This is a genomic window from Flavobacterium sp. (assembly GCF_040402835.1).
Taxonomy (GTDB): Bacteria; Bacteroidota; Bacteroidia; order Flavobacteriales; family Flavobacteriaceae; genus Flavobacterium.
This window is the reverse complement of record NZ_JBBALW010000014.1, coordinates 1-57,671: the sequence shown is the minus strand read 5'-3', so window position 1 is coordinate 57,671 and position 57,671 is coordinate 1. Positions and strand designations below refer to the sequence as shown.

53 protein-coding genes (1 of these 53 running past the window's edge) are annotated in these 57,671 nt (G+C 33.1%); 30 read left to right on the top strand and 23 right to left on the bottom strand.

What is annotated here, in order from left to right; translation table 11 throughout:
• The 5 genes from porU to AC9UEH_RS06490 form a co-directional block, all read left to right on the top strand.
• Nucleotides 1–989 carry the final stretch of a type IX secretion system sortase PorU gene (gene porU, locus AC9UEH_RS06510; protein ID WP_509529814.1) on the top strand. It extends 2,836 nt beyond the left edge of the window, so 989 of the gene's 3,825 nt are visible here — the last part of the coding sequence; its start codon lies beyond the left edge, outside the window; the stop codon is at nt 987–989.
• 39 nt (nt 990–1,028) lie between these two features.
• Nucleotides 1,029–2,216: a type IX secretion system outer membrane channel protein PorV gene (gene porV, locus AC9UEH_RS06505; protein WP_509529812.1), complete on the top strand. Its 1,188-nt coding sequence runs from the start codon at nt 1,029–1,031 to the stop codon at nt 2,214–2,216.
• Nucleotides 2,217–2,288: 72 nt separating this feature from the next.
• On the top strand, nt 2,289–2,771 hold the full coding sequence (cdd, locus tag AC9UEH_RS06500) for a cytidine deaminase (RefSeq protein WP_509529809.1): 483 nt from the start codon (nt 2,289–2,291) through the stop codon (nt 2,769–2,771).
• A 261-nt stretch (nt 2,772–3,032) separates the two neighbouring features.
• On the top strand, nt 3,033–4,031 hold the full coding sequence (pdhA, locus tag AC9UEH_RS06495) for a pyruvate dehydrogenase (acetyl-transferring) E1 component subunit alpha (protein WP_509529807.1): 999 nt from the start codon (nt 3,033–3,035) through the stop codon (nt 4,029–4,031).
• A 5-nt stretch (nt 4,032–4,036) separates the two neighbouring features.
• Complete coding sequence (locus AC9UEH_RS06490) at nt 4,037–5,695, top strand: dihydrolipoyl dehydrogenase family protein (RefSeq protein WP_509529804.1); 1,659 nt, start codon at nt 4,037–4,039, stop codon at nt 5,693–5,695.
• 87 nt (nt 5,696–5,782) lie between these two features.
• Here the strand turns inward: AC9UEH_RS06490 and AC9UEH_RS06485 are convergent, their stop codons facing one another.
• The 8 genes from AC9UEH_RS06485 to AC9UEH_RS06450 form a co-directional block, all read right to left on the bottom strand.
• Nucleotides 5,783–7,909, bottom strand: a complete 2,127-nt coding sequence (locus tag AC9UEH_RS06485; protein ID WP_509529802.1) for a polyribonucleotide nucleotidyltransferase — start codon at nt 7,907–7,909, stop codon at nt 5,783–5,785.
• A 185-nt stretch (nt 7,910–8,094) separates the two neighbouring features.
• Entirely contained in the window at nt 8,095–8,361 is a 267-nt protein-coding gene (gene rpsO / locus AC9UEH_RS06480) for a 30S ribosomal protein S15 (protein WP_509529799.1), read from the bottom strand.
• Between the two features lie 100 nt (nt 8,362–8,461).
• Complete coding sequence (locus AC9UEH_RS06475) at nt 8,462–9,751, bottom strand: DASH family cryptochrome (RefSeq protein WP_509529797.1); 1,290 nt, start codon at nt 9,749–9,751, stop codon at nt 8,462–8,464.
• Nucleotides 9,751–11,286: a cryptochrome/photolyase family protein gene (locus tag AC9UEH_RS06470; protein WP_509529794.1), complete on the bottom strand. Its 1,536-nt coding sequence runs from the start codon at nt 11,284–11,286 to the stop codon at nt 9,751–9,753. The genes AC9UEH_RS06475 and AC9UEH_RS06470 overlap by 1 nt, the downstream gene beginning before the upstream one ends.
• 1 nt (nt 11,287) lies before the next feature.
• Nucleotides 11,288–11,425 (bottom strand): DUF2256 domain-containing protein, encoded by a 138-nt coding sequence (locus AC9UEH_RS06465; protein WP_509529792.1) that lies wholly within the window; start codon nt 11,423–11,425, stop codon nt 11,288–11,290.
• Complete coding sequence (locus AC9UEH_RS06460; protein WP_509529789.1) at nt 11,422–12,147, bottom strand: YqjF family protein; 726 nt, start codon at nt 12,145–12,147, stop codon at nt 11,422–11,424. The genes AC9UEH_RS06465 and AC9UEH_RS06460 overlap by 4 nt, the downstream gene beginning before the upstream one ends.
• Nucleotides 12,148–12,228: 81 nt before the next feature.
• Nucleotides 12,229–12,648 carry a DUF2452 domain-containing protein gene (locus AC9UEH_RS06455; protein WP_509529786.1) on the bottom strand — a complete coding sequence of 140 codons (420 nt, stop codon included), beginning with the start codon at nt 12,646–12,648 and terminating at the stop codon, nt 12,229–12,231.
• A gap of 115 nt (nt 12,649–12,763) precedes the next feature.
• Nucleotides 12,764–13,219 (bottom strand): XrtF-associated fRMsr-like GAF protein, encoded by a 456-nt coding sequence (locus AC9UEH_RS06450; RefSeq protein ID WP_509529783.1) that lies wholly within the window; start codon nt 13,217–13,219, stop codon nt 12,764–12,766.
• A 71-nt stretch (nt 13,220–13,290) separates the two neighbouring features.
• Between AC9UEH_RS06450 and xrtF the strand changes: the two genes are divergently transcribed.
• The 6 genes from xrtF (at nt 13,291) to AC9UEH_RS06420 (ending at nt 18,102) form a co-directional block, all read left to right on the top strand.
• Nucleotides 13,291–13,842, top strand: coding sequence for an exosortase family protein XrtF (gene xrtF, locus AC9UEH_RS06445; RefSeq protein WP_509529781.1), 552 nt, complete (start codon nt 13,291–13,293; stop codon nt 13,840–13,842).
• Nucleotides 13,823–14,269, top strand: coding sequence for an exosortase F system-associated membrane protein (locus tag AC9UEH_RS06440; RefSeq protein WP_509529778.1), 447 nt, complete (start codon nt 13,823–13,825; stop codon nt 14,267–14,269). Before xrtF ends, AC9UEH_RS06440 begins: the two co-directional genes overlap by 20 nt.
• A gap of 69 nt (nt 14,270–14,338) precedes the next feature.
• Nucleotides 14,339–14,740 (top strand): HYC_CC_PP family protein, encoded by a 402-nt coding sequence (locus AC9UEH_RS06435; RefSeq protein ID WP_509529776.1) that lies wholly within the window; start codon nt 14,339–14,341, stop codon nt 14,738–14,740.
• 71 nt (nt 14,741–14,811) lie between these two features.
• Nucleotides 14,812–16,824 carry a TonB-dependent receptor plug domain-containing protein gene (locus AC9UEH_RS06430; RefSeq protein ID WP_509529773.1) on the top strand — a complete coding sequence of 671 codons (2,013 nt, stop codon included), beginning with the start codon at nt 14,812–14,814 and terminating at the stop codon, nt 16,822–16,824.
• 98 nt (nt 16,825–16,922) lie between these two features.
• Nucleotides 16,923–17,264: a heavy-metal-associated domain-containing protein gene (locus AC9UEH_RS06425; protein WP_509529770.1), complete on the top strand. Its 342-nt coding sequence runs from the start codon at nt 16,923–16,925 to the stop codon at nt 17,262–17,264.
• A gap of 133 nt (nt 17,265–17,397) precedes the next feature.
• Nucleotides 17,398–18,102, top strand: coding sequence for a DedA family protein (locus AC9UEH_RS06420; RefSeq protein WP_509529768.1), 705 nt, complete (start codon nt 17,398–17,400; stop codon nt 18,100–18,102).
• Between the two features lie 63 nt (nt 18,103–18,165).
• On the opposite strand, the gene AC9UEH_RS06415 is transcribed toward AC9UEH_RS06420, so the two are convergent.
• From AC9UEH_RS06415 to miaB, 10 genes are all read right to left on the bottom strand, one after another.
• Nucleotides 18,166–20,535: a hypothetical protein gene (locus tag AC9UEH_RS06415; protein ID WP_509529766.1), complete on the bottom strand. Its 2,370-nt coding sequence runs from the start codon at nt 20,533–20,535 to the stop codon at nt 18,166–18,168.
• Nucleotides 20,536–20,725: 190 nt separating this feature from the next.
• Nucleotides 20,726–22,354: a chaperonin GroEL gene (gene groL / locus AC9UEH_RS06410; RefSeq protein ID WP_509529764.1), complete on the bottom strand. Its 1,629-nt coding sequence runs from the start codon at nt 22,352–22,354 to the stop codon at nt 20,726–20,728.
• Nucleotides 22,355–22,454: 100 nt separating this feature from the next.
• On the bottom strand, nt 22,455–22,730 hold the full coding sequence (locus tag AC9UEH_RS06405) for a co-chaperone GroES (protein ID WP_509529761.1): 276 nt from the start codon (nt 22,728–22,730) through the stop codon (nt 22,455–22,457).
• A 141-nt stretch (nt 22,731–22,871) separates the two neighbouring features.
• Nucleotides 22,872–23,216 (bottom strand): preprotein translocase subunit SecG, encoded by a 345-nt coding sequence (gene secG / locus AC9UEH_RS06400; protein WP_509529758.1) that lies wholly within the window; start codon nt 23,214–23,216, stop codon nt 22,872–22,874.
• Nucleotides 23,217–23,218: 2 nt separating this feature from the next.
• Nucleotides 23,219–24,082 (bottom strand): tetratricopeptide repeat protein, encoded by an 864-nt coding sequence (locus AC9UEH_RS06395; protein ID WP_509529755.1) that lies wholly within the window; start codon nt 24,080–24,082, stop codon nt 23,219–23,221.
• Between the two features lie 60 nt (nt 24,083–24,142).
• The gene (locus tag AC9UEH_RS06390) at nt 24,143–24,646 is read right to left on the bottom strand and encodes an LptE family protein (RefSeq protein WP_509529752.1); all 504 of its coding nucleotides are present in this window, start codon (nt 24,644–24,646) and stop codon (nt 24,143–24,145) included.
• A gap of 66 nt (nt 24,647–24,712) precedes the next feature.
• Nucleotides 24,713–25,981: a sigma-54 interaction domain-containing protein gene (locus AC9UEH_RS06385; protein WP_509529749.1), complete on the bottom strand. Its 1,269-nt coding sequence runs from the start codon at nt 25,979–25,981 to the stop codon at nt 24,713–24,715.
• A 74-nt stretch (nt 25,982–26,055) separates the two neighbouring features.
• Nucleotides 26,056–26,205 carry a hypothetical protein gene (locus AC9UEH_RS06380; protein WP_509529746.1) on the bottom strand — a complete coding sequence of 50 codons (150 nt, stop codon included), beginning with the start codon at nt 26,203–26,205 and terminating at the stop codon, nt 26,056–26,058.
• Between the two features lie 50 nt (nt 26,206–26,255).
• Complete coding sequence (locus AC9UEH_RS06375) at nt 26,256–26,627, bottom strand: GxxExxY protein (RefSeq protein WP_509529743.1); 372 nt, start codon at nt 26,625–26,627, stop codon at nt 26,256–26,258.
• Between the two features lie 123 nt (nt 26,628–26,750).
• Nucleotides 26,751–28,196, bottom strand: a complete 1,446-nt coding sequence (miaB, locus tag AC9UEH_RS06370; RefSeq protein ID WP_509529841.1) for a tRNA (N6-isopentenyl adenosine(37)-C2)-methylthiotransferase MiaB — start codon at nt 28,194–28,196, stop codon at nt 26,751–26,753.
• Between the two features lie 378 nt (nt 28,197–28,574).
• Here miaB and topA point away from each other — a divergent pair, with 378 nt between their 5' ends.
• From topA to AC9UEH_RS06335, 7 genes are all read left to right on the top strand, one after another.
• On the top strand, nt 28,575–31,109 hold the full coding sequence (gene topA, locus AC9UEH_RS06365) for a type I DNA topoisomerase (protein ID WP_509529741.1): 2,535 nt from the start codon (nt 28,575–28,577) through the stop codon (nt 31,107–31,109).
• 132 nt (nt 31,110–31,241) lie between these two features.
• Nucleotides 31,242–32,393 (top strand): formimidoylglutamase, encoded by a 1,152-nt coding sequence (locus tag AC9UEH_RS06360; RefSeq protein WP_509529739.1) that lies wholly within the window; start codon nt 31,242–31,244, stop codon nt 32,391–32,393.
• A 132-nt stretch (nt 32,394–32,525) separates the two neighbouring features.
• A complete protein-coding gene (porK, locus tag AC9UEH_RS06355) occupies nt 32,526–33,923 on the top strand; it encodes a T9SS ring complex lipoprotein PorK/GldK (protein ID WP_509529738.1) in 1,398 nt (465 codons plus the stop codon).
• 50 nt (nt 33,924–33,973) lie between these two features.
• Nucleotides 33,974–34,618: a type IX secretion system motor protein PorL/GldL gene (gene porL, locus AC9UEH_RS06350; RefSeq protein ID WP_509529737.1), complete on the top strand. Its 645-nt coding sequence runs from the start codon at nt 33,974–33,976 to the stop codon at nt 34,616–34,618.
• 49 nt (nt 34,619–34,667) lie between these two features.
• Nucleotides 34,668–36,221, top strand: coding sequence for a type IX secretion system motor protein PorM/GldM (gene porM / locus AC9UEH_RS06345; protein ID WP_509529734.1), 1,554 nt, complete (start codon nt 34,668–34,670; stop codon nt 36,219–36,221).
• A 48-nt stretch (nt 36,222–36,269) separates the two neighbouring features.
• The gene (gene porN / locus AC9UEH_RS06340; RefSeq protein ID WP_509529732.1) at nt 36,270–37,259 is read left to right on the top strand and encodes a type IX secretion system ring subunit PorN/GldN; all 990 of its coding nucleotides are present in this window, start codon (nt 36,270–36,272) and stop codon (nt 37,257–37,259) included.
• A gap of 67 nt (nt 37,260–37,326) precedes the next feature.
• Nucleotides 37,327–38,373 carry an NAD(P)/FAD-dependent oxidoreductase gene (locus AC9UEH_RS06335; RefSeq protein WP_509529729.1) on the top strand — a complete coding sequence of 349 codons (1,047 nt, stop codon included), beginning with the start codon at nt 37,327–37,329 and terminating at the stop codon, nt 38,371–38,373.
• 1 nt (nt 38,374) lies between these two features.
• Here AC9UEH_RS06335 and AC9UEH_RS06330 read toward each other — a convergent pair whose 3' ends face one another.
• Nucleotides 38,375–38,755, bottom strand: a complete 381-nt coding sequence (locus AC9UEH_RS06330; RefSeq protein WP_509529727.1) for a DUF983 domain-containing protein — start codon at nt 38,753–38,755, stop codon at nt 38,375–38,377.
• Between the two features lie 83 nt (nt 38,756–38,838).
• On the opposite strand from AC9UEH_RS06330, the gene AC9UEH_RS06325 reads away from it, so the two are divergent.
• Nucleotides 38,839–40,746 (top strand): ABC-F family ATP-binding cassette domain-containing protein, encoded by a 1,908-nt coding sequence (locus AC9UEH_RS06325; protein WP_509529724.1) that lies wholly within the window; start codon nt 38,839–38,841, stop codon nt 40,744–40,746.
• A 66-nt stretch (nt 40,747–40,812) separates the two neighbouring features.
• On the opposite strand, the gene AC9UEH_RS06320 is transcribed toward AC9UEH_RS06325, so the two are convergent.
• The 4 genes from AC9UEH_RS06320 to AC9UEH_RS06305 form a co-directional block, all read right to left on the bottom strand.
• On the bottom strand, nt 40,813–41,961 hold the full coding sequence (locus tag AC9UEH_RS06320; RefSeq protein WP_509529721.1) for an 8-amino-7-oxononanoate synthase: 1,149 nt from the start codon (nt 41,959–41,961) through the stop codon (nt 40,813–40,815).
• 208 nt (nt 41,962–42,169) lie between these two features.
• Nucleotides 42,170–42,811: a flavin reductase family protein gene (locus tag AC9UEH_RS06315; RefSeq protein ID WP_509529719.1), complete on the bottom strand. Its 642-nt coding sequence runs from the start codon at nt 42,809–42,811 to the stop codon at nt 42,170–42,172.
• Between the two features lie 70 nt (nt 42,812–42,881).
• Entirely contained in the window at nt 42,882–45,029 is a 2,148-nt protein-coding gene (locus AC9UEH_RS06310) for a S46 family peptidase (protein ID WP_509529717.1), read from the bottom strand.
• 19 nt (nt 45,030–45,048) lie between these two features.
• Nucleotides 45,049–46,305, bottom strand: coding sequence for a 3-deoxy-D-manno-octulosonic acid transferase (locus AC9UEH_RS06305; protein WP_509529714.1), 1,257 nt, complete (start codon nt 46,303–46,305; stop codon nt 45,049–45,051).
• Between the two features lie 153 nt (nt 46,306–46,458).
• On the opposite strand from AC9UEH_RS06305, the gene AC9UEH_RS06300 reads away from it, so the two are divergent.
• The 11 genes from AC9UEH_RS06300 to AC9UEH_RS06250 all read left to right on the top strand — a co-directional run.
• Nucleotides 46,459–47,589, top strand: coding sequence for a DegT/DnrJ/EryC1/StrS family aminotransferase (locus tag AC9UEH_RS06300; protein ID WP_509529712.1), 1,131 nt, complete (start codon nt 46,459–46,461; stop codon nt 47,587–47,589).
• A gap of 175 nt (nt 47,590–47,764) precedes the next feature.
• Entirely contained in the window at nt 47,765–48,778 is a 1,014-nt protein-coding gene (gene galE / locus AC9UEH_RS06295) for a UDP-glucose 4-epimerase GalE (protein ID WP_509529710.1), read from the top strand.
• A 90-nt stretch (nt 48,779–48,868) separates the two neighbouring features.
• On the top strand, nt 48,869–50,110 hold the full coding sequence (locus AC9UEH_RS06290) for a glycosyltransferase (RefSeq protein WP_509529707.1): 1,242 nt from the start codon (nt 48,869–48,871) through the stop codon (nt 50,108–50,110).
• A gap of 322 nt (nt 50,111–50,432) precedes the next feature.
• Nucleotides 50,433–51,905 (top strand): 1-hydroxycarotenoid 3,4-desaturase CrtD, encoded by a 1,473-nt coding sequence (gene crtD / locus AC9UEH_RS06285; RefSeq protein WP_509529705.1) that lies wholly within the window; start codon nt 50,433–50,435, stop codon nt 51,903–51,905.
• Complete coding sequence (locus tag AC9UEH_RS06280) at nt 51,902–52,528, top strand: carotenoid biosynthesis protein (protein WP_509529703.1); 627 nt, start codon at nt 51,902–51,904, stop codon at nt 52,526–52,528. Before crtD ends, AC9UEH_RS06280 begins: the two co-directional genes overlap by 4 nt.
• 1 nt (nt 52,529) lies before the next feature.
• On the top strand, nt 52,530–53,009 hold the full coding sequence (locus tag AC9UEH_RS06275) for a sterol desaturase family protein (protein WP_509529700.1): 480 nt from the start codon (nt 52,530–52,532) through the stop codon (nt 53,007–53,009).
• An 80-nt stretch (nt 53,010–53,089) separates the two neighbouring features.
• Entirely contained in the window at nt 53,090–54,025 is a 936-nt protein-coding gene (locus tag AC9UEH_RS06270; protein ID WP_509529698.1) for a class I SAM-dependent methyltransferase, read from the top strand.
• 156 nt (nt 54,026–54,181) lie between these two features.
• On the top strand, nt 54,182–54,889 hold the full coding sequence (locus AC9UEH_RS06265) for a DUF3291 domain-containing protein (RefSeq protein WP_509529696.1): 708 nt from the start codon (nt 54,182–54,184) through the stop codon (nt 54,887–54,889).
• Between the two features lie 133 nt (nt 54,890–55,022).
• Nucleotides 55,023–55,886: a sigma-70 family RNA polymerase sigma factor gene (locus AC9UEH_RS06260; RefSeq protein ID WP_509529693.1), complete on the top strand. Its 864-nt coding sequence runs from the start codon at nt 55,023–55,025 to the stop codon at nt 55,884–55,886.
• Nucleotides 55,887–56,215: 329 nt separating this feature from the next.
• The gene (gene rpe, locus AC9UEH_RS06255) at nt 56,216–56,878 is read left to right on the top strand and encodes a ribulose-phosphate 3-epimerase (RefSeq protein WP_509529690.1); all 663 of its coding nucleotides are present in this window, start codon (nt 56,216–56,218) and stop codon (nt 56,876–56,878) included.
• Between the two features lie 490 nt (nt 56,879–57,368).
• On the top strand, nt 57,369–57,671 hold a 303-nt coding region (locus AC9UEH_RS06250), incomplete at its 3' end, for a hypothetical protein (protein ID WP_509529687.1).

Below are 57,671 nucleotides of genomic sequence, written 5' to 3'. Positions count from 1 at the left end.
TTACAGATGAAAATGACGTGCTTTTACCAACTTATAACGGTGCTTTGGCTGTAAATATTTTTGATAAAAATATCATTAAAGCTACTTTAAATAATGACGGATACAGTCCTCCTATTAATTTCACAACTTTAGGAGAAACTATTTTCCGAGGAAATGCATCGGTTGTAAATGGGCAGTTTGAGTTTGGTTTTGTTGTACCAAGAGATATAAAAATCCCTGTCGGAAATGGGCGAATCAGCTTTTATTCCAAAAAAAATGAAGCGTTTATTGACAATACAGGAGTGGATACTACCATTAAAATAGGCGGCATTAATACATTGGCAGCAGCCGATACCACCCCGCCAACAGCTAAAATATTTATGAATAATCAAACCTTTATAAATGGAGGAATTACAAATGCTTCTCCCTTCTTTTTAGCTTTTATTGAAGATGAAAACGGGATAAATACGGCAAGTGGCATTGGGCACGACATTACAGCTGTTTTAGATGGGAATGTAAGTTCTCCGTACATCCTAAATGATTATTATGAAACGGAATTGGACAATTATAAAAAAGGCAAACTGCGATTTCCATTTCGGAATTTGGCAGTTGGTTTGCATACAATAGCCTTCAAAGCTTGGGATGTTTACAATAATCCAATCAGTTTAGAACTCCAATTTATTGTAGTTGGCGACGATACTATGACACTCACAAATGTGCTAAATTATCCCAATCCATTTGTAAATTACACACAATTTTGGTTCACTCACAACCATCCTTTTGAACCTCTGGAAGTGCAAGTTCAAGTGATGACTATTACTGGGAAAATTGTTTGGACAAAAAATCAAATTGTAACCACAGATGGTTTTCTAAGTAGAGAAATATTTTGGGACGGAAGAGATGATTTTGGTGATAAAATAGGCAAAGGGGTTTACGTTTATAAATTAACCGTAAAGTCTTCTTTAACGAATAAAAAAACTGAAAAGTTTGAAAAACTTGTAATACTTTAATTATAAACTATATTTGTATAATTTAAATTTTTAAATAAAATGAAAAGAATAGCCATTTTAATGCTTTGTTTATCTGCAGTACAAATCTCTAAAGCGCAAGAAAGAGTAATAACCACTGGTGTTCCTTTTTTATTAGTAGCGTCCGATGCAAGAGCTGCTGGATTGGGGGACCAAGGAGTTGCCACAGCTGCCGATGCCTTTTCGCAACAATGGAATCCTGCAAAATACGCCTTTTCAACAGAAAAACAAGGATTCTCTGTAAGCTATACGCCCTATTTAACAGCATTAGTAAATGATATTTCCTTAGGGCAAATTACCTATTTCAACAGAATAAATGAAAGAAGTGCCTTTGCAACAAGTATCCGTTATTTTAGTTTAGGAGAAATCGAATTACGTCAAAATATTGATGATGTTGCTAATGTTGTTAAGCCAAATGAATTTGCATTAGACGGTTCCTATTCCTTAAAATTAAGTGACAAGTTTTCGATGTCTGTTGGAGGTAGATTTATAAGCTCTAGTTTGAAGATTCAAGATGCTACAAACGAAACTCGAGCAGCTAAATCCTTTGCCTTTGATGTTTCAGGATTTTTTCAGTCAGAGCAAACCGCCTTTTCTGATTTTGATGGACGATACCGAATTGGTTTTAATTTCCAAAATTTAGGTCCAAAAATTAGTTATGATTCAACTGTTTCTAATGAATTAAACGCCAACTTTTTACCAGCTCAAATGAAACTGGGAGGTAGCTTTGATTTTATTTTTGACGATTATAATAAAATAACAACAAGTATCGAGTTTAACAAATTATTAGTTCCAACACCCCAAGTTGACAGTTCTCATTTATATGATTATAATAATGATGGCGTTGTAAATGGTCAGGATTTGACAGATGCAAATACCGACTACAAAAAAATTGGTTGGGTTTCTGGAATATTTAAGTCTTTTGGCGATGCACCAGGAGGTTTCAGTGAAGAGTTAAAAGAAATTACTTATTCCGTTGGTGCAGAATATTTATATCAAGATTCTTTTGCTATGCGATTAGGTTATTTTCATGAAAGCCCTATAAAAGGGGCAAGAAAGTTTTTCTCACTAGGTGCAGGTTTTAAATATAATGTAGTAAATGTGGATGTATCTTATTTGTTTTCGACATCAAAAGTTCAGAACCCGTTAGAAAACACACTTCGATTTTCACTTACATTTAATTTTGGAGAAAAGTACGAAAACTATTAAAACAATTAATTATTAATAATAAAATCCAAATTTCAATCAAATGAAATTTGGATTTTTTTTCACAAATAACACATGAGAGAAATTACCGTAACTTCCAAATTTACCATTTTTGATTCTGCATCAGAATTGCCAATAGACATTCAATCGTTAATGAGGCAAGCCATCGAAATCAGAAAAAAAGCATACGCACCGTATTCGCGCTTTCGAGTTGGTACGGCTTTACTTTTAGATAACGGAAAAATAGTTTTGGGATCCAATCAAGAAAATGCTGCTTATCCTTCTGGTCTTTGTGCAGAACGAGTTGCTATTTTTTCCGCTGGCGCATTATATCCTCAAGCTAAAATTATAAAAATGGCAATTACTGCTACTTCAGACACTAATCCTAAATTAACTCCTATTCCTCCTTGTGGTGCCTGCCGTCAATCTATTTCGGAATACGAAATAAAACAAGAGATACCAATAGAAATTTATTTCATGGGAGAATCTGGAAGTATCTATAAATCCGATTCTTTGAAAAATTTATTGCCATTACAATTTGATAAAAAATTGTTATAGTGTGAAAACAATAATCACTACATTTAATGCAAGTGCATAAAATTACATTTTCAATAATTAATTTGTTATTATTCGAGAATTTATTACAGAAATCACTTTTTTAACAACTATTAATCAAGGAGTACTAAATTATAAAATAAAAATACTATTAAATTTTAGTTCTTAGTGGGAATGTATTATTTTTGCAATTCTAAAATTTATGTTTGAAAACTATTTTGAGAAATAGTCAAGAATATTCAGACACAAAAACAATCTACTCAAATGAAAGAAGTTACAAAAGAAGTTTATTTAAAGTGGTATGAAGACATGCTACTTTGGAGAAAATTTGAAGATAAATTAGCAGCCCTTTACATTCAACAAAAAGTTAGAGGTTTCCTACATTTATATAACGGTCAAGAAGCTGTTTTAGCAGGTGCATTGCACGTTATGGATTTGACAAAAGACAAAATGATTACTGCCTATAGAAATCATGTTCAGCCAATTGGAATGGGTGTTGATCCCAGAAAAATTATGGCAGAATTGTTAGGAAAAGTTACTGGTACTTCAAAAGGAATGGGCGGTTCAATGCACATTTTCTCTAGAGAACATCGTTTTTATGGTGGTCACGGGATAGTTGGAGCTCAAATTCCAGTAGGTGCAGGACTTGCTTTTGCAGATAAATATTTTGAAACTGGCGGTGTTACAATGACCTATTTTGGTGATGGTGCGGCGCGTCAAGGTTCCCTTCACGAAGCTTTTAATATGGCAATGTTATGGAAACTTCCTGTAGTATTTATTGTCGAAAACAATGGATATGCAATGGGAACTTCTGTAGAAAGAACTGCCAATCATACTGATATTTGGAAACTTGGTTTGGGTTATGAAATGCCTTGCGGACCAGTTGACGGAATGAATCCTGTGAAAGTTGCCGAAGCAATGCACGAGGCAATTGAAAGAGCACGTCGTGGTGATGGACCAACATTTTTAGAAATGAAAACGTATCGTTATAGAGGACATTCAATGTCGGATGCACAGTTGTACCGTACCAAAGAAGAAGTGGAGGAATACAGAAAAATAGATCCAATTACACAAGTTTTAGATGTAATTATGGACCAAAAATATGCTACAGCACAAGAAATTGAAGCTATTGATGAAAAAGTAAAAGACTTAGTTGAAGAATGCGTTGCATTTGCAGAAGCGTCTCCTTTTCCAGAAGTGCAACAATTGTACGATGTGGTTTACGAACAAGAAAATTATCCATTTATCCCTCATAAACTTTAATCGATATGGCAACAGTAATAACAATGCCTCGCTTGAGCGATACTATGACGGAAGGTACCGTTGCGTCTTGGCTTAAAAAAGTAGGCGATAAAGTTTCGGAAGGCGATATTCTTGCAGAAATTGAAACAGATAAAGCTACAATGGAATTTGAATCTTTCAATTCTGGTACGCTTTTATATATTGGAATTAACGAAGGAGAATCAGCTCCTTGTGATTCTTTATTAGCAATTATTGGAAAAGAGGGAGAAGATATAACCGCTTTCTTAAGCCCCCAAACCCCCGAAGGGGGAGTTGTAGAAGAGGCAAAACATACTGAAATTTCAGACGCAAATAATACACACGTTTTGGCTCCTTCCCCTTCGGGGAAGGCTGGGATGGGGCTTCCTAAAGGAGTTGTTGTAGTAACTATGCCCCGTTTGAGTGACACCATGACTGATGGAACTGTGGCGACATGGTTGAAAAAAGTGGGAGATAAAGTTTCCGAAGGAGATATTCTTGCAGAAATTGAAACGGACAAAGCCACAATGGAATTTGAATCTTTCAATGCAGGTACATTATTATATATTGGAATCCCAGAAGGCGGTACCGCACCTTGCGATTCATTATTAGCAATTATTGGACCTGAAGGAACTGATATTTCTGGTTTACTAAGCCCCCCAACCCCCGAAGGGGGAGTTGTAGGAGAGGCAAAAAACACTGTTTTAGAACCAACAACCATCAACCAACAACCAACAACCATCAACGAACAACCAACAGCATCTTCAAACGAAAGAGTTTTTGTTTCTCCATTAGCTAAAAAAATTGCTGAAGAAAAAGGAATTAATCTATCACAAGTTAGTGGTTCTGGCGAAAATGGTCGTATCATAAAAAGTGATGTTGAGAATTTCACACCATATACAACTAGTCAAAATGAACAACCGAATGTAAACGCTCAACCACATGTTGAAGTTGCAGTCGCTAGACCATTTGCAGCAGCGGGAGAAAAACTTACCGAAGAAATCAAGAACTCTCAAATGCGCAAAATTATTGCAAAACGTTTGGCAGAATCTTTATTTACAGCACCGCATTACAACCTTGTAATTGAGGTTACAATGGACGAAGCAATGAAATCGAGAGCAATTATCAACAGCGTTCCAGATACAAAAGTATCATTCAACGACATGGTGATAAAAGCAAGCGCAATGGCATTGAAAAAACATCCAAAAATAAATTCTCAGTGGAGAGAAGATTCAATTCTTATCAACTATCACGTGAATATTGGGGTTGCTGTTGCTGTTGAAGATGGATTAGTCGTTCCTGTATTGCCTTTTACAGATGCTATGAGTTTGTCTCAAATTGGCGGAAACGTAAGAGATCTTGCAGGAAGAGCTAAAAGCAAAAAATTATTACCTTCTGAAATGGAAGGGAGTACGTTTACTATTTCTAATCTTGGAATGTTTGGTATAACTGAATTTAATTCAATTATAAACCAACCAAATTCTGCAATTTTATCTGTTGGTGCAATTGTTGAAAAACCAGTGGTTAAAAACGGTCAAATTGTTGTTGGAAACACTATGATGCTTTCATTGGCTTGCGATCACAGAACTATTGATGGTGCAACTGGAGCACAATTCTTACAAACATTAAAACAATACATAGAAAACCCAGTTACGATGTTAGCATAGTTTATTCTATTAAATATAAAGTCCCGTTTTGAGATTCAAAACGGGACTTTTTTTGTGACTAATACGAATTAAATTCGTCTAGTTGATTTAAGATTCTCTAGGAGGTCTTGGTAAAAGTGCTTTTCTTGACACTTTTTCTTTTCTAGTTTTTGGGTCAAGTCCTAAGTATTTCACCATAAACACATCGCCCATATTCACTACATCAGAAACATTTTCTGTACGTTCCCAAGCCAACTCAGATACGTGAAGCAATACTTCGTTTCCAGGAACTGCTGTATATTCTACAACTGCACCAAAATCAAGCATTTTGATTACTTTCACTTCGTAAGATTCGTTCATTTGTGGTTTGAAAGTAATTGATTCAATTTTAGCTAATACTGCTGCAATTCCAGCAGGATCAGTTCCTAAAATTTCAATTACTCCTTGCTCATTCACTTCGTTGATTACGATAGTTGTTCCAGTGGTTTTTTGCAATTCTTGAATCACTTTTCCTCCAGGTCCAATCAACGCTCCGATAAAGTTACCAGGAATAGTTCTTGTAATAATTTTTGGAGCATACTCTTTAACATCTGCTTTTGGAGATGCAAGTGTATCAGTAAGTATGTTAAGAATATGCAAACGACCGTCACGGGCTTGTGCCAAAGCCGCTTCCATAATTTCATATTTCAATCCGTCAATTTTGATGTCCATTTGACACGCTGTAATTCCTTCTGAAGTTCCAGTTACTTTGAAATCCATATCTCCTAAATGATCTTCATCACCTAAAATATCAGATAAAACTGCAAAACGATCCCCGTCTGTAATTAATCCCATTGCAATTCCAGAAACAGGACGAATCATTTGAATACCCGCATCCATTAATGATAATGTACCCGCACAAACAGTAGCCATTGAAGACGAACCGTTAGATTCTAATACTTCAGAAACCACACGAATAGTATAAGGACAATCAGCAGGAATCATATTTTTCAACGCTCTTTGCGCCAAGTTTCCGTGACCAACTTCTCTTCTTGAAGTTCCTCTCAACGGACGCGCTTCTCCTGTAGAAAATGGTGGAAAATTATAGTGCAAGTAGAATTTTTCTTCTCCTTGTTCTGATGGGGAATCAATTTGGTTTGCTTCTCTAGATGTTCCTAAAGTGGCTGTTGCCAATGCTTGTGTTTCTCCACGAGTAAACAATGCAGATCCGTGAACTGATGGTAAATAATCTACTTCACACCAGATTGGTCTGATTTCTGTAGTTTTTCTTCCGTCTAAACGGGTTCCTAAATCTAAGGTTACGTTACGAACTGCTTCTTTGTTGACTTTGTAGAAATATTTAGAAACTAAATCGCCATTTTCTGTCAATTCTTCTTCTGTAAACAACGCTTTTACTTCGTCTTTAACTTCTGCAAATGCTGCTGTACGCTCTTGTTTAGAAGAACCTTTACTAGCAATAGCATATATTTTATCGTAAGCTGCTACTTTTACTTTTGCATAAATAGCATCGTCTGTTTTTTCAGTTTCGTATGTACGAACTTCTTTTTTTCCAAAAGCATTTGCTAATCTTTCTTGCGCTGCAATTTGGTTTTTGATATGTCCGTGAGCAAATTTAATTGCTTCTACCATTTCTGCTTCTGAAATTTCTTTCATTTCCCCTTCTACCATTGCGATAGAATCTGTTGAAGCACCAATCATCATATCAATATCAGATAATTCTAATTGAGCACGACTTGGGTTGATGATGAATTTTCCATCAATTCTTCCAACTCTAGCTTCAGAAATTAAAGTTTCGAATGGAATGTCAGATAAAGCAAGTGCTGCCGAAGCGGCTAATCCTGCTAAAGCATCTGGCATAACCTCATCGTCATGAGACATTAACTGAATCATAACTTGAATTTCTGCGTGATAATCACTTGGGAAAAGTGGACGTAAAACACGGTCAACTAATCTCATTGTTAGCACTTCGTTGTCACTTGGACGCGCTTCTCTTTTGAAGAAACCTCCAGGAAAACGTCCTGCTGCTGCAAATTTTTCACGATAATCTACCGTAAGCGGTAAAAAATCGATACCTGGACTTGCTTTTCTTGATGATACAACTGTTCCTAAGATTACAGTTTTACCAATTCTTACTACTACAGATCCGTCAGCTTGTTTCGCTAAACGTCCTGTCTCGATTGTGATGTTTCTTCCATCACCTAAATCGATACTTTCTACAAATAATTGTGGAATCATAAATTTTCCTTTTTTAATTTAACATTGGTTTTCCTGCCTGTCGACAGAATTGTTGTGTTGTTTTTTCCGCCGAAGCGGATTGCGTAGTTAATGCTTAAATCCAATGAAAAACCAAACTTTTTTTATTTTCTTATTGCCCTGGGCTAAAAACAAAAAGAGGCGCGTGTGCACCTCTTTTTTATTGATTATTTTCTAATATTCAATACTTTGATAATCTCACGATATCTGTTGATTTCAGTTTTCTTCAAGTAATCAAGCAAACTTCTTCTTTTACCTACTAATAGTACTAATGAACGCTCTGTATTATAATCATGACGATTTTTTTTCAAATGCTCCGTTAAGTGTGTAATTCTGAAAGTAAACAAGGCAATTTGCGCTTCTGATTTCCCAGTGTTTGTAACTTCTCCGTGTTTAGCGAAGATTTCTTCTTTAACTTCTTTTGTTAAATACATGCTAATATTATTTAAATGATTGTTATGTATGTCTTACAGCTATTATAAGACGGTTGCAAAAGTATAAAATAATTATGAATTATGAATTATGAATTACAAATTATTTTAACCATAAATTTCTAAAGGCCTTGTTTTTATCGTAATCATTGGCTTGTTTTTCGATGTTGAAATATCGATGGGTTCTGGGATCATTTCCAACACCCGCCAAATAAGCCCAATTTCCCCAGTTGCTACAAACGTCATAATCGATTAGTGATTCTTCAAAATAGGCTGCTCCAAAACGCCAATCCATATTCAATTCGTTGCAAAAATAGCTCGCAACATTTTGGCGTCCCCGATTGCTCATAAAACCCGTTTTCTTTAATTCAATCATATTCGCATTGATAAAATCAGATTGGGTTGATCCATTAATCCATTGCGAGAGTAGTTTTTCGTTCAATGATTTGGAATTCTTATTTTCGGTTTTAATTCCAGAATACAAGAAAAATTTGGTTTGGTGTTTTTTGAACATAAACCGAAAAAAATCACGCCATAATAATTCAAAAATTAGCCAGTAGGTAGATTCATTTGCGCCATTTTCACTTTCGTATTTACGTATTTCTTGATAAATATAGCGTGGCGAAATACATCCAAGTGCCAACCAAGCCGAAAATTTTGAAGAATAATTTGCACCAACCATTCCATTTCGGGTTTCCTTATATACAGACAAGCATTTTGTTTCAAAAAAATAATGTTCTAATCTTTTGATTGCTTCCGTTTCGCCTCCTTTAAATTGGATTGCTGCACGGGAATCGATTTCCGTAAATTCCAAATTTAGTTCTTGCAAAGTTGGCAAAATCAACGTTGGAATTTCTGGCGAATTTATAGCAGTTGGTCTAGGAAGTGCTTTTTTAACCGTTGCTTCTTGTTCTGTTTTTTTTCTGAAATTAGTAAAAACATCAGGAATATCTTTTATCGAAAACGGCAAATCTTCCGCATTATATAGGGTGCTAGTACTAAAAGTCTCTAGTTCACAACGCAGTTTAAACAATTCATCTTGAACCCATTTTTCGGTTTTCTTTTCTTCAAAAGCAACTTCTCTTTTAGCAAAAACTTTAGTTGCGTTGTATTTTCGTACAATTTTAGGAATTTCAACTTCTGGTTTCCCCTTTACAATAAGCAATCCAGAGCCAATTTTCCGCAAATTAGTATCTAAATCTTGTAACGATTCCAAAAGAAATTGAGTTCTAAAACTTCCCGTTTTCTTGAAACCATATTGAGTAGTTTCAAAATGAGAATCATCAAAACAATATACAGGAATTAGCAGTTGGCTTTGAGAAATAGCCTTAAGAAGTGTTTCATTATCAGTTAATCGTAAATCGGTTTTAAACCAAACTAATGCCGTTTTCATTATAAATCATTTATGTTTTTCAAATAATAATCCGCTTGTGCTAATAAATCTGCTTTGTGTTCGGATTGCATTTTTCGCCAAACATTGTACATCATTCCAATTCTTGGATTTCTTCCTAATTTATCTTCATTTTTATCATAAAAATTCCAATACAAACTGTTAAACGGACACGCCTTATCTCCTGTTTTTATTGCTTTTTTATAAAAACAAGAACCACAATAGTGACTCATTTTATCAATATAAGAAGCTGAACTTACATAAGGTTTTGTACCCACAATTCCACCATCGGCAAACTGGCTCATTCCACGCGTATTGGTGATTTCGACCCATTCTATAGCGTCAATATATATCCCCAAATACCAGGCATCCAATTCGTCAGGATGAACTCCAGCCAAAAGCGCAAAATTTCCAGTAATCATTAAGCGCTGAATATGATGGGCATAAGCATAATTCAAAGATTGATTGATGGCATCTTTTAAACACAACATTTTTGTATTTCCAGTCCAAAACCATTCGGGTAATTTCTCCTGATTATTAAAAAAATTCATCGTGGCATATTCGGGCATTTTCAACCAATAAATCCCTCGCATGTATTCTCTCCAACCAATTATTTGGCGAACAAAACCTTCTAACTGATTGTATTCGATTTCTTCGGGGCGTTTTTTCCATTCGGCAATGGCTTTTTCTATAACTTCTTGTGGGGAAATCATTTTTATATTCATCGAAAACGAAATTCGAGAATGATACAGCGACCATTCGTTTGGGGTCATCGCGTCTTGATAAGAACCAAATAACGACAAACATTCGGTTACAAAAAAATCTAATAATTCTAAAGATTGTTTTCTATTTATAGGCCAAACAAAATTTTCAGCATCAATAGTTCCAATAGTTTTAATATCCGTTTTGTGAATTTCTGCTAAAATTTCCGAAACATTATTATTGAAAACCAACGGCGCTATTGGCCTATGATTTTTGGGTAATTTTTTTTGATTGTCACCATCATAATTCCATTTTCCAGTTAAAGGCTTGTCATTTTCCATTAAAACATCGTGCTTTTTTCGCATATTTCGATAGAAACTTTCCATCAAAAATGTTTTTTTGCCTTCGAAAAAATCTCCAAGTTCATTTCGACTGGTATAAAAATGTTCCGAATCTACTACCGAATTTTTTATAGTCAGTTTTTCGCAAAAGTTTTTTAGGATTTTATCCAATCGGTATTCATCAGGAAATTGGTATTCAAATTGGGTAATTTGGTGTTCTGAAATTAGAATTTCAAGATTTTTTTCGAAAGATTGTAAATTATTTTCATCATTTATACGAATATAAATCACGTTATGATTTGCTGATTTTAATAATTCAGAAAATGATCGCATTGCCAAAAAAAATCCGACTACTTTTTGGATATGATGTTTGGCATAATCGGTTTCGGTGCGAATTTCCATTATCACATAAATCACTGATTCATTAATAGTATCGTACCAAGAATGATTGCTGTTCAATTGATCGCCTAGAATTAATCTTAAAGTTTTTTTCATTTTATTTGTTCATTCTACATTTATCACTACAATATTTTACTTCTTCCCAAACCTTTTCCCATTTTTTGCGCCAAGTGAAAGGTTTTTGACAAACGACACACATTTTGCTAGGTAAATTTTGCTTTTTTACACCCTTCATTTATCAAATTTTAATCGGTTTCTTTTCCATTCCACTTTTACAGAAGAGCCTTCGGCAATGAAAACAGCATCGGGTTTTGTGTCGTTTAAAACAGAGAATGCTTTTCCGTACATTGCTTCAAAATCGCAATCAATACTATAATTTGTGACTTTATGAACATTCCAACTTGGATGCTGCAATTTATATTCTTCTGTTTTGTTTTCATCAATTTTGGTATAGCCATAATAATGTTCGTATATGAATTTTTCTAGAGAATCCTTTTTCATACTTTGTGATTCGTTCGAAGCTTCTACATAAATACTATTCCACTTTTTATTCAATAACCATTCAAATTTAACTTTTTTGGTGTCGGGATTTTCGACTATAAAATTCCGCGTTGGTACTACAGTATAATGCTCTTTATATAGTTTATTTGCCATCCAAGCAACGATTCTATAAGGGATAGTTTCATTTATAAATACAACCCCTCGCTTAATGATTTCGCCCTCTTTTCGTTGAACATAGAATCGCAGATTAATTTCCTCAAAAGTTCCTAAAAAGGGAATAGGAACATCAAACAGCTTTGTTTTTTTGAACATAAAACCTACTAAACTAACATAGGCTTTTCCATTGTACAAATCCAAGACAACCCCTTTTGGTAAAAATGGAGTTAAAATTGCTGGTTCAATTATGTAATTGGCCATTATGATATTTTCCCAATTTGCTTTTAAAAATGTTTCCATTAGAATTGAATATTTGAAGTTATTCGATACAACTAATTTTTTTCGTTTAGTAAACGTAATTCATTTAAAAATAAATCTTTACTACGAAAAAATGCCCTCTTTTAGATTTAGCAATATCCATTTTTTATCACTATTTAGCTTGAAACTAGCTACATGTTCTTTGTTCCATTCCTGTGGAGAAATTAAGGATAAAAAATTAGTGCCGTCAATACTGTTATACAAATGATAAATTTCGCCAATAACGGGTTCAAATGAAAATTTAGCGTTGTACACCAACTCATTCCATTCGTATTCTTCCATTAATTTTTGGTATTGCAATTTGAGTTCGTTGAACTTGTTTTCGAATTCTTTATTCACATTATGAATACCTCTACTTTTCCAAGCCACAACATCATCTATTTTAATAACGGGTGCTCCAACGCTTGTGGAATAAGGCAAAATATTTGAGTTATATCCTTTTTCATCTGAAAACACTACGTTATCTGGCTTATCTTTTTTCATTTTTTAATTCAATTTGTTTAATGTTTTAAAATAAATATTAAACAAAGGTATGAAAGATATATTAGAAACCCATTTTAATATAAAAAATTAACCATCAAAATAGATTAGTTAAGTTTTAATATAACTTTGCAATTTCGCTATTCACAAATTCCAAAAAGCGTTCGTCAGCAGCTGTAAAAGGATCTAAAACATTAGAATCAATATCAATTTGACCAATATTTTCTCCATTTACAAATAACGGAACTACAATTTCAGATTTTACTGTAAAACTACACGCGATATAATTGTCTTGTGCTGCAACATCAGGAACTACAAAATTTTGATTTGAAACTGCCACTTGCCCACAAATTCCTTTTCCAAAAGGAATAACCTTGTGATCTGTGGGTGCGCCAACATAAGGACCAAGTAGTAATTCTTCTTTTTCGCCATTGCGAAAGTAAAATCCAACCCAATTATAATAGGATATATTCTGTTCGAGCAGTTCGCAAATTTGTTTAAGTTTCTCATCACGAGATGCAAATTTGTCAGAAACGAGCTCAGTTACCAGAGGTTTTAAAGCTTCAAAAGTCATAATTTATATTTTTACAAAAGTATTTAATTGTTGTGGTCTATTTTTACGTAAATTTGTTAAAAATTACAATTTTGAATAAATATTGGTCTCAATACAAACCGTTTTTACTTTTCTTAGGAAAATTTGCCTTGACTTATTTGGTTTTGACATTTGCCTATCAATATTATCTGAATCAATTTGATGTGAAAAATCACGAAGTTGATGGTTTTACTAGATTAGTTACAGGACAAGTAGAACAAACTTTATTGTTTTTTAATTGTGATGCTCATTCAGAATTGCACACAACGGTAGCGTGTTACAAGTTTTTTTACAATGGAAAATACATCTCAAGAATCATTGAAGGCTGTAATGCCTTAAGTGTAATAATACTTTTCATAGCCTTTGTTATTGCTTTTTCAGGAAAATTAAAGCACACAATTTTATATATAATTGGCGGAAGTTTGATTATACATATTCTAAATATTACAAGAATTGCACTTCTAATGATTGCATTTTATAACTTTCCCGAAGCCAACACCCTTTTGCACGACATTTTATTTCCTTTGGTGATTTATGGAACTGTATTTATTTTGTGGGTAATTTGGGTTAACAAATTTTCATTTTATGCTAAAAAAACTGCTTAATCATAAACTTAGAATAGTACTTATAATAGTATTGGTGTCTTTTTTAGCGATGATTCGAATATTTGAAAAAACCTTGTTTTACGACCCTTTATTAGAATATTTCAAATCAGATTATACTAATTTTCCTCTACCAATATTGGATAATTTCAATTTATTTTTCGGATTATTATTTAGATATTTATTAAATACTACAGTATCAATTACTATAATTTATGTTGTTTTTAAAGACTTTGGGTTGGTGAAATTTGTCTCAGTTTTGTATCTTATTTTCTTTGTAATTCTAATTGCCATTTTCCTTTTCGTGCTTTCCTTTTATGGCGAAGAAAGTAAAATGACATTGTTTTATATCCGAAGATTTTTAATTCAACCACTATTTTTATTGTTATTTATTCCAGGTTTTTATTTGCAATCTAAATCCAACAAATAGTTTTTTTTCTTAAATGCTTTTTAACTTTTTATTAATTCTATTTCAATCAAATGCATCTAACTTTGCAGTATGAATTTCAAAAAAAATATTTGTAGTTTGCTTGCCGTTTTATTGTTGGTTTCCAACATAGGATTTGCATTTAATGTACATTATTGTGGCAATGAAATTGCTTTTGTTTCTTTAAAATCTGCATTTTCATCAAATAATACTGAGAAAAACTGCTGTGGAATTGTTGAGAAAAAGTCTCATTGTTGTAAAGATAAAGTATTTCGTTTTCAAAAAAAATCTGAAACTTCTACCTTAAATGTATTTACTTTCAATTCTGAAATTTTTTTTTTAAATCAAGATTGGAAACCATTTCTAATTACTTCAACCCCGAATTTCAAGAGAAATTCAATTACTTCTTATTTTTGCGATGCCAATGCGCCACCGTTTTTTAAGTTGTTCAGCCAATATATTTTCTACGCCTAATTTTATGTTTTAGTAAATTGAATCACAATTGTTGTGGATTCTAAATATTTAAAAAACATAAAATTATAAATATGAAAAAACAAATTTCAATACTATTATTGCTATTGTTTTGTTCGATTAATTTCTATTCTCAGGATACTTTGAAAGAAATTAAAGTTCAAAGCACGCAAAAAAGTTTACAGAAATCATTAAAATTAACAGCAAATACTACCATACTTTCAAGCAAAGAATTATTAAAAGCCGCTTGCTGTAACTTGGCCGAAAGTTTTGAAACAAATCCATCTATTGATGTGAATTTTTCGGATGCATTGACAGGAACAAAACAAATCAAAATGCTTGGTTTGACGAGTCCGTATTTGATGATTACCGAAGAAAATATTCCTTCTGTTCGTGGCGCTTCCCAAGCGTATGGATTGTCATTTACACCTGGGACTTGGGTTGAAAGTATCCAAATTACGAAAGGAGCAGGAAGTGTCGTGAATGGCTACGAAAGTATTTCAGGACAGATTAATACGGAATTAATTAAGCCTATAAAAGACATTCCTTTTTTCTTGAATGCTTATGGTTCTTCAGATTCTCGCTTTGAATTGAACACGCATTTCAATAAAAAAATTGCTGATAAATGGGCGACAAGTTTGTTCGTTCACGGAAATACTCGAGTTTCCAAAAATGATATGAATAACGATGGTTTTCTGGATAATCCATTGGCGAAGCAAATCAATATTTTGAATCGTTGGCAATATACAAATGCACAAAAAGGTTGGGTTAGTTTCATAAATTTCCGTTATATGAATGACAAAAAACAAACAGGAGAATTAAATTTTGATCCCAATCGAGACAAGCTAACTACTAATTATTGGGGTTCGGAAATCAACACCGAACGCTTTGATATTTCAACTAAATTAGGTTATGTTTTTCCAGATATGCCGTATCAAAGTATTGGTTTTCAAAATGCATTTAACAGTCATAATCAGGAATCGTATTTTGGTTTGAACCAATACAATATCAAACAAAAAAGCTATTATTCAAACCTAATTTTGAATTCTATAATTGGTAATACGATGCATAAATTTGCCACGGGTTTGAATTTTACATACGATAAATATGAGGAATTTGTAAATGTTGTAGATTACAGTAGAACCGATAATTCTGTGGGAGTATTTTTTGAATATACTTATGATAATATCAATAATTTCAGTGTTATTTTAGGCGGAAGAATTGACAATCATAACCGGTTGGGAACATTTTTAACACCACGATTACACGTTCGGTACAATCCTTGGGAAAAAGCAGTTCTGCGATTTTCTGCTGGTCGAGGAAAGCGAAGTGCGAATATTTTTGCTGAAAATCAACAGCTTTTTGGAAGTTCAAGAAACTTTGAAATTTTAAATACTGGTGGTAAAATTTATGGACTCAATCCCGAAATTGCTTGGAATTACGGTTTGAGTTTTTCACAGGGATTTAAACTTTTAAATAGAAGTGGTGATGTAGGATTTGATTTCTATAAAACCGATTTTCAAAACCAAGTTATCGTTGATTTATACCAAAGTCCACAACAGGTTTTGTTTTATAATTTGAATGGAAAGTCATTTGCAAATAGCTTGCAAATAGAGTTTAATTACGAATTGGCAAAGCATTTTAATTTAAGAACGGCCTATAAATATTATGACATTCAAACCGATTATTTATCTGGAAATCAAGAAAGACCGTTACAAGCAAAACATCGAATTTTTGGAAATTTAGGATATGAAACGCATTTAACTGAAAAAGGAAAACAGTGGAAATTTGATTACACTTTGAATTGGTTAGGCAGACAAAAGCTTCCAAATACAGCTTCAAACCCAACGATTGATAGATTGCCCGAATATTCCCCATCATTTTCAGTAATGAATATGCAAGTTACACGATTATTTTCATCTACCTTTGAAGTATATGTTGGAGGTGAAAACATTGGGAATTACAAACAAGAAAAAGCAATTTTAGGTAGTAATAATCCTTTTGGAACTACTTTTGATACCTCAATAATATACGCACCAGTATTTGGACAAATGTATTATGCAGGATTACGATTTAAGATAAAATAAAAGCATTAACAATAAAAAAAGAATATTTACTAACACATTTCCATCTTGTTTACCTTCCCTTTGGGGAGGGTTGGGATGAGGATAAAACAACAATAATTATGAAAAAATTAATCTTAGTAGTAGTAGTATTTTTCGCTGGATTCTCTATTCAAGCGCAAGAAAAGTTGAATAAAAATGCCAAATATGTTATCGAAGTAAATGGCAATTGTGAGCAGTGTCAGAATAGAATTCAAAAAGCAGCCTATTCAGTTTCAGGAGTTAAATCGGCAAATTGGAGTATCGAAACCCACGAATTGAGTTTGATTCTTAACGAAGAAAAAACATCGGTCCTAGCGGTTAAAAAAGCAATTGCAAAAGTTGGACACGATACTGATGAGGTAAAAGCAATCACGGAAAGCTATGACAAATTACCTGGATGTTGCCAATACGAGAGAAAATAAGATACTATTGACACGTTAATTAATTTTTAAATGACACTAATAAATTGTGTCTAATTTAAATTTTAGTTACTTTCACGCCCGATATAGTTGCTGAAAGAGGCAAAGAAAACTCAAATTAGAAACCTATTTACCTATGAATACTTTTGATTGGACTCAATTAATAAATCCGGAATTTTACATTACGCTACAAATTGCTGGCATCCAAATTGGACTTTACATTGTCTTATTAATCGTTTTTGCGGAAACTGGACTTTTTGCAGGTTTCTTTTTACCGGGCGATAGTTTGTTGTTTTTGTCAGGGATATATGCTTCTGGTTCCGATGTTAACGGAGTTTATCATCCGGGTTTAGTAGATCAATTTGTACATATCGATAGTGAATTTATCAATGTTTTAATCTTAGTTTCCTTTGTTGCTATTGCAGGAATTTTGGGAAATATGGTTGGATATTGGTTTGGTTCAAAAAGCGGCTATTACTTATTTAAGAAAGAAGATACTTTTTGGTTTAAGAAAAAATACTTAGTTCAGTCTAAAGATTTTTTTGAAAGATATGGTGGAAAAGCAATTATTTATGCACGTTTTTTGCCGATTTTTAGAACTTTTGCACCAATAATAGCCGGAATTGTAACTATGGATAAAAAGAAATTTATGTTTTACAATATTATAAGTTCCTTCTTATGGTCTTCTGTATTGATATTTTCAGGGCATTATTTGTACGGTATATTTTTAAAAAACGGAATCGACTTAAAAAACCATATCGAATACGTTGTAATCGGAATTGTACTTATTTCTACATTGCCTGTGTTATTTAAACTATTGAAGAAAACGGTAGTTAAATAATTACATTCTTGATGTTGCAAAAGGCGGAAAATTCACATTGAATTTTCCGCCTTTTTTAGTTCATTATAATACTTTACCAATTGGTATTTTTTTAATTTCAGAAATTAATTGACCTTCATTTGTAAATCCTTCTAAAAGAACTTGAATTTCTGATTGATTTGCTTTTGGGAATGAAACCTCAAAATTCGGATTGTCTTTGATTATTATTTTTGGGTACCAACCTAAAGTGCCAAAAGCAAAAAACTCTTTTTGAGTGTCAAATTGCGAGTTTTTGAAGTCGTTGTTTTTGGAAAACCCTGTAGTAACTATAAGTGAAGTGTATTTAGTTCTAAAATAGTCGTTTTCCACTCCTTTTTTAAGGTAAATTTTTATTGTTCCAGAGCTTCCTCCAGCCATTGAAAACCCTGTTTTATCGATGTAAATTTCATCAACATCATTTAAATAAAGACTATATAAAAGGTTTAAATCGAAAACTAAATCATTATCTATATAAACTGCCGGAGGAGCGCTACTCTCAAAAAAAGCGCCATTTCTTGGGTTTTTAATATAGGCAGTATTGTCTTCTTGACTTATGCCTGTTTTATAACCATTTCTTCCAATAAAATCAAGGACATTGCCAAATGCATTTTCGTCAATTTTATAAGCAATAGCGGAAATTGAACCCACTTCGTCGTTATGAGTGAATACTTGTTTTTTATATTTATTTTTAATCTTCACTTCTGTAAGATTAATAATTTTCCCATCGGATTTTGAAGTTGTAAACGTAAAATTAGTTTCTTCGTTTTTTATTGATGGGCAATTCGACTTATCACTTTGTGAAGGCTGTTTGATTAATGTATCGTTTCGTATCAGTTTAACAGCCATTTTTGTGTAAATCACCATGTTTTTTTCATTCAACATTTGTAATAAAAACACGGTCGAGTCTTGAGCAAAATAATTCTCAAACTTAAATTCATTGTTTTTATCAATTGTTGATTCATCAAAAACCTTATCTTTCAATGAGATTAATGAAATTTTGTACTTTGTATTTGGATTTAATTTTTTTTCTACTTTACCGCTAATGGTGACTCCTTTGGTAAATCGGTAAAGCATTTTTGGCGGATTTGATATAATATCATTCCAAAGATATTTACTTCGGCGTTGATTAAGCATCAAAAGTTCCATATCCTGATTTCTTAAATTATTTTCTAAATCGTAGTAAGAATACGTTTCAATTTCTGGCTGTTCTATGTACGCATTCAGATAAAATGTTCCTAGGATTGACCTTTTTTGTCCTGCACAAGAATTATTTTCGGGAAGTACACTTAAACTTAAATTTGCCTCTTTCAAATCAGACTTTCCAGATAAATAAATGCTATCATTTGCAATATTTTTAACATCAAATTTAATATTTGGTTTCGAAGTTCCATAAATATAAACCAATCTTTCTGCAACTTCATTGAAATTTTCATCGATTACTCGAATGCTATTTACGCCATTGGATAAGTACTTTTTATCAAAATCTAGAATTTGCTCCCGTTCTTTATTGTTGAATGTAAATGCTTTTTGAATTGAATTTCCATCTTGATGAATTAGAAGTATATACTTTTTATTTTCATATGATGAAACTCCGGAATCATTTGTATTTACAGAAATAACCAAATGATTATTCGATAAATTGTTGTTATAACTTATTTTCATTCCAGTGTCATTTGTTTTTGGCAATGGTTCTGAGATATTCATTTTATCGGAATAAATTTTGACGAAATAATTTTCATTTGGAATTGGCGTGAAATAAAAATTTCCATTTCCCATTTTATTAGTTGAAAATTTAGTTATCTCATTTGATTTTGAATCAATAATAATCCCGTCAGAAATAGTTATCCCTTTGTAATTGCAATCGGCTATTTTTATACCAACTCGGTTAATTACACCATTAATTAAAACACCACTTTCTGGAAAAAAAGAAATTTTAGCTGTATTCCAATTGGGTAGATTTGTTTCAAAATTATAAGACTCATTTTTATTAATAACTTCTATAGTTTGTTGAAATGAATCATCTTCTTTAAAATTTCTCATCCAATTGGTAAAAAAATGAAATTTATATTTCCCAGATTTGAATTTTTCATTCAAGTGAATAACTCCATCAAAAGTTCCTAAAGTAGTAAACAGTAATTGTTTTTGAATCACTTCATTTTGCTCATTATAAATAACTAATTGCACGTTAGCAGTAAATAAATGCGGTGAACTGTTGTTTTTGCTATACACATATCCTTTGAAACCGATGTCTTCATTGTTAATAAAAATTGTTTTGTTGAAATGAACATGGATGATTTCCCTGTCATAATGAAAATAATCTTCGATGCTGTTTTTTATTTTCTCTTGATTTTCAGTATTTTGAGAATAGGATTGAAAGTAAAAAAATAAGCTAAAAATAGTAATAGAGAGTCTCATTTGGGTAAGAATATTTAAGGAACGTTATAATTACATTTAATAATGACGGTAAATTTAGATATAAATAAAAAAGAGATTGTTAAATTATATATAATATTATCCTTAAGATTTGATTAAAAAAGCATTCGTTAAAAAACAAAATCCGCTTCATCATTGACGAAGCGGATTTTTTATTTGAATTTTATCTGAATTACATCATTCCCGGCATACCTCCACCCATTGGGTTTCCGCCACCATTATCTTCTTTAATTTCAACCAATGCACATTCTGTAGTTAATATCATTCCTGCAACAGAAGCTGCATTTTCTAACGCTACACGAGTGACTTTTTTAGGATCGATAATTCCGGCTTTTAGCATGTCTACATATTCGTCAGTTTTGGCATTATATCCAAAATCTCCTTTTCCTTCAGCTACTTTTGCAACAACAACAGATCCTTCAAGACCTGCGTTTTCAACAATAGTTCTCAATGGCGATTCCACAGCACGAGATATTATTTGAATTCCTGTAGCTTCATCAGCATTATCTGCTTTCAATTCTTTCAAAGCATTTTTTGCTCTTAAAAGCGCAACACCACCACCCGCAACAATTCCTTCTTCAACAGCAGCACGTGTTGCGTGTAAAGCATCGTCAACTCTGTCTTTTTTCTCTTTCATCTCCACTTCAGAAGCGGCGCCAACATAAAGAACCGCTACTCCACCAGCTAATTTAGCCAAACGTTCTTGCAATTTTTCTTTGTCATAATCAGAAGTTGTAGCTTCCATTTGACCTTTAATTTGGTTGACACGATTTTTAATCATATCTGCTTCGCCAGCACCACTCACAATTGTAGTATTGTCTTTGTCGATGGTTACTCTTTTTGCAGTTCCCAACATTTCAATAGTTGTATTTTCTAAAGTATATCCTCTTTCTTCAGAAATTACAGTTCCTCCAGTTAAGATGGCAATATCTTCCAACATTGCTTTTCTTCTATCCCCAAAACCAGGTGCTTTTACCGCTGCGATTTTCAAAGCTCCACGTAATTTATTTACTACCAATGTCGATAAAGCTTCGCCATCAACATCTTCTGCAATAATTAATAATGGTTTTCCAGATTGCGCAACAGGCTCTAAAACTGGTAATAATTCTTTTAAAGAAGATACTTTTTTGTCATATAAAAGAATATATGGACTTTCAAGTTCCACTTCCATTTTCTCAGGATTGGTAACAAAATAAGGCGATAAATAACCTCTGTCAAATTGCATACCTTCTACAACATCAACATAAGTGTCAGTTCCTTTGGCTTCTTCAACAGTAATTACACCTTCTTTTCCAACTTTTGCGAAAGCATTAGCGATTAATTCACCAATAACTTCGTCATTATTTGCAGAGATAGAAGCGATTTGTTTGATTTTTTCAGAATCACTTCCTACCACTTTAGCTTGTTTAGCCAAGTCAGCAACAATAGCTTCAACAGCTTTGTCGATTCCTCTTTTTAAATCCATTGGATTTGCTCCAGCAGCAACGTTTTTCAAACCTTCTTTTACAATCGCTTGCGCTAATACAGTTGCAGTCGTAGTTCCATCACCCGCTAAATCGTTGGTTTTTGATGCTACTTCTTTTACCATTTGAGCGCCCATATTTTCCAATGGGTCTTTCAATTCTATTTCTTTTGCAACAGTAACTCCATCTTTAGTAACGGTTGGTCCCCCGAAAGATTTTCCAATAATTACATTACGACCTTTTGGCCCTAAAGTTACTTTTACTGCATTTGCCAATGCATCAACACCACGTTTTAATCCGTCACGTGCTTCAATATCAAATTTTATATCTTTTGCCATTTTTGTCATTGCGAGGAACGAAGCAATCTCATCCTCTTATTAAGTTAATATTTTCGTTTATTATGAATGGACAAGTCGCGACTTGTCCGTACTTTATAGTTTAGATGATAGCCAATATGTCATCTTCACGCATTATCAAATAATCTTTACCTTCTAATTTCAATTCTGTTCCTGCATATTTTCCGTACAAAACGGAATCGCCAACTTTAACAGTCATTATATGGTCTTTTGTTCCATTTCCTACAGCAACTACAGTTCCTTTTTGAGGTTTTTCTTTTGCCGTATCTGGAATAAAAATTCCTGATGCTGTTTTCGTTTCTGCAGCCACAGGTTCGATTAGAACGCGGTCTGAAAGTGGTTTGATATTTAAACTCATAATTATATATTTAATATGTTATTTTAATTTGATGAAAATCTAATTTCAGAAATTATGCCAATATGTATATTCTGACAATTTTACCTAAAAAAAATGCCAGCATTGACAGGCTGACATTTATATTTTAAAATTTGAAATGTATTATTTAGCTTTAATTGGCATTGCTTTTACAGGAACATCAGGAATTGCAGGTTTTGCAGCCGCCGGAGTAGCTTTTTGAGTTGTATCTATAATTTTTGAATCTGAATCTCCTAAAGTTCCCGTGAAACTCAAACAGGATAATAATATCAACGCTGTCAAAATAATAGCTAATGTCCAAGTGCTTTTATCTAAAAAGTCAGTAGTTTTTTGAACTCCACCCATCATTTGGGAACCTCCTAAAGAAGAAGACAAACCACCACCTTTAGGGTTTTGAACCATTATTACTACTATCAAAAGGAAACATACGATAGTTATTAATACTAAAAAAATTGAAAATGTACTCATTGTTATTTGTTATTATGTTGTAAAATCTTAATGTCCGAAATACGGTTTGCAAAGAAACTACTTTTTTCTGGATATTTCAAAATTAATATTTCATAAGCTTGAATTGCTTTATCATATTTATTTTGTTCTAAATAAACGCGCGCCAATGTTTCTGTCATTAAATAGGAATTATTTTCTGAACTTGGCTCTAAAAAAACTTTAGGTTCTGTTTCTTTTTTTATGGGTGGAATCTTCGGACTTGCTTCAATAAACTTGACTATCAATTCATTTTTCTTTTGCTTCTCGGGATCAATTGCTGTAGGTTTTATCTCAATTGGCGTTGAAATTTCTCTTTCAATTGGATGAATCTTAGATAATTGCAGCCATTCTTGAAAAGAATATTTTTCATTTATATCGAAAACTAAAGGCTTCCCGATTTCTAATTTTTCCTCCGCCGCCTCAATTGTTGGGAATGAAACTTCAACTGTATCAATAGGTGTGGCTTCTTTTATAGACGTTAAAATTGATTGTTCCAAAGGATTTATTTTGGATTCAATTTTTTCTTCTTTAAATATTAATTCTGTTGCGTCAACAAAAATTTCATTGATTTCAGCTAATTTTTCTTCGTATAAATTTTTATGAATGCGCGTAAAAGTATCCGAAATTATAAAATCGAATAAAACACTTCTATCGGTTGTATGCGCGGCAGTATTTTTTAAATCATAATTATAACGGAAACTATCTTGATTGTACAACCCTTTCAAACGCAATGCTCGTGCACTTTTAAAGTAAGGAAATTCCGCAACGATTTTCTCCAATGACAAAGTTTGCTTGTCGTTGATGGCGTTGGGGTTGTTGATTAAGGATAAGTATTCTGTTATGTTCATAGAGGTTAATCATTTTCCTTGTTCCGATTGAATAAACCAACAAATTATGGAATCAGTTGTTTACCATTTTGCTAAAGATTCATTAAAAATATCTTGTGTAATTCTTTCAAAAATAATCTCTAAATTTTCATTAAGTTTAGATCCAACTAATTGATCTGCACCATTATAATCATTGTAGAAGGAGAATTTTTTCTCGAAATTATCAGCTTCTTTATTTTTATTTGTAAATCTTACATTTACAGTAATTGAAAGCCTATTTTGCGAAGCCTTTTGATCTGCTGTTGCCGTCATTGGACTAATTCTGTAATCTGTAATTTCGCCTTCATAAACCAAATCTCCATTGGTATTTGTCAAATTCAAATTCGTTTGATTCTGAATTAAATTCTGCATTTTTTGTGTAAATGTCCTTTCAATTCCGGGTTCTATCAACGAAGCATTATTCTGAAAATAATTTACTTGAAACGTTTTTGCATCGATTTTTCCAGTTCCAGTAAAATTATATACAGAACAACTGCTGACCGTTATCAGAATTAAAAGTGCAATTATAAAGTGTGTTTTTTTCATTTTCATTTTAAAATCCAAAGATATTCAAAAATAATTGACATTTATCAATTACCGATTTTCATTTTATTAAAGGTCGAATTGCTTTATTTTTCGATACAAAGTTCTTTCAGAAATTCCCAATTCATCAGCTGCCGCTTTTCGTTTTCCTTTATTTTTATCCAATGATTTTTTAATCATCTCAATTTCTTTTTGTTCTAATCTCAAAACCTCTTCTTCCTCTTCTTCAACAGCTTCCGCAAAAAGATAATTTACTTCATTGTCATTAAATTCAGTGACTTCTGTTTTTTTATTTACAGGAATCACAGCCAATTCATGCTGTTCTTCAAATTCAATTTCGCTATCACTTTCTTTAGAACCGTATATTTTTTGAATCAAATGTTGATTTGTTTCCTGAACTTTTGAAGTGCCATTTTTTATCAATTCTAAAGTAAGTTTCTTCAAATCGTGCAAATCGCTTTTCATATCAAAAAGCACTTTGTACAATATTTCTCTTTCATTGCTGAAATCACTTTTGCTCTTTTTGTCTTTTATCACCGATGGCAAATTACTTCCTTCTTCAGGCAAATAAGATTGCAGAATTGCGGCAGTAATTTCCCTATTGGTTTCTAAAACAGATATTTGTTCAGCAACATTTCGCAATTGACGGATGTTACCACTCCAGCGAAATTTCAATAGAATTTGAACCGCATTGTCATCTAATTTTATTGCAGGCATTTTATATTTATGAGCAAAATCTGAAGCAAATTTTCTAAATAACAAATGAATATCTTCTTTTCTGTCTCGCAATGGTGGCAATGGAATATCCACAGTACTCAATCTATAATAAAGGTCTTCCCTGAATTTTCCTTTTTCAATAGCATCAAATAAATTGACATTGGTGGCAGCCACAATCCTAACATTCGTCTTTTGAACTTGTGAAGAACCAACTTTAATAAACTCACCATTTTCCAAAACTCGTAGCAACCGAACTTGGGTTGTAAGTGGTAATTCACCAACTTCATCTAAAAAAATTGTGCCGCCATCAGCTACTTCAAAATAGCCTTCGCGTGTTCCAGTAGCACCTGTAAAAGAGCCTTTTTCGTGTCCAAAAAGTTCACTATCAATTGTTCCTTCGGGAATTGCACCACAGTTCACAGCAATATATTTCCCGTGTTTTCTATGCGAAAGCGAATGGATAATTTTCGGAATATTCTCTTTTCCAACACCACTTTCCCCAGCTACTAAAACTGAAATATCCGTTGGCGCAACCTGAATGGCTTTTTCTATTGCGCGGTTTAATTTTGGGTCATTCCCAATAATTCCAAACCGCTGTTTTGTTGATTGAATTGTTTCCATATTTTTTTGTTTAAAGTTTTCTTTGTTTAAGTGTTTAACGTTCTCTCAATCTGCGGAACTTTAAACTTTAAACTTTAAACTTTTTTTGTTTTTCTCAAACTATCTTTTATTTGAACTGTTTTATCAACTTTTTGCTTTGGAAAATAAGTCCTAATAACATAAAATGTAGAACCAAATCCAACAATAAAAGTAACGATTACGATAAGTAAGTTTTTTCTTGTCATATTTTTTATTTTTTTTGCCACAGATTTAAAAGATTTTCACAGATTTTAAATCATAATGAATATCTCTTGTATTGAAGCGATTTTGTTTGAAAATTTACAATTAAACCTATTTCTGAATCAGCTAATTTCATATAATTTAAAATCTGAGCAATATGTTCATTAGAAAACTCTTTAACTGCTTTTACTTCTAAAATAATATCACCATTCACTAAAAAATCAGCGTAAAATCTATGCGGTAAAATTTTCCCTTTATATTCAATTGCAAACTCTTTCTCTCTTTCAAAAGGAATATTATTTTCTTTAAATTCAATTTCTAAAGCATCCTTGTATATAACTTCTAATAGTCCAGCGCCCAAATTTCGATGAACTTCCATACAGATTCCAATAATTTTATACGTTTCATCTTCTCTATAGCCTCCCATTCATGCTTTTTTATTATTATTTACAGATTTAAAGTTTTTAAAAAATCTGTGAAAATCTTTTAAATCTGTGGCAAAATTATTTTTAATTTTTTTTCCAGATTTAAAAAATTCGTTGCTAAAAACCTAATTCATCTCACTCAATCCAACCGCTTCGCCCTTCAAAGTTCCACTCGTACAATTCAGAATTTTCACATTCACAAAATCCCCAATTTTATAATTTTCTTTTGGAAAAACTACCGTGATACTTTGTGAATTTCTACCTGAAAATTCCTCAGTCGATTTTTTTGAAACTTTCTCAACCAAAACTTCTACGGTTTTTCCAATAAATTCTTCAGAGCGGAACCAAGCGTGTTTTTGTTGCAAATCCACAATTTCTTGTAATCTTCTTGCTTTTATTTCTTCCGAAACATCATCTTTCATTTTTCGTCCTGCCAATGTACCTGGGCGTTCAGAATACGAATACATATAACCAAAATTATATTTCACATAGTCCATCAAACTCAAAGTATCTTGATGATCTTGCTCTGTTTCTGTTGGAAATCCCGAAATCATATCTTGCGAAATCGACCCGTTCGGAATAATAGTTCTGATTTTATCAATCAAAGCCATATATTCTTCTCGAGAATGCAAACGATTCATTTCCTTCAAAATTCTATTGCTTCCAGACTGAACCGGAAGGTGAATGTGCTTGCAAATATTATCGTATTTCGCAATAATGTGCAACACACTTTCGTGCATATCTTGCGGATTGGAAGTCGAAAACCGAATTCTCATTTTTGGAAAACCAACGGCTACCATTTCTAATAATTGGTCAAAATCTACCGAAGTTGCTTTTTGCATTTCACTCGCATTCACAAAATCCTTTTTCAAACCGCCACCATACCACAAATAACTATCTACATTTTGTCCCAAAAGCGTAATTTCCTTGAAGCCTTTGTCCCATAAATCTTGAATTTCCGAAATAATACTTTGCGGTTCGCGACTGCGTTCTCGACCTCTTGTAAAAGGAACTACGCAAAAAGTACACATATTATCGCAACCTCTCGTAATCGAAACCAAAGCCGTAATTCCGTTGCTCATCAACCGAACCGGTGAAATATCGCCATAGGTTTCATCTTTCGACAAAATCACGTTAATTGCGTCCCGACCTTCCTCAACTTCACTCAATAAATTTGGCAAATCCTTATACGCGTCAGGGCCTACAACCAAATCCACGATTTTTTCTTCTTCTAAAAATTTGTCTTTCAACCGCTCTGCCATACAACCCAAAACGCCCACTTTCATCTTCGGATTAATCCGTTTCACCGCATTATATTTTTCCAAACGTTTACGAATAGTTTGTTCCGCCTTGTCCCGAATCGAGCAGGTATTTACCAAAACCAAATCGGCTTCTTCCAATATTTGAGTCGTATTATAACCTTCATTCGACAATATCGAAGCCACAATTTCGCTATCCGAAAAATTCATCGCGCAACCGTAACTTTCAATAAAAAGTTTCTTCGTATTCTGAGGTTTATGTTCTAAAACAAGACTCTCGCCTTGTTTGCTTTCTTCAATAATCTTTTCCATCATTAATTTTCAAAGTACAAAGATAACGCAATTCAAATAAATATGACAAGATGTCAGCCTAAGAATTAACATATTATTAGTTTTCAGGAGCTACTCCCGCTTACCGCTTCAAGTCCTCATTCAAAAAGTTGTTTTTCTAAGCCAAAAAAGGAGCTTCCTTCGGTCGCTCTTTTTCGCCAAGAAAAACTATCTTTTTTCACTCCGGGCTTTCCACTAAAATCGGGGCTATCCTCACGATTTGAATCACATTTACAGTAGTAGAAAAAAGATTATAATTGGATTTAAACAATCTATTTCAACCTAATTTTATACATTTAAATAATCAAAAGCGCAATATTTAAAAAAATCATATACTTTTGTCGCAGAAAATATAATCCAATGGCAAAAAATTTAGTTATCGTCGAATCTCCGGCAAAAGCAAAAACAATCGAGAAGTTTTTAGGGAGTGATTTTCAAGTAGAATCAAGCTACGGTCATATTGCCGACTTGCCTTCAAAGGAAATTGGTGTAGATGTAGAAAATGGTTTCAAACCAAAATACGAAGTTTCTGCCGATAAAAAAGCATTGGTTTCCAAACTAAGAACGTTGGCCAAAAATGCCGACATGGTCTGGTTAGCAAGTGATGAGGATCGCGAAGGAGAAGCCATTTCTTGGCATCTTGCCGAAGAATTAAAATTGGATAAAAATAAAACGAAGCGAATTGTATTTCACGAAATCACCAAAACAGCGATTTTAAAAGCCATTGAAAATCCACGTGAAATAGATTATAATTTAGTAAACGCACAACAAGCCCGAAGAGTTTTAGACCGATTAGTTGGATATGAATTGTCGCCAGTTCTTTGGAGAAAAATCAAAGGCGGACTTTCTGCAGGTCGTGTTCAATCTGTCTCTGTTCGTTTGATAGTGGAAAGAGAAAGAGAAATTCAAAATTTCAAGGCCGTTGCAACCTATTCTATTGTAGCAGAATTTACAAACGAAGCAGGAAAAGCGTTCAAAGCTAAATTGCCAAAAAATTACAATACTAAAAAAGAAGCCGAAGATTTTTTAAATAAAAATATTGGTTCCATATATAAGGTAGCAGATTTAGAAACGAAACCTACCAAAAAATCACCAACAGGACCATTTACCACTTCGACTTTGCAACAAGAAGCTGCAAGAAAATTGTACTTGCCAGTTGGAATTACAATGCAATTAGCGCAACGATTGTACGAAGCTGGACTAATAACGTACATGAGAACAGATAGTGTAAACCTTTCTAAAGACGCAATGGAAGCCGCCCAAGCGGAAATCATAAAATCCTATGGTGCTGAATTTTCAAAACCACGAACATTTGTCAATAAAAGCAAAGGCGCTCAAGAAGCTCACGAAGCGATTCGTCCCACGGATATGTCTCGACGTACTGTGAACATTGACAGAGACCAAGCAAAATTATATGATTTAATTTGGAAAAGAACGTTAGCTTCTCAAATGAGCGATGCAAAATTGGAACGTACCAATGTAAAAATTGAAGCAAACAATCATAGTGAAATATTTTCAGCTTCAGGAGAAGTTTTACTTTTTGAAGGTTTCCTAAAAGTATATCTTGAAGGAAATGACGACGACGATGAGGAACAAGAAGGTATGTTGCCGGCAATGAAAGTCAATGAAAAATTACAAAACAATTATATTACAGCAACCGAAAGATATTCGAGAGCCGCCGCACGATATACAGAAGCGTCGTTGGTAAAAAAATTAGAAGAACTTGGAATTGGTCGGCCATCTACGTATGCGCCAACCATTTCTACAATCATCAACAGAAATTATGTTGAAAAAGGAAACTTAGACGGTCAAGAACGTAATTATACGCAATTGATTTTGCAATCTGGAAAAGTTGGTGAGAAGTTATTAAAAGAAAATACTGGTTCTGATAAAGGAAAATTAGTTCCTACAGACATTGGAACGATTGTTACGGATTTCTTGGTTAAAAATTTCGGAAACATACTAGATTATAATTTCACTGCAAAAGTAGAACAAGATTTTGATGAAATTGCAGAAGGAAATGTCGATTGGACAAAAATGATGCAGGAATTTTACGATAAATTTCATCCAACAGTTAAAGAAGTTGAAGCCACTGCAGAAAGAGAAAGCGGCGAACGAATTCTTGGAATTCACCCAGAAAGCGGCAAACCAGTTTCTGTTCGTTTAGGAAAATTTGGTCCAATGGCTCAAATTGGTGCACCCGATGATGAAGATAAAAAATTCGCAAGTTTAATGGCGGATCAAAATATTGGAAATATAACATTAGAAGAGGTACTTAAATTATTTTTACTTCCAAAAAATTTGGGAATGTATAAAGGAGAAGAAGTGGAAGTAAGTAATGGTCGATACGGCCCTTATATTCGTCACGGAGCGGCATTTGTTTCTTTGCCTAAAGGCGAAAATCCAATTGATATTACCATTACAAGAGCTCAGGAATTAATTGACGAAAAAGCTTTAGCCGATGCGCCAATAGCGGTTTATAAAGGCGAAGGCGTTCAAAAAGGAACGGGTCGTTTTGGTCCTTTTATAAAATGGGATGGCGTTTTTATTAATGTAAGTAAGAAATATAATTTTGATAATTTATCACAAGCTGACATTGAAGAATTAATCGAAGATAAATTACAAAAGAACATCGATAAAGTTTTGCATAATTGGAAAGACGAAGGAATTCTTGTTGAAAAAGCCCGTTGGGGACGATCCGTTATCACGAAAGGAAAACTAAAAATCGAATTGAGTAAAGATGTTGATGCTGCAAATTTAACTTTAGCGGAAGTTCAAGAAATCATTGCTAAGAAAACACCTGCCAAGAAAACCGCAGCTAAAAAAGCAACTACAGCTAAAAAACCAGTCGCCAAAAAACCTGCTGCTAAGAAAGCAGTTGTAAAAAAGAAATAAGCGACAACTCATTCCTTCTCGTCTCCCTCTCCTTTGGAGAGGGTTGGGGAGAGGAAAATAAGCGATAACACATTCCTTCTCATCTCCCACTACTTTGGAGAGGTTTGGGGAGAGGAAAAAAAGAAATAAGAAATGGAGTTTGATTTTTTAAAACCTGTAAACGAAGAAGTTCTGGAGCTAATTAGCAGTTTGTCTTCCCAACATTTGGGGAGTAAAACGGTGCTACATACCAAAGAACAATTCCCGGATTTAAATAAAATTAAAATTGCAATAATTGGCGTTTTAGACAATCGAGGTGATTCACAAGCAATTTCAGACGTGGATTTAAACTCCATTAGAAAAGAATTGTATTCTCTTTATCCAGGAAATTGGGAAGCTTCAATTGCCGATTTGGGTGATATTGAAGCTGGAAATTCGGTTCAAGACACTTATTTTGCTTTGAAAAAAGTAGTTTCAAATTTAATCAAGAAAAAAATAATACCAATAGTAATCGGTGGTTCTCAGGATTTGACGTATGCGATGTATCGTGCGTATGATGAATTAGAGCAAATGGTAAATTTGGTTTCAATAGACAGCAAATTTGATTTAGGAAAAGAAAGCGAGACCATTTCATCGGATTCATATCTTACAAAAATTATACTTGATGAACCAAATAATCTTTTTAATTTCTGTAATATTGGTTTTCAAACCTATTATAATTCACAAGAAGAAATAGATTTAGTAGAAAAATTATTTTTTGATGCGTATCGATTGGGCGATGTATCAAATTCTATTGCCATTGCAGAACCTGTTTTTAGAGATGCCGATTTGGTAAGTTTAGATTTAGGGGCAATAAAATCCTCAGATTCAGGAAATTTTATTAATTTTACACCTAATGGATTTAACGGAAAAGAAATTTGTGCCTTGTCAAGATACGCTGGAATTAGTGATAAAGTTACATCCTTAGGAATATTTAATCATAATAGCTCAAAAAAAGAATCTGTATTAATTTCACAAATTATATGGTATTTTATTGAAGGATTTCATCACCGATCTAACGAATATCCTTTTGGTAACAGGGAAAACTATATTAAATACATAGTACCATTAGAACAGGAAGAATTAGTTTTTTACAAAAGTAACAAAACAGGCAGATGGTGGATAGAAATACCATTTATATCTAATTCAAACAATAAATTAAAAAGAAATACGTTATTCCCATGTTCCTATGAAGAGTATTTGGTAGCTTGTAATAACGAAATGCCAGAACGGTGGTGGAAAGCTCAAAGGAAGAATGTTGTTTAGCAGATAGTTAAAGTTTACAATAATTAGTTTTTAGTTAATTTCCGTATTTTTTATAATAAATAATTGTTTTTTATGAAAATATTAAATAGGTTTACGCCCTTAAACACAAACACACACATAATTCAAACACATATGAAGAAGTTTATTGCATTTATAGCAATTTTAACTATATTAACAAGCTGTGGCAATTCTAGCGACAAAGGAGAATTAGTTGGAGTTAAAGGTAAAAAATGGCATCCAGAAAAGCCTTTTGGAATGGTATTAATTCCCGGAGGTGCTTTTATTATGGGTAAATCAGATGACGATTTAGCAAATGTACAAGACGCTCCCACTAAAACTGTAACCGTTCGTTCTTTTTATATGGATGAAACTGAAATTACCAATAGCGAGTACCGTCAATTTGTTGAATGGGTAAAAGATTCTACCATAAGAGTTCGGTTGGCAGATTTAGCTGAGGAACAAGGATTAGAAAGTCAAGGTAAAGGAAAAACTAGTAAAACTGGGAGTATTGGAGACTATGCATACAATAATGCAGATCCATCAAAAAATCCAAAAGCTACCCCGTATGATAGGTATATGTTTGAAAAAAATTCATTAGATGTAGATGCTGTAAAAAAATTAAATCACAAAATAAAACTAATTAAAGCATCCAATAAGTATCCAGATGAATTTTATTCAGAGGTAATGGATTCAATGTATTTACCTGAGAAAGCATCTTATAACGGTTTGAAAACTATTGATGCCAATAAATTGGTTTTCCGTTATTCTTGGATGGATATTCAGGCTGCTGCGAAAGCTAAAAAAGGAACGCCTAGACAAAAATTTATCCGTCAAGCAAAGGATTCAATTTATCCTGACACCACAGTATGGGTTAAAGATTTTACTTATTCTTTCAATGAGCCTATGCACAATGATTATTTTTGGCACCAAGCCTATGCACAGTATCCTGTTGTAGGAGTTAACTGGAAGCAATCAAGAGCTTTTTGTGCTTGGAGAACCTTACAGAAAAACACCTACGTTAAAAGCAAAAAAGGAAGAGATCAAGTGAATTTATTCCGTTTACCATTAGAATCAGAATGGGAATATGCTGCTAGAGGTGGTTTGCAATCTGGTACTTACCCATGGGGAGGACCTTACACTAAAAACGACAGGGGTTGTTTCTTAGCAAACTTCAAGCCTAGTAGAGGTGATTATGCTGCAGATAATGCATTGTATACAGTAGAAGCCAAATCTTATGATCCTAACGGTTATGGTCTATACAATATGGCAGGAAACGTTTCGGAATGGACTGATGCTTCTTATGATGCAGCGGCTTATGAATTTGTTTCTTCAATAAATCCTTCAGTCCAAGATCTTAAAAATAAAAGAAAAGTAGTAAGAGGTGGTTCTTGGAAAGATGTAGCCTATTTCATGCAAGTAAGTACGAGAGATTTTGAATATGCAGACTCTGCTAGAAGTTATATTGGATTCAGAACGGTTCAAGATTATATGGGAACTCAAACAACAGGGAAATTAACAAAGAAAAAATAAATACAAACAATTAAACTAAACTAAACATTAACTAAACTAATTTTTTTATTATGGCATTATTAAGCAAAAAAGCAATGAACTTCGCATATGGTATGGGAGCTGCAGTAGTAATTATAGGAGCGTTGTTCAAAATAACACACATTGAATTCGGATTTATCACAGGGAATTTAATGTTAACAATTGGTCTTGTTACTGAGGCATTAATTTTTGGTTTGTCAGCATTTGAACCAGTTGATGATGAATTGGATTGGACATTAGTATATCCAGAATTAGCTGGCGGAATGGCAAGCAACAAAGCAGGGAAAAAAGAAGATGCTAAAGAAGCACAAGGTCTTTTGTCTCAAAAATTAGATGCTATGTTAAAAGAAGCTAAAATTGACGGTGAGTTAATGGTAAGTTTAGGGAACAGTATTAAAAACTTTGAAGCTGCAGCGAAAACTATTGCACCTTCAGCTGAATCATTGGCTTCAACTAAAAAATACAGCGAAGAATTAACTTTAGCTGCTTCTCAAATGGAGTCTATTAATGGATTGTACAAAATTCAACTAGAAACTTCTGCTAAAAACGCACAAATTAATGAAGAAGTTGTTGAAAACAACATAAAATTAAAAGATCAAATGCAATCGTTAACTTCAAACTTGTCCTCATTGAACAATGTTTATGGAGGTATGCTTTCTGCAATGAGTAACAAATAATAATTAGTTTTAAAACTATATTTAATAACAAATAAACTAATTAGAAAAGATGGCAGGAGGAAAATTAACCCCTAGACAGAAGATGATTAACCTAATGTACTTGGTTTTCATCGCGATGTTAGCATTAAATATGTCAAAAGAAGTATTAACAGCTTTTGGTATTTTGAATAATAAAATTGAAGGTTCAAACGCTATTACAGATACAAGAAATGAATCATCATTTCAACAATTAGCTCAAAAAGCTACTGACCAACCAGGTCAATATGGAGATAAAAAAGCAAAAGTTGATAAAATTAGAGCTGTATCTAAAGAGTTTTCAGATTATATAGAAGGTATAAAAACAGAAGTTACCAAAAAATTTCCTAAAGACAAAGAAGGAAATTATCCTTGTGAACAAATGGATAAAAGCGATGACATAGACAATATGTTTTATACTGGTGATAGAGAATCCAAAAAAGGTAAAGAATTTTTAGAAAAAATTCAAACCTATGCAGGTAAAATCAAAGCCATTGGTGGAAGTTCAATCGCTGATGTAGAAATGAAAAAAATCGAAAAAAGATTTGCTACAGAAGCAGTTTATTCTGAAAAAGCAGGCGCGAAATTACCTTGGTTAGATTATAACTACCACCATTTCCCACTTATTGCATCTGTTACTAAATTAACTCAATTGCAAGCTGATATTAAAGCTACAGAAAGCGATGTTATGACTGGAATGTTCCAATCTGACTTGGTTGCAGCAGCATCTTTAACTGCTTATCAACCAATAGTTGTTCCAGACAAAACAGTTTTCTTTCAAGGAGAAGCAGTTACTGGAAAAATTATATTAGGTAAATTTGACCCATCGTTAAAAGCTAAATCTGTAATTGTAAATGGAACTAGTGTTCAAGCTGAGGCTGGACAAGCTAAATTCTCATTTGGTGCAGGTGCAGTTGGAGAACATGATATTACTGGTTCTTTCAATTTTGATGAAAATGGCAAAGTAATCAGTTTACCAATTAAAGGGGGTTATGTTGTTGTTTCAAGACCAAATTCAGCTAACATATCTGCTGATAAAATGAATGTTGTTTACAGAGGATTACCTAATCCGATGACTATTTCATTTGCTGGTATTTCTGATGATAAAGTAAAGGCTTCAGCTACTGGTTTGACTAAAGGTGCTAAACCAGGCCAATACAATCTTAATCCAGGTTCTGGAAATGAAGTTACTGTAGCAGTTACCGCTTTACTTCCTGACGGAAAACCAGTTTCTGATAAAAAAGTATTCAGAATTAAAAATATACCAGGTCCAAAAGGAGCAATTGGAGGAGAAATGGAAGTTGTTAAGGGAGCTAAATCTCGTTTAGAAGTTTCTCAAATTTCAGCAAAATTACCAGACTTTTTATACGACCTTACTTTTCAAGTTACACAATTTACCTTTAAAGTTACCGGTACAGCTGCTGTTATTGTAAATGGTGACAGAGTTAATGCACAATGTAAAGCTGCTTTAGCAAGAGCCGGAAGAGGAGATCAAGTTGTAATTTCTGATATTAAAACAAAAATAGTTGGTGTAACTGCAAATATCGTAACAGGTAAAACGTCACCAGTAATTTACGAAATACAATAATATTTTAAGTTTGATGTTTTTTTTTAAACAACATAGAATTACATAAAGATGAATTGGAGAAATTTTTTACTAATTATTATTTTTACCGTGGGATGTTTTTCATCTTATTCGCAGTCGAATTTGCTTAATGCTAAGACTCCTGAGGATATTGGTAAGAAATCACCTTCACAATTGATTTCTGATAATGATAAACCATTAGCGTATGGTTATGTTCATGATAGAGATGTATTGATGGGGAAAACAACCTGGGAAATCATCGATTTAGATGAAAGAATTAATTTTCCTTTGTATTATCCAATCGATACCGCGAATATTGGTAAAGAAAGAAGATCTTTATTTGATGTTTTATTAAAAAATATTAAATCAGGGAAAATTAAAGAAGTATATACTGATAGTTATTTCAATACGAAAAAGTCGCTTAAAGACATGGCAACATCCTTTGCTTATACTGACACGCTTCAAGCAGGAATAGATGAAATAAACAATTACTTTGACGACTATAAGCCTAAGGTAGTTCCTGAAGTGGTTAAAAAAGACAAAAAAGGTAAAGTTATTTCTGTAACTCCTGCAACGACTATTCCTGCAACTAAAGTATTAGATCCTCAATACATTAACACACAGGTGTTAACAGCACAAGATGTAAGTGGCTATAAAATTAAAGGGTTTTGGTATTTTGATAAACGTCAAAGTGAATTGAAATACAGACTTTTAGGAATTTGTCCAGTAGCTCCAGAAGCGAAAGAAAGAAATGCAGAAAATCCTGATGTTATTGAATTGTTTTGGGTTTATTTCCCATCAATTCGAGATATTCTTCATGATGCAAAATCATTTAACAATAGAAATTCAGCAATGCCAATTGATTTTGACACCCTTTTAAACTCCAGAAAGTTTAATGGAGTTATATACCAGGAAGAAAATGTTCAAGGAGATAGAACTGTTGAAGACTACATGAAAGACAACGCTCAAATGCAATTATTAGAGTCGGATAGGATTAAAGATAAAATCCGTGACTTTGAGCAAGATATGTGGAGCTATTAAGTTTAAATAATAATTAAAAAAACTCTTATCGAAAGGTAAGAGTTTTTTTCTTTTAATTTAATTAACTATGTTAGATTATATAATCGTTGGTTCGGGACTCGCAGGAATTGCATTTGCTGAAAAAGCATTGCAAAAAGATAAGTCTCTATTGCTAATTGACAATAAATCTCAAAACTCGTCTAGAATAGCTGGAGGTTTGTATAATCCTGTTATTCTAAAGCGTTTTAGCGAAGTTTGGCAAGCACAAGAACAATTACAGCTTTTAGACGAATTCTATCAAGCATTGGAACTTAAATTAAATATTAAAGTAGATTATAAAATTCCAATCTTACGTAAATTTTTTTCTATTGAAGAGCAAAATAATTGGTTTGCTGCATCCGACAATAAAAATTTAGCCCCATTTTTATCTTTAGATTTGTTATCCACAAAATACAAAGGAATTCAATCGCCTTTTGATTATGGCCAAGTATTGCATACCGGATATGTCGATACGGCAACTTTATTAGATTCTTATACCGATTATCTGAAAGAAACTAAGCAATTATTGCAGGAAACATTTGATTATAATGCTTTGATAATTCAGAGTGATTGCATTGAATATAAAAACATAAAAGCCAAACATATTCTCTTCGCAGAGGGATTTGGTATGCATTCAAATCCTTATTTTAATCATTTGCCGCTTGACGGAACAAAAGGGGAATTATTTATTATAAGAGCACCCGATTTAGATTTGGATGTAATTATCAATACAAGCGTTTTTATTCTGCCATTAGGAAAGCATTTGTTCAAAGTTGGAGCAACATACAACTGGAAAGACAAAACAAATAGTCCAACAGAAGAAGGTAAATCGGAGTTATTATCTAGAATAAATGAGATTTTAGACTGCAAATTTGAAATTATTGAACACTTTGCAGGAGTTCGACCAACAGTCAGAGACAGAAAACCTCTTGTTGGAACGCATTCAAATCACGAAAGACTACACATTCTCAACGGACTTGGAACACGTGGCGTAATGCTCGCGCCTTCAATGGCAAAAGCATTATTCGAATCTATTGAAAATCAAAAGCCATTAGATAAAGAAATTGACATCAAAAGATTCATCAAAAAAAGTTGATTTATTGCTTAAAATCTTCATCATATGAAACAAACATATTGATGTAGATGTTCCTTGATAATCGAAGAACCAATGGAAAAGATAAAATAAGAGATGCAATAATTGAAATAAATGTGATTTTTAAACTGGCATGAAATAATACATAAGAAACAATAAATGCGGCAATTCCAATCGCAACATTCAATCCGTAACTCACATACATTGCACCATAAAAAAACGAAGGTTCAATTTGATATTTCAAACCACAATGACTGCAATTTTCATTCATTTTAAGAATTTTAGTCAAATGAAGCATATTTTTATCCAAATACATACTCTCATTCTGACATTTAGGACAACTTCCTGTTAAAATACTATTTAATTTGGATCCTTTTTTTAACATTTGCAAAAAATTTAATTTTCCGATTTTGAAAAGACAGTTCGGTATACAAATTTACACATACAATTATATAAAAATCATAATAAATGCTTAATATACACAATCTATCTGTTTCCTTTGGAGGTACTTATTTATTTGAAGAAGTGACCTTCCGTTTGGGTGCTGGAGACAGAGTTGGACTCGTTGGAAAAAATGGTGCAGGAAAGTCCACAATGTTGAAAATTTTAGCACGAGATTTTGCTCCTGATTCTGGTGTAATTTCTCAAGAAAAAGAAGTGAGAATGGGTTTTCTTCGTCAAGACATTGATTTTGAACAAGGAAGAACCGTTCTTGAAGAAGCGTATGAAGCATTTACAGATATTAAAATTGTAGAAAAAAAGCTGGAGCAAATTAATCATTTATTGGTTACAAGAACGGATTATGAAAGTGAAGAATACAGCCAAATCATCGAAGATTTATCAGATTATACACACCGTTTCGATTTATTAGGTGGTTATAATTATGTTGGTGATACCGAAAAAATCCTACTTGGATTAGGTTTCAAACGGGAAGTATTCAACAATCAAACGGAAACTTTTTCTGGAGGTTGGAGAATGCGAATCGAATTAGCCAAATTATTATTGCAAGCTAATGATGTTTTGCTATTAGATGAGCCAACGAATCACTTGGACATCGAAAGTATCATTTGGTTGGAAAGTTTCCTTAGAAATTATGTTGGTGTGGTCGTAATTGTATCGCACGATAAAATGTTTTTGGATAATGTAACGAACAGAACCATCGAAATTTCACTTGGAAAAGCGTATGATTTCAATAAGCCGTATTCTGAATATTTAGAATTGCGCCATGAAATTCGCGAAAAACAATTGGCAACACAAAAAAATCAAGCCAAGAAAATTGAAGAAACAGAACGATTAATCGAAAAATTTCGTGCCAAAGCTTCCAAAGCTTCTATGGCACAATCGCTCATCAAAAAACTCGATAAAGTAGAACGAATTGAAGTCGATGAAGACGATAATTCCGTTATGAATATTTCATTTCCAGTTTCAAAAGTACCAGGAAAAGTCGTTATTGAAGCCGAGAAAGTTACCAAAAGTTATGGCGATAATACCATTCTAAAAGACATCACTTTATTGGTTGAACGCGGAAGCAAAATTGCTTTCGTTGGTCAAAACGGACAAGGAAAATCTACTTTTATCAAAGCAATTGTCAACGAATTTGAATTTCAAGGAAGCATAAAACTAGGTCATAACGTTCAAGTTGGTTATTTTGCGCAAAATCAAGCAGAGTATTTAGATGGCGAAATTACCTTGTTGCAAACTATGGAAGATGCGGCAACCGACACCAATCGTTCCAAAGTTCGGGATATGTTAGGTTCGTTTTTATTTCGTGGCGACGATGTTGAAAAAAAGGTAAAAGTTCTCTCTGGAGGCGAGAGAAATCGTCTGGCGCTTTGCAAATTATTGTTGCAACCCATCAATGTTTTGGTTATGGATGAGCCTACAAATCACTTGGATATCAAGTCCAAAAACGTACTGAAAGCCGCTTTGCAAAAATACGAAGGGACGCTTTTACTCGTTTCTCACGACAGGGATTTCCTACAAGGGATGTCGAATTTGGTGTATGAATTCAAAGACCAAAAAATTAAGGAATATTTAGGTGATGTCAACTATTTCTTGGAGCAACGCAACTTGGAAAATATGCGAGAAGTCGAGAAAAAAGACGCCATAAAACAAGCAGCGCCAAAAGATAATAACAAAGCTTCCTACGAAGATCAGAAGAAAAATAAAGCGATTTACAATCGTTTGAGCAAAATTGAAACTCAAATCAAGCAATTGGAAAAAGACATTCAAAACGACGATAAAATGGTTGCTTCAAACTATGATAAACACGCTGAAAACGCTGCGTTTTTCATGGCATACAACAAAAAGAAAGCCGAATTAGAAAAGCTGCTTTTTGATTGGGAAGTGGCTCAGGAAGAAATCGATAATTTGTAGTTTTAAGAGCTAACTGCCTTACAAAATTGAGGTATAGGAAATTCCGCTCCAAGACATAAATTTCATTTATTTAAACGGATTTCGTTCCTTCCAAATCATTTCTGGCTCAAAATAACGGAAAAGTTTGGCAATAAATAAATTGATAAACCAATTACTGTGTTGCATTAATCCATACATTTTTTCTGGTTTGGCACCCACCGAACTTTTAATTTCTAATGCGGTTCTCGCAAATATAATTTGATTGAACCCTTTATTTATTGAATAGCCAATCATGTCGTAGAGCATATTCAAATACAGCATTTTCTCTCGTTGGCATTTTTCATCATAACCCAAAAAATAAGTATCAATATCGCTTCCATTCTTTATCAAAGTATTGAAACCAATCAAAGTTTCCCCATTAAAATAGCCGTAAAATAGGAATTTTTCTTTCAATGCATTTTTGAAAATTCCAAAATGATTTTCGGGTAAGAAAAAAGTATTGAAAGGTGCGTTTTTGGCAACATCCATATACAATTCAAAAATTCTGTTTTTATAATTTGAAATATCTTCTAATGATAATTTCCGTTTTGTAATTCCTTCCGCTTTTTTTCGTGCTCTTTTGTATTGGTCACGGTATTTTTTGTTCAAATTAATTGTATAATCTTCAAAAGAATTCCAATGTTTTTTTATCTCAAAAAGCATATTGGGTTGCGTAGAAAATTTAAAATAAGGGTTAAAATCTGGAAGGTCAAATAAAGAAATTTGCATTTCAGAGAAATCCTTAAAAATGATAAGATGAACTTTATTTCCCTGTATTTGAATTTGCATTTTAAGTTCTAGAACAGCACTATTTAAAGCAATCAAAACATCTGAAACTAGTACATTTTCTGAGAAGCAAAAAGCATTTTGCCCTGTTAAAGTATTATTGCCTACAACCAAAACATTGGAACTGAAATTTTTAAAAGCAAAATTTCTAATTATTGTTTTTAAGCAATGGTCTCTTTCGCCATAAGAACTCACGGCACTTAAATTGATGAACTGTGTCAAAGCTATTCCTACTAACTCTTCCATTTGAAACAAACCAATAAAATTACATTTCATGTTTTCTGGTGACGAAATCTCTAAAATGTGTAAATATTCCTTGGATAGAAAAACATTTTTAGCAGAAAACGCGTCCCAATTTGAGGGTAATTCTGAAGTAGAAGAATAGATTTTGTAGGTTATCGTTGTGTTCAAATGAATGGCAAATTAATAGTTGTCTAAAATACTATTTAAAGTTAAAGAAGAAAAAAATTCTGTAATTTTTAAATACTTTTATAATATTGGGGTTGAAAATTGAAATACGATTAAAAATAAAAAAGTAATTTTTATACCATAATTAGGCTAGACTAAAAAACGAGCTAAAATCTAGAATTGTTTCATGATATTAAAAAAATTGAAAATGCTACTTTGTCTTAGTGGATTTTGTTGTATAATTTGTTCGAGCATACTCAAATCTGTCAATTAATTTCGGCAAGCAATACCCATCTAAACCATTAATAGCTACAACATTTCCTTTATCTAGTTGTAACCATCCGTCATCACTTTTTAAATTTTCATCATAAAATAATGCTTCAATAGACCCAATAACATGAATTGTGTCGTTTTCTTTAATATAATACTCATTAACATATTTGCAATACAATTGAACGGGACTTCCTTTTACAAAAGGTACAACTATCTCTTTTTTATATTCTTCCTCAAGATTCGTTTTTTCAAATTCGGAAACTTCAACTTCATAATTAGCGGAAGTGTGATGGGCATCAAAAATCATATTTGAAGTAATGTGATTGACTGTAAAAAAACCAATATCTTTCAAATTTTTATAGGTGTCTTTAGGAACAGCAGTGGGGCGAACTATAAAGCTAATGAGTGCCGGATTACTTCCAAGGTGAGTGACGCTGCTAAAAACAGCTACATTTGAAATGCCGTTTTTTGAAATTGTTGCAATTAAATTAGCCGATTTATAACCCGTACAAGAATTGATGATGTTGAGACGCTCTATTTTTTCCATCTTAGAGATATCGTTTCGAGTAATTTGATTCATAAATTTTATTTTAAAAAATACTTTTAATTAATTTAACAGTAAATTTAAACACAAAATGTCGCTTTTTCAATTATTTCTTTACTTTTTTTGGATGTACTAATTTTAATTCTTCAATCAAGTTATTTGCACCGGCATATTTATCAATTATGAATAAAACATATCGAATATCAACCATAACATTTCTGCAAATGCTCGGATCGTAGTAAATATCACTCATCGTTCCTTCCCAAACTCTATCAAAATTCAACCCAATTAGGTTTCCATTTGCATCAATTGCTGGACTACCAGAATTTCCACCAGTAGTATGATTGGTTCCAATAAAACAAACAGGCATTTTTCCGTTTTCACCGTATTGACCGTAATCCTTTTTTCTATATAAGTCAATCAGCTTCGCTGGAACATCAAATTCATAATCACCAGGAATGTATTTTTCCATCGCGCCATCTAAATAGGTTACAGGCGTATATAAGGTCGCGTCTTTTGGAGCGTATCCTTTCACTTTTCCATAAGTAACTCTCAAAGTGCTATTGGCGTCAGGGAAAATTCTCGCACCTTTATTTAATTCCAATTGCGCTTTCATATAGGTACGTTGCAAAGCAGTAATTCTCAAATTGATTTCGTCATATTTAGGAGCAACCTCTTTCAGATATGTATCAGCCATATTTTTAATTAAAAGAAATCCTTTGTCCGAATTTAAGTTGGCTAAAACCGTTTTTGAATCGCCAGAAAGGAATGTTTTAAGCCCATCATAAGCAACTAATTTAGATTGTCCGTAAATTTCTGTTGCTAAATCCGCAGCGTTTACATTCGATAAAGTAGAAGGCAAAAATTCCTTGGGTACTTTTGTAGTATATAAATTAATCAATTGCTCAAAGACCTTTTTATCTACATTTGGATTGAAATCTTTATAGAAATCGCCCAAACCAGTCACTAAATTATTTTTTCTATCGGTAAAAGCTTGTTCCCCTTTCGTATTGTAAACTTGCTCTAATTGATACAATTTATAGCCAATGCTCAATAATTCTGTATTTCTTAAAGCCACTTCCGAAAAATAATCTCTTGCCAAAGCATAAGGTGCAATTTCATTATAATTCTTTTCAAAATCAGAAAGTAAATTTCCGTATTCTGATTGTTTTCCTGCTTTTACAACTTTTTCCTGAAAGGCAATTTCTTGTTTTCTTTTTATTGCAACAGCATCCGATTTTTTCAATCCTTGAGTTTCCCCAATCCATTTCTTCCAATAATTAGCAATACTTGCATATTTAGAAGCATATTGAATTTTGATGGCATTGTCTTTTCTCATAAATCCATCGGCAACTTTCAAGGCGTGATCCCGAATTTCGATTTTTACAGGATTCAATTCGTTTACAATTTGCGCAATCGCAACAGCGGGTAAATACTCATTTGTTTTTCCTGGATAACCAAAAACTAACGTGAAATCGTCTTCTTTTACACCATCTAATGAAACAGGTAAAAAGTGTTTTGGAGTATAAGGAACGTTATCTTTTGAATAACTTGCAGGACGATTATTTTTGTCGGCATAGATTCTAAACAACGAAAAATCCCCAGTATGTCTCGGCCAAACCCAGTTATCAGTATCAGAACCAAATTTTCCAATTGCTGATGGTGGTGCGCCAACCAATCGAATGTCTTTGAATGTTTCCGTTATAAAAAGCATGTATTGATTGCCTTCATAAAACGTTCTGATTTTGTTTTCCTGCCAACTTTCCTTTGGCAATGAAGCACTCAAAGCAGTAATATTATCTTGAATTTTCTTTTGTTTTTCTGATTCAGAAGTCAAACTTGCGGTGCCTTCCAAAACTTTTGTAGTTACATCTTCAATTTTCACGATGAAAGTCACCACCATATCTTCATTTGGTAGTTCGTCTGTCATTTTATAAGCCCAAAAACCATTGGTTAAATAATCGTGATCTACAGAAGAATGATTTTGAATGGCATCAAATCCGCAGTGATGATTGGTTAATAATAAGCCTTTCGGCGAAATTACTTCTGAGGTACAACCACCATTAAAATGTGGAACGGCATCTTTTAAACTTGATTTATTTACCGAATAAATATCAGCGGCGGTCATTTTCATTCCCAAATTTTTCATCTCTTTTTCGTTCATTCCTTGCAATAAAGATGGAATCCACATTCCGCCTTGTTGCGCTTGCAGTTGAACAACAAATAATAATAGGAGTAATTTTAAATGTTTCATTTTTTTGTTTTTAATTTATTTAGATTGTTTTTTTAGGGGCAATATGGTTCATTATAATTTCGGTTGCATTTTTATTCATTTCAACGAAAGTGCTACAAATATGACCTTTTTCAAAGCGAATATCTTGATTTTGAATTAAATTATCAAAAGCTTCATTCAATTCTTCTTGAGTTGAAATACAAATACAAACTTCCATATTTACCAATGCCGTTGCTTCTGGAAAATGAGAATAATTGGGCCCAATAACAATTGGAACACCAAAAGTTGCAGGTTCTAATATATTATGAACGCCAGGATTTCCAAAACCACCGCCTACATACGCAATATCAGCATAACTATAAATCTTCGTCAAAATTCCAATAGTATCAATTATAAAAACATCAAAATGCGCTAAATTTATAGGATTTGAACTTGTTAAATCAACCTCAGAAAACAAGATTGTTTTTTTAGAAATACTGTTCTTCAAAGCTTGAATTTGCTCTGTTTTGATATTGTGTGGTGCGATAATAAACTTCACATTTTCAGAAGAATTTATATACAAAACCAGCAACGATTCGTCTTTTGGCCAAGAACTTCCAACAACAATTGTCAAAGAATTATTCTTGAATTCCTCGATAAATTCTAATACATTATCACGATTCAAAATCGAGGCAACTCTATCAAAACGGGTGTCGCCAGAAACTGTTACATTCGATTTTCCAAGTTTCAATAAAAGATCTTTTGATTTTGAATTTTGCACAAAAAAATGTTCAAAAGCATTCAGGGCATTTCTGTAAAAACCGCCATACCATTTGAAAAATAATTGGTCTTCTCTAAAAATCCCTGAAATTAAATAGGTTGGCGTTTCCCGATTTTTCAACGCATTCAAATAATTTGGCCAATATTCATATTTTATGAAAAAAGCCATATCTGGTTGGACAATTCCCATAAATTTTTCTACATTGGATTGAGTATCCAACGGCAAATAAACCGTCACATCTGCAATCGTGTTATTTTTACGAACTTCATAACCGGAAGGCGAAAAAAATGTCAGCACAATAAGATGGTTGGGAAACCTACTTTTCATCCGTTCCATAACGGGCAAACCTTGTTCGTATTCGCCTAAAGAAGCGGCGTGAAACCAAATCGTCTTGTCGTAAGCCTTGATTTTATTGGATAATACTTTGTAAACGGACTTTCTTCCATCTACAAAAAGTTTTATTTTTGGATTGAAAAGTGCTGCGATTTTCAAAATAAAATCAGTAAAAACCACTATTAAATTATATAGAAACAACATAGATTGTAATTTGTGGGGCTAAAATACATCACTTTATAGAATTTTCATTGCTATAACTCATTAAATAACTATTTTTGTAATTCGTTTCGAGAAAATTTGCTTTTTTAGTAACTTTTGACTTCAAACGTATCAACATTATAACCTGTTTTATTGATGAAAAAAATCCAAATGGTTGACCTGAAAGGGCAATATGAAGTTATTAAAGAAACCGTAAATAATTCTATTCAAGAAGTTTTAGATACCAATACTTATATTAATGGACCTCAAGTTCAGCAATTTCAAAAAAATTTAGAAGAATATCTGGATGTAAAACACGTAATTCCTTGCGCAAACGGAACCGATGCCTTGCAAATCGCAATGATGGGTTTGGATTTAAAGCCTGGCGATGAGGTAATTACTGCCGATTTTACTTTTGCTGCAACTGTTGAAGTCATTGCTTTATTGCAATTAACTCCCGTTTTAGTCGATGTGGATTTGGTGAACATGAACATTTCTATCGAGGCTATTAAAAAAGCAATTACCCCAAAAACGAAAGCCATTGTTCCCGTGCATTTGTTCGGTCGCGCCGCCAATATGGAAGCGATTATGCGCATTGCAAAAGAATTTAATTTATATGTTATTGAAGATAATGCCCAAGCAATTGGTGCAAATTGCAAGTTTTCTGATGGCACAAAAAGGAAAGCTGGAACAATTGGAAACGTGGGTTCAACATCCTTTTTTCCTTCAAAAAATTTAGGTTGTTATGGAGATGGAGGGGCGATTTTCACCAATGATGATGCATTGGCGCACAAACTTAGAGGAATTGTAAATCACGGAATGTACGTTCGGTACCATCACGATGTTGTGGGCGTAAATTCCCGTTTAGACAGTATTCAAGCGGCGGTTTTGAACGCTAAATTACCTTTATTAAATCAATATAATACGGCGCGTCAAAATGCGGCTCGCAAGTATTCTGCAGCTTTTGAAGGACATAAAAATATTGTAGCACCAAGCATTTGCGACATTTGCGATTGCCACGTTTTTCACCAATATACCCTAAGAATCATCGACGGCGACAGAGATGGATTGATGCAACATTTGCTTGACAAAGCCATTCCTTGCGCAATTTATTACCCAATTCCGTTGCATTCTCAAAAGGCCTATTTGGATTCAAGATACAAAGAAGCCGATTTTCCAGTGACCAATCAATTGGTAAAAGAAGTGATTTCTTTGCCAATGCACACCGAATTGGACGACGAACAAATCAAGTTTATCACAGATTCAGTTAAAGAATTTTTTAAATAATTTTTTTAGGAGCTATTTGCTTCGCCAGTTCTCTTCGTTCGTGTCCTGCTTTTCGCTTAATCCACGCCCAAAAGCTTTGGATACCGCTGCAAACGAAGTTCACTGAATACAAATGAAAATAAAAATTAAGTGAAGTAATCAGGGCTAAAGTCGGTAACAACCAAACAATAACAGTATGAAAATTTTAGTAACAGGTGGTTTAGGATTCATTGGTTCTCACACCGTTGTAGAACTACAAAGTGAGGGTTTTGAAGTTGTCATTGTTGACAATCTTTCCAATTCATCAGAAGAGGTGTTAAATGGAATTACTGCTATTTCTGGAAAAATGCCTCTTTTTGAAAAATTGGATTTACGAGAAAAAGCGGTTGTTCAAAATTTCTTTAAAAAGCACAATGATATTGCGGGTGTGATTCACTTTGCGGCTTCAAAAGCAGTTGGCGAAAGTGTCGAAAATCCGTTGTTGTATTATGAAAATAATATCAATACGTTGGTTTATTTACTTCAAGAATTGCAACAAAAACAAGATGCGAATTTGATTTTTAGTTCTTCTTGCACGGTTTATGGACAAGCCGAAATAATGCCAATTACAGAAGATGCATCTATTCAAGCGGCGATGTCGCCTTATGGAAATACCAAGCAAATTGGTGAAGAAATCATAACCGATGTTACGAAAGTTACGAATATCAATGCGATTTTGTTGCGTTATTTTAACCCAATTGGAGCGCATCCAACAGCTGAAATCGGAGAATTGCCAATTGGCGTTCCTCAAAATTTAGTGCCATTTATTACGCAAACAGGTTTCGGATTGCGAAAAGAACTATCTGTTTACGGTAACGATTACCCTACGCCAGACGGAACTGCTGTTCGTGATTATATTCACGTTGTGGATATAGCGAAAGCCCACGTAATTGCAATGCAACGCCTGTTAAATAAGAAAAATCTAGCAAAAGTAGAAACATTTAATCTTGGAACTGGAACGGGAAGTTCGGTTTTAGAAGTGATACATGCATTCGAAAAAGTAAGCGGTCAAAAATTGCCTTACAAAATTGTCGAAAAGCGAGAAGGCGATATTACTTCGGCGTATGCCAACACCGACAAGGCCAACGATGTTTTAGGCTGGAAAGCCAAATCAACATTAGAAGAAGCAATGGCAAGCGCTTGGAAATGGGAACAAAAAATCCGTTCATAAGCACTTCGATTTAGAACATATAAATCCCAAAATAGTGTTTCTGTTTTGGGATTTTTCAGTAACAGTAATAAATTAAGCATTCATTTATATATGAATACAAATCAAAATATCTTAATAATTGGTTTTGTTTGGCCGGAGCCTAATTCTTCTGCAGCGGGAACTCGAATGGAGCAAATGCTTCTTTTGTTTAAGGAATGGGGTTGGAGTGTCACTTTTGCAACACCTGCTTTGGATAGCAATTTTATGATTGATTTGGAATCAATTGGCGTTAATAAGAAATCTATTGCCTTGAATTGTTCGAGTTTTGATGAGTTTATTCAAGAGTTGAAACCATCTATCGTACTTTTTGATCGGTTTTTGATGGAAGAACAATTTGGTTGGCGTGTTGCTGAATATTGTCCCAATGCATTAAGAATATTAGATACAATTGATTTGCATTGTTTGCGTTTGTCACGACAAAAAGCCTTCAAAGAAATGCGCGATTTTGAGATTAATGATTTGTTGACCGAAGCTATTTCTAAAAGAGAAATTGCTAGTATTCTGCGCTGTGATTGTTCGATAATGGTTTCGGAATTTGAAATGGATTTGTTGAAAAATACCTTTAAAATAGATGCTTCTTTATTGTATTATTTGCCATTATTAATAGAGCCTGTTTCTACAGATTCCATTCAAAAATGGCTGCCTTTTGAAGAAAGAAAAGATTTTATAATTATCGGAAATTTCTTACATGAACCCAATTGGAATGCGGTTCAATATTTGAAAGAAACGATTTGGCCTTTGATTAGAAAAGAAATACCAGAGTCAAATTTACTTGTATATGGAGCCTATCCTTCGCAGAAAGTTTTAGAATTGCACCAACCAAAACAAGGTTTTCATATTATGGGACGTGCTGATAATGCTCAAGAAGTAGTTTCAAAAGCAAGAATCGTTTTGGCTCCTTTGCGATTTGGAGCTGGAATAAAAGGAAAATTATTGGAAGCGATGCAATTTGGGACGCCAAGTATAACTACTTCAATAGGTGCAGAATCAATGCATGGTGATTTGCCGTGGAATGGTTTTATAAAGGATAATCCCACAGATTTTGCTGCGAAAGCAATTTCTTTATACCAAGACAAAACACTTTGGAATACAGCTCAAAAAAATGGAATTCAAATTATAGAAAAGCGGTATTTGAAATCGAACTTTATCGGGGAATTTAAAGAATATATTTTGGATCTCAATAATAATCTAAAGCCACATCGCTTGAATAATTTTATGGGTGCCTTGTTACAACATCAAACCCTTCAAAGTACTAAATACATGTCCAAATGGATTGAAGAGAAGAATAAATAAGAATAAACCACAAATAATTAAGTTCAATTACTTTTGATATTACAACATAAGATTGAAGGTCGTTTATTTATTTTAAAACTTATTAAAGTTAAAATTCTTGCTAAAAACTTCTTTTCTTATTCCTGAAAATGCCCTAAATAGTGTCGAACTTTTTGGATTATGTACTACATTAGTAATCAAGCTGGTATCTTTATTTTATAAAACTTTAAAATTCAAACATTAATGGTTTTTGATTGTTTATTATAGGATTTTTTTAACTTTTGTTATACAAATGTCTTTTTAAAAAAAAATTAATTTTGCTTATTAATATTTTCAGTTAATAATGACAAAAACCGTTGGTATAATAGGAGCTGGAATTGGTGGTTTAGCACTTGCAATTCGTCTTGCCAATAAAGGTTTTAAAGTAACTGTATTTGAAAAAAATAGTTATCCTGGTGGTAAATTGAGTGAAATAAAACTCAATGGATTTCGGTTTGACAAAGGTCCATCATTATTAACAATGCCTTCGTTAATAGATGAATTGACTAATTTACAAGGAAGCTCACATCAATTTGAATACCAGAAATTAGAAGTCATTACTAACTATTTTTATTCTGATGGAACGCAATTGAAAGCATCAGCAAATTTAGAAGAATTTGCAGAGGAAGTTCATTTAAAATTATATGAAAAAAAAGAAACTGTTTTAAAACATATTGAGCGCAATGCTTTTTATTTTAAAACTACCGAAGATTTATTTTTGAAACAATCGCTTCACCAACTTAAAAATTTTATTAATTTCAAAACTTTAAAAGGCATCTTATTTTCCCCATTCTTAGGCTTATTCGGCACGATGAACGAAAAAAATTCACAAACATTTTCTAATCCGAAAACGGTACAACTTTTCAATAGATTTGCAACATACAATGGTTCTAATCCATACAAAGCACCAGCTTTAATGAATATGATTTCGCACCTGGAGTTTAATCTTGGGGCTTATTTACCTAAAAACGGCATGCACCAAATTACAATACATCTAGTTGAATTGGCAAAGGAAGCAGGTATAACAATTAAGTATAACGAAACCGTTGAGACATTAGACGTGGGAACTCATAACCGGATTACCGCCATTAAAAGTAACGGTATAAATTATCCTTTTGATATCGTAGCAAGCGATGTAGATATTCATGTGCTTTACAAAAATTTATTGCCAAGTTCTTTTACACCTAAAAAACTAATTCAACAAGAAAAATCGAGTAGTGCATTTGTTTTTTATTGGGGAATAAATAAAGAATTTGAGGCGTTAGGTCTGCATAATATTTTGTTCAGTGATGATTATAAAAAGGAATTTGATCATTTGTTCTCAGAACAATTTCCAACTGACGACCCAACGGTTTACATTAATATTACATCAAAATATTGCAAAAATGATGCGCCAGACGGTTGCGAAAACTGGTTTGTAATGGTTAATGTACCACACAATAAAAGCGAGAGTATGAATTATGAGGCTGCTATTCGGAAAAATGTTATTGATAAAATTAATTCGATGTTGAAAACTGATATTGAAAAATATATCATTTCAGAAAGTACATTAAGTCCCGTTAATATAGAAAGCCAAACTTCTTCTTACGGCGGATCGCTTTACGGCAACTCCAGCAATAACAAATTTGCCGCTTTTTTGCGACATGCTAATTTTTCATCAAGTATCAAAAATTTGTATCTTGTAGGCGGAAGCGTTCATCCTGGTGGAGGTATCCCATTATGCCTTTTTAGCGCAAAAATAGCGAGTCAAATAATAGTAGAAAGAGAGAAAAAATGAAAGAAAAGTACAAATCATATTTTTTATATTTTTTAATTCTAGTATATGTTTCAGGTTCCATTGGATTTGTTATCAATCCTACTTTTTTCGGCCCTTTTACGCCTTATACCTTATTACTTACTTGTTTTGTTTTTTTAATTCATAGTCCACTAGCTGACAAAAAATTCCTAATTGCCTTTTTTTCTATTGCTTTTTTTGGTTTTATTGTTGAAGTAATTGGAGTAAAAACCGGATTAATTTTTGGAAAATATTCCTATGGAGACGGATTAGGATATAAATTACTTGAAGTTCCTCTGATTATATCTATCAATTGGGCGATGCTCATTTTTGCAGGAATCAGAATAGTAAGTAGTATCTTTGCAAATAAAATAGTGTCATTGGCTGTTGCTGCAATATTAGTTACGTTTATTGATTTACTAATTGAACAAGTAGCGCCAAAACTCGATTTTTGGCAATTTGAAGGAGGATTACCAGGTTTACATAATTATTTAGGTTGGATTGGAGTTGCTTTTTTAACATCCTACTTTTTCTACCCAACAATTGTAAAAGGAAATCGTAAAGTTTCTTTAATAATATTAATTTTACAAATTATATTCTTCACCTCTTTATTTATATTTATTTAACATGGAAATACTAATTAATGCAAGTATCGTTTTAGCAACTTTTATACTAACGGAATTTTCTGCTTGGGCAAATCACAAATACCTAATGCATGGTTTTATGTGGTATTTTCATGCGGATCATCACAAAAAAGACCACAAAAGTTGGTTTGAAAGAAATGATTTGTTTTTTATCATTTATGCTGTTCCGAGTTGGTTGCTAATTATGTTCGGAATGATGCACCAATATGCCTGGTATACTTGGGTTGGTTTTGGTATTTTACTTTATGGTTTGGCTTATTTTTTTGTACACGACCTAATTATTCACCAACGTTTCAAAGTTTTTACTAAATCAAAAAATGTATATGTTTTAGCGTTGCGTCGTGCACACAAAATGCATCACAAAAACACCGGAAAAGAAGGTGGCGAAAGTTTTGGGATGTTAATTATTAAGAAAAAATACATTCAAGATGCTTTAAAAAAATCTAAAACTCAATATGCCTAATTTATTTGCAGCTATTTGCAGTTTCGAAAGCTATTATCCTATCTGTTTTTCATAAATTTCACAAAAATTAAACCCATTAAATGGAATATACAAATGCTATCAATTGTCCGATTTGTAAAAAAAACGAAAGTTCTTTTTACAGGTCTACAAATGCATTAATGCATGAGCCAAATCAGGAATGTTATATTTTTAATATTTGTTTTAATTGTGAAGCTGTATTTTTGATCAATCCTGTTTCGAATGAAAATTTAGCGAAGTATTACACTGAAAATTATCTACCCTATAAAGGCCCTTCGGCATGGGGGAAATACAGCTCTTTTGTTGTTAATAGTCAGAAAAACCTAGATTTGAGGCGTGCCAATTTCGTAAAAAAATATATTAAAAAGAACGAACCAAATCTTTGTGTTTTAGATGTAGGATGCGGTAATCCAAGTTTTTTGGATTCATTGCAACAAAACTCAAAAGTAAACTGTACGGGAATTGATTTTTCAGATTCAGGTTGGAAAAGTAGAGAATACCCTAACTTAGAACTTAAAAAAATTGCAATTGAAGATTTTAATACTACTGATTTATTTGATATAATTACGCTTTGGCATTATTTAGAGCACGATTACAACTTGCATCAAACTATTGAAAAACTCTATAATTGCCTGAAACCTGGAGGGAAAATTATTATTGAAATACCCGATTATAAGAGCATTAGTGCAAAAACTCAAAAATCACATTGGCAAGGTTGGCATAGTCCAAGGCACATTTCATTGTTAACTAAAAAAAGCTTTTCGGTTTTGTTTCAGAAAGACAAATGGCAAATTTCAAGACATTTACGATACGGAACACTTGATGGATTTACTCTTTGGTGGCTTGGTAGAATGGAAAAAAAAGGAATCGATTGGTCGAGTACTATGTCAAATCATTTTTGGATGCTGGTTTTTTTAAAAGTAATCACGGCTCCTTTTTTTGTATTTGAAAAAATATTTCCCATGGGCATACAAATCTTAGTAGTCGAAAAGAAATAATCTAATTTATAATCATCTAAGTAAGTCGAAAGTTTTAATGTCGTAAAGTCAAAAGTCTACATATAGTAAAGACTATTTAAAATCAGACAATTACAATACATTTTATATTTTAAAATTCAACACTTTATTACACTTACTAATTAATATTAAAAAAAAATGAGTCAAATAACAACTTGTACCTTTTTTAAATTGGAAACTTTCCCCAACAAACTTTGGGCATTTTCACAAATGCAATTAGGTCACGCTCATTTCAAAAAAATAGAAGGATTAGTCTTTTATAAATTATTAGGTTCAGGTGCTGAAAATGGTTTTAGTTCGAAACCTAACTTTGGTACGTATGCATTATTATGCATTTGGGAATCAGAGATGCATGCTACTATTTTTTTTGAAGAAAATCCGTTTTTTAACAAGTATAAATCTAAAAGTGCTGAATCATTTACTGTTTTTGCACATGCGGCAGAAGCACATGGGAAATGGGATGGAAAACAACCTTTTATTTCTACAGCATCTTTGGTAATAGACAAACCCATTATGGTATTAACACGAGCCAGTATTCGGATTTCAAAATTAATTTCATTTTGGAGAAAAGTAGGTAATGTGAGTAAAAGCTTAGAAGATTACGATGGATTGGCACTATCTATTGGTGTTGGCGAATGGCCATTAATCCAACAAGCTACCTTAAGCATTTGGAAAACACAAGCTGAAATGATTGATTATGCCTATAAAAATGAAAAACACAAAGAGGTTGTACGACTTACCAGAAAACTAAACTGGTACAACGAAGAACTGTTTGCAAGATTTATTCCTTATAAATTTTTAGGGCAATGGAAGGGTAAAGACGTTGCCAATTTCTTGGAGTTTTAATCCTGTTTTATACAAACTTATTTTTGTCTAAACATTGTTACTTGGAAACAGTTGAAACTTTTTTATATATTTTGTAACTTTTTTGCAACTCCCAACGTATAACTATCTCAATACCTAAAAAGGGATAGAAATTATGAGACAATTAAAAATTACCAAGCAGGTAACCAACCGTGAAACGGCATCGTTAGACAAATATTTACAAGAAATTGGAAAAGTAGATTTGATTACTGCCGATGAAGAGGTAGAATTGGCTCAGAAAATTAAAGCCGGAGATCAAGCTGCACTCGAAAAATTGACGAAAGCCAATTTACGTTTCGTAGTTTCTGTGGCAAAACAATACCAAAATCAAGGACTTACACTTCCCGATTTAATTAACGAAGGAAATTTAGGTTTGATAAAAGCAGCACAACGTTTTGATGAAACTCGTGGTTTCAAATTCATTTCGTACGCCGTTTGGTGGATTCGTCAATCGATTTTGCAAGCTTTGGCGGAACAATCTCGTATCGTTCGTTTGCCTTTAAATAAAATTGGTTCTATAAATAAAATTAATAAAATGTACGCTTTGTTAGAGCAATCTAACGAAAGACCGCCTACAGCCGAAGAAATTGCTAAGGAATTAGACATGACGGTAAACGACGTAAAAGAGTCAATGAAAAACTCTGGACGTCACTTGTCAATGGATGCGCCACTTGTAGAAGGTGAAGATTCTAACCTTTACGACGTTTTGCGTTCAGGCGAATCCCCAAATCCAGACAGAAACTTGATTCAAGAATCTTTACGTACCGAAATCGAGCGCTCTTTGGAAACATTAACCCCAAGAGAAGCCGACGTCGTTCGTTTGTATTTCGGACTTGGCGACCAACACCCAATGACTTTAGAAGAAATTGGCGAAACTTTCGATTTAACTCGGGAACGCGTTCGTCAGATTAAAGAAAAAGCAATCCGCAGATTAAAACATACTTCAAGAAGCAAAATCTTGAAAACATATTTAGGATAGATTAGTCATAAAGTCTTAAAGTCGAAAGTCATAAAGTCAAAACTCTGGAATCATTTTCGGAGTTTTTTTTGGGGCGTGCCCTCGTTTAACGCGTCATTGCGAAGAATGAAGCAATCCGTAAACTCGGTCAGGCTATCCGTTGCAATCCACGAGATTGCCACGTCGAGCCTCCTCGCAATGACGTGGGATTTCCACTACTATCCTTCACGCAGACGTGCAGAATTCCTAACAATAATCCCGAATTATTCCCGAACTATCAGTACCAATAACCAATGTGATTTCGCCAATTGCATTAAAATAACTATTTTTGTACAAACAACACTACTAAAATGAAAAATACAATCATTGCCCCATCCCTACTTGCTGCCGATTTCGCCAACTTACAGCGCGACATCGAAATGATAAATAACAGTCAAGCCGATTGGTTTCATATCGACGTAATGGACGGCGTATTTGTTCCAAATATTTCCTTTGGAATGCCCGTTTTAGAAGCCATTACCAAACACGCCAAAAAAACAATCGACGTACATTTGATGATTGTAGATCCCGACCGATATATAAAAACGTTTAAAGATTTAGGCGCAGACATTCTAACCGTGCATTACGAAGCGTGCACTCATTTGCACAGAACATTACAAGCCATAAAAGCCGAAGGAATGAAAGCAGGAGTTGCACTTAATCCACATACCAATATTGATTTATTAGAAGATGTTATTAATGATATTGATTTGGTTTGTTTGATGAGTGTGAACCCAGGTTTTGGCGGGCAATCCTTCATTGAAAATACCTACACAAAAATTGAAAAATTAAAAGCATTAATAAATCGAAAAGGTGCTTCAACCATAATAGAAATTGACGGCGGCGTAACCAATAAAAATGCCAAACAATTAGTTCAAGCTGGTGCCGATGTTTTGGTAGCTGGAAATTATGTTTTCAAAGCCGAAAACCCAACACAAACCATTGCCAAGTTGAAAAAAATGACTGCGATTTAATTACTTATTAAATCCATAAAAAAAGTCCAAGAGAAATCTTGGACTTTTTTTTGTGAATTATTTGTCTTATTCTCAAACTATATCACAGAGTTTCTAGCCAATTTAGTTATGAAAATGTCGTGAAATTGAGATTTGTAAAAAATTTATTTATTGTACGGATATTGAAACTTCTAAATCCCAATCATTTATTATTGATGATGATTAGTTAGAAAATTGTCTTCGTAAACAAATTTTAAATTTAATTTGAACGTTTATTACCAATAAGTACCGTTTATTGCTGTATGTTACCACTTATTACTTTGTGTTATAAAACCAATATTAAATGCTTTAGTTTTGAAAAAAATAGATGGTTTTCATTCAAATAATAAAGCATGTCAATTAATCATTTTAAAGAGTATTTTGGAAATCAGACAATTCAAATGAAACGATAATTATCAAAAATTAATTAAAAAGAATTACCATACATCAATTTTAAATTTAAATCTTCATTATGAAAAAAAACTCTCGATTTTTTATTGCAGCACTCCTGTTTTTATCAGCAAGTAGTTCCTTTTCTCAAGCAGCCTTCAACGTTAGTAGCGGCGCTAGCATTGTTACTACTGGAGCTGTCACTATTGACTACGGCGGCGGTACTTTGACAAACAACGGTACCATAACCAATACCGACGGAACACTCCGTTTTTCAGGTCCTGTTACGTTTGCAGGCGCAAACACAATAAACACCAAAAACTTTACTGTAGCCCATTCCGGTACAAGTGTGTTGAGTAACCGAATTACTGTGACTGGCGCTTTA

Bases quoted from the DNA above. Each gene is read 5' to 3' on its own strand.
- porV (WP_509529812.1), top strand. From the start codon at position 1,029: ATGAAAAGAATAGCCATTTTAATGCTTTGTTTATCTGCAGTACAAATC.
- cdd (WP_509529809.1), top strand. From the start codon at position 2,289: ATGAGAGAAATTACCGTAACTTCCAAATTTACCATTTTTGATTCTGCA.
- pdhA (WP_509529807.1), top strand. From the start codon at position 3,033: ATGAAAGAAGTTACAAAAGAAGTTTATTTAAAGTGGTATGAAGACATG.
- AC9UEH_RS06490 (WP_509529804.1), top strand. From the start codon at position 4,037: ATGGCAACAGTAATAACAATGCCTCGCTTGAGCGATACTATGACGGAA.
- AC9UEH_RS06485 (WP_509529802.1), bottom strand. From the start codon at position 7,909: ATGATTCCACAATTATTTGTAGAAAGTATCGATTTAGGTGATGGAAGA.
- rpsO (WP_509529799.1), bottom strand. From the start codon at position 8,361: ATGTATTTAACAAAAGAAGTTAAAGAAGAAATCTTCGCTAAACACGGA.
- AC9UEH_RS06475 (WP_509529797.1), bottom strand. From the start codon at position 9,751: ATGAAAACGGCATTAGTTTGGTTTAAAACCGATTTACGATTAACTGAT.
- AC9UEH_RS06470 (WP_509529794.1), bottom strand. From the start codon at position 11,286: ATGAAAAAAACTTTAAGATTAATTCTAGGCGATCAATTGAACAGCAAT.
- AC9UEH_RS06465 (WP_509529792.1), bottom strand. From the start codon at position 11,425: ATGAAGGGTGTAAAAAAGCAAAATTTACCTAGCAAAATGTGTGTCGTT.
- AC9UEH_RS06460 (WP_509529789.1), bottom strand. From the start codon at position 12,147: ATGGAAACATTTTTAAAAGCAAATTGGGAAAATATCATAATGGCCAAT.
- AC9UEH_RS06455 (WP_509529786.1), bottom strand. From the start codon at position 12,648: ATGAAAAAAGATAAGCCAGATAACGTAGTGTTTTCAGATGAAAAAGGA.
- AC9UEH_RS06450 (WP_509529783.1), bottom strand. From the start codon at position 13,219: ATGACTTTTGAAGCTTTAAAACCTCTGGTAACTGAGCTCGTTTCTGAC.
- AC9UEH_RS06440 (WP_509529778.1), top strand. From the start codon at position 13,823: ATGCTAAAAAAACTGCTTAATCATAAACTTAGAATAGTACTTATAATA.
- AC9UEH_RS06435 (WP_509529776.1), top strand. From the start codon at position 14,339: ATGAATTTCAAAAAAAATATTTGTAGTTTGCTTGCCGTTTTATTGTTG.
- AC9UEH_RS06430 (WP_509529773.1), top strand. From the start codon at position 14,812: ATGAAAAAACAAATTTCAATACTATTATTGCTATTGTTTTGTTCGATT.
- AC9UEH_RS06425 (WP_509529770.1), top strand. From the start codon at position 16,923: ATGAAAAAATTAATCTTAGTAGTAGTAGTATTTTTCGCTGGATTCTCT.
- AC9UEH_RS06420 (WP_509529768.1), top strand. From the start codon at position 17,398: ATGAATACTTTTGATTGGACTCAATTAATAAATCCGGAATTTTACATT.
- AC9UEH_RS06415 (WP_509529766.1), bottom strand. From the start codon at position 20,535: ATGAGACTCTCTATTACTATTTTTAGCTTATTTTTTTACTTTCAATCC.
- groL (WP_509529764.1), bottom strand. From the start codon at position 22,354: ATGGCAAAAGATATAAAATTTGATATTGAAGCACGTGACGGATTAAAA.
- AC9UEH_RS06405 (WP_509529761.1), bottom strand. From the start codon at position 22,730: ATGAGTTTAAATATCAAACCACTTTCAGACCGCGTTCTAATCGAACCT.
- secG (WP_509529758.1), bottom strand. From the start codon at position 23,216: ATGAGTACATTTTCAATTTTTTTAGTATTAATAACTATCGTATGTTTC.
- AC9UEH_RS06395 (WP_509529755.1), bottom strand. From the start codon at position 24,082: ATGAACATAACAGAATACTTATCCTTAATCAACAACCCCAACGCCATC.
- AC9UEH_RS06390 (WP_509529752.1), bottom strand. From the start codon at position 24,646: ATGAAAAAAACACACTTTATAATTGCACTTTTAATTCTGATAACGGTC.
- AC9UEH_RS06385 (WP_509529749.1), bottom strand. From the start codon at position 25,981: ATGGAAACAATTCAATCAACAAAACAGCGGTTTGGAATTATTGGGAAT.
- AC9UEH_RS06380 (WP_509529746.1), bottom strand. From the start codon at position 26,205: ATGACAAGAAAAAACTTACTTATCGTAATCGTTACTTTTATTGTTGGA.
- AC9UEH_RS06375 (WP_509529743.1), bottom strand. From the start codon at position 26,627: ATGGGAGGCTATAGAGAAGATGAAACGTATAAAATTATTGGAATCTGT.
- miaB (WP_509529841.1), bottom strand. From the start codon at position 28,196: ATGGAAAAGATTATTGAAGAAAGCAAACAAGGCGAGAGTCTTGTTTTA.
- topA (WP_509529741.1), top strand. From the start codon at position 28,575: ATGGCAAAAAATTTAGTTATCGTCGAATCTCCGGCAAAAGCAAAAACA.
- AC9UEH_RS06360 (WP_509529739.1), top strand. From the start codon at position 31,242: ATGGAGTTTGATTTTTTAAAACCTGTAAACGAAGAAGTTCTGGAGCTA.
- porK (WP_509529738.1), top strand. From the start codon at position 32,526: ATGAAGAAGTTTATTGCATTTATAGCAATTTTAACTATATTAACAAGC.
- porL (WP_509529737.1), top strand. From the start codon at position 33,974: ATGGCATTATTAAGCAAAAAAGCAATGAACTTCGCATATGGTATGGGA.
- porM (WP_509529734.1), top strand. From the start codon at position 34,668: ATGGCAGGAGGAAAATTAACCCCTAGACAGAAGATGATTAACCTAATG.
- porN (WP_509529732.1), top strand. From the start codon at position 36,270: ATGAATTGGAGAAATTTTTTACTAATTATTATTTTTACCGTGGGATGT.
- AC9UEH_RS06335 (WP_509529729.1), top strand. From the start codon at position 37,327: ATGTTAGATTATATAATCGTTGGTTCGGGACTCGCAGGAATTGCATTT.
- AC9UEH_RS06330 (WP_509529727.1), bottom strand. From the start codon at position 38,755: ATGTTAAAAAAAGGATCCAAATTAAATAGTATTTTAACAGGAAGTTGT.
- AC9UEH_RS06325 (WP_509529724.1), top strand. From the start codon at position 38,839: ATGCTTAATATACACAATCTATCTGTTTCCTTTGGAGGTACTTATTTA.
- AC9UEH_RS06315 (WP_509529719.1), bottom strand. From the start codon at position 42,811: ATGAATCAAATTACTCGAAACGATATCTCTAAGATGGAAAAAATAGAG.
- AC9UEH_RS06310 (WP_509529717.1), bottom strand. From the start codon at position 45,029: ATGAAACATTTAAAATTACTCCTATTATTATTTGTTGTTCAACTGCAA.
- AC9UEH_RS06305 (WP_509529714.1), bottom strand. From the start codon at position 46,305: ATGTTGTTTCTATATAATTTAATAGTGGTTTTTACTGATTTTATTTTG.
- AC9UEH_RS06300 (WP_509529712.1), top strand. From the start codon at position 46,459: ATGAAAAAAATCCAAATGGTTGACCTGAAAGGGCAATATGAAGTTATT.
- galE (WP_509529710.1), top strand. From the start codon at position 47,765: ATGAAAATTTTAGTAACAGGTGGTTTAGGATTCATTGGTTCTCACACC.
- AC9UEH_RS06290 (WP_509529707.1), top strand. From the start codon at position 48,869: ATGAATACAAATCAAAATATCTTAATAATTGGTTTTGTTTGGCCGGAG.
- crtD (WP_509529705.1), top strand. From the start codon at position 50,433: ATGACAAAAACCGTTGGTATAATAGGAGCTGGAATTGGTGGTTTAGCA.
- AC9UEH_RS06280 (WP_509529703.1), top strand. From the start codon at position 51,902: ATGAAAGAAAAGTACAAATCATATTTTTTATATTTTTTAATTCTAGTA.
- AC9UEH_RS06275 (WP_509529700.1), top strand. From the start codon at position 52,530: ATGGAAATACTAATTAATGCAAGTATCGTTTTAGCAACTTTTATACTA.
- AC9UEH_RS06270 (WP_509529698.1), top strand. From the start codon at position 53,090: ATGGAATATACAAATGCTATCAATTGTCCGATTTGTAAAAAAAACGAA.
- AC9UEH_RS06265 (WP_509529696.1), top strand. From the start codon at position 54,182: ATGAGTCAAATAACAACTTGTACCTTTTTTAAATTGGAAACTTTCCCC.
- AC9UEH_RS06260 (WP_509529693.1), top strand. From the start codon at position 55,023: ATGAGACAATTAAAAATTACCAAGCAGGTAACCAACCGTGAAACGGCA.
- rpe (WP_509529690.1), top strand. From the start codon at position 56,216: ATGAAAAATACAATCATTGCCCCATCCCTACTTGCTGCCGATTTCGCC.